Source organism: Arthrobacter sp. TJ-263, assembly GCF_058269155.1.
On the sequence record NZ_JBZCNE010000001.1, the window covers coordinates 1,023,145 to 1,080,815 of the forward strand.

General features: G+C 68.7%; 44 protein-coding genes and 1 other RNA gene (2 of these 45 only partly in view). 9 read left to right on the forward strand and 36 right to left on the reverse strand.

The window, feature by feature from the left end:
- From AC4D2F_RS04865 to AC4D2F_RS04950, 18 genes are all read right to left on the reverse strand, one after another.
- Positions 1-668, reverse strand: the 5' portion of a protein-coding gene (locus tag AC4D2F_RS04865) for an SDR family NAD(P)-dependent oxidoreductase (RefSeq protein WP_490909697.1). Its footprint begins 217 nt before the window's first position; only the first 668 of its 885 coding nucleotides appear in the window; it begins with the start codon at positions 666-668; its stop codon lies beyond the left edge, outside the window.
- A gap of 123 nt (positions 669-791) precedes the next feature.
- Positions 792-2,936, reverse strand: a complete 2,145-nt coding sequence (locus AC4D2F_RS04870) for an alpha-galactosidase (RefSeq protein ID WP_490909698.1) — start codon at positions 2,934-2,936, stop codon at positions 792-794.
- Between the two features lie 41 nt (positions 2,937-2,977).
- Positions 2,978-3,205: a hypothetical protein gene (locus AC4D2F_RS04875; protein ID WP_490909699.1), complete on the reverse strand. Its 228-nt coding sequence runs from the start codon at positions 3,203-3,205 to the stop codon at positions 2,978-2,980.
- Between the two features lie 45 nt (positions 3,206-3,250).
- Entirely contained in the window at positions 3,251-4,384 is a 1,134-nt protein-coding gene (locus tag AC4D2F_RS04880) for a D-alanyl-D-alanine carboxypeptidase family protein (RefSeq protein ID WP_490909700.1), read from the reverse strand.
- Positions 4,385-4,516: 132 nt separating this feature from the next.
- Positions 4,517-4,884: a transfer-messenger RNA gene (ssrA, locus tag AC4D2F_RS04885) on the reverse strand.
- 146 nt (positions 4,885-5,030) lie between these two features.
- Positions 5,031-5,405 (reverse strand): hypothetical protein, encoded by a 375-nt coding sequence (locus tag AC4D2F_RS04890; RefSeq protein ID WP_490909701.1) that lies wholly within the window; start codon positions 5,403-5,405, stop codon positions 5,031-5,033.
- Complete coding sequence (gene smpB, locus AC4D2F_RS04895) at positions 5,402-5,875, reverse strand: SsrA-binding protein SmpB (RefSeq protein ID WP_043446231.1); 474 nt, start codon at positions 5,873-5,875, stop codon at positions 5,402-5,404. Before smpB ends, AC4D2F_RS04890 begins: the two co-directional genes overlap by 4 nt.
- 64 nt (positions 5,876-5,939) lie before the next feature.
- Positions 5,940-7,541 (reverse strand): peptidoglycan DD-metalloendopeptidase family protein, encoded by a 1,602-nt coding sequence (locus AC4D2F_RS04900; protein ID WP_490909702.1) that lies wholly within the window; start codon positions 7,539-7,541, stop codon positions 5,940-5,942.
- Between the two features lie 5 nt (positions 7,542-7,546).
- Positions 7,547-8,461, reverse strand: coding sequence for a permease-like cell division protein FtsX (gene ftsX, locus AC4D2F_RS04905; protein ID WP_490909703.1), 915 nt, complete (start codon positions 8,459-8,461; stop codon positions 7,547-7,549).
- The gene (ftsE, locus tag AC4D2F_RS04910) at positions 8,458-9,162 is read right to left on the reverse strand and encodes a cell division ATP-binding protein FtsE (RefSeq protein ID WP_490909704.1); all 705 of its coding nucleotides are present in this window, start codon (positions 9,160-9,162) and stop codon (positions 8,458-8,460) included. The genes ftsX and ftsE overlap by 4 nt, the downstream gene beginning before the upstream one ends.
- Positions 9,163-9,330: 168 nt before the next feature.
- A complete protein-coding gene (gene prfB / locus AC4D2F_RS04915; RefSeq protein ID WP_490909705.1) occupies positions 9,331-10,446 on the reverse strand; it encodes a peptide chain release factor 2 in 1,116 nt (371 codons plus the stop codon).
- Positions 10,447-10,483: 37 nt separating this feature from the next.
- The gene (locus AC4D2F_RS04920) at positions 10,484-10,960 is read right to left on the reverse strand and encodes a pilus assembly protein TadG-related protein (RefSeq protein ID WP_490909706.1); all 477 of its coding nucleotides are present in this window, start codon (positions 10,958-10,960) and stop codon (positions 10,484-10,486) included.
- Entirely contained in the window at positions 10,957-11,343 is a 387-nt protein-coding gene (locus AC4D2F_RS04925) for a hypothetical protein (protein WP_490909707.1), read from the reverse strand. Before AC4D2F_RS04925 ends, AC4D2F_RS04920 begins: the two co-directional genes overlap by 4 nt.
- Positions 11,344-11,488: 145 nt before the next feature.
- Complete coding sequence (locus tag AC4D2F_RS04930; protein WP_490909708.1) at positions 11,489-11,896, reverse strand: TadE family protein; 408 nt, start codon at positions 11,894-11,896, stop codon at positions 11,489-11,491.
- A gap of 3 nt (positions 11,897-11,899) precedes the next feature.
- Positions 11,900-12,115 (reverse strand): hypothetical protein, encoded by a 216-nt coding sequence (locus AC4D2F_RS04935; protein ID WP_104165846.1) that lies wholly within the window; start codon positions 12,113-12,115, stop codon positions 11,900-11,902.
- 33 nt (positions 12,116-12,148) lie between these two features.
- Positions 12,149-13,090: a type II secretion system F family protein gene (locus AC4D2F_RS04940; protein WP_104165848.1), complete on the reverse strand. Its 942-nt coding sequence runs from the start codon at positions 13,088-13,090 to the stop codon at positions 12,149-12,151.
- On the reverse strand, positions 13,087-13,944 hold the full coding sequence (locus tag AC4D2F_RS04945) for a type II secretion system F family protein (protein WP_490909709.1): 858 nt from the start codon (positions 13,942-13,944) through the stop codon (positions 13,087-13,089). The genes AC4D2F_RS04940 and AC4D2F_RS04945 overlap by 4 nt, the downstream gene beginning before the upstream one ends.
- A complete protein-coding gene (locus tag AC4D2F_RS04950; RefSeq protein ID WP_490909710.1) occupies positions 13,941-15,167 on the reverse strand; it encodes a TadA family conjugal transfer-associated ATPase in 1,227 nt (408 codons plus the stop codon). The genes AC4D2F_RS04945 and AC4D2F_RS04950 overlap by 4 nt, the downstream gene beginning before the upstream one ends.
- A 586-nt stretch (positions 15,168-15,753) precedes the next feature.
- On the opposite strand from AC4D2F_RS04950, the gene AC4D2F_RS04955 reads away from it, so the two are divergent.
- From AC4D2F_RS04955 to AC4D2F_RS04965, 3 genes are all read left to right on the forward strand, one after another.
- On the forward strand, positions 15,754-18,444 hold the full coding sequence (locus AC4D2F_RS04955; protein ID WP_490909711.1) for a hypothetical protein: 2,691 nt from the start codon (positions 15,754-15,756) through the stop codon (positions 18,442-18,444).
- Between the two features lie 71 nt (positions 18,445-18,515).
- A complete protein-coding gene (locus tag AC4D2F_RS04960) occupies positions 18,516-21,116 on the forward strand; it encodes a GH25 family lysozyme (protein WP_490909712.1) in 2,601 nt (866 codons plus the stop codon).
- Positions 21,117-21,224: 108 nt separating this feature from the next.
- Positions 21,225-23,354 carry an acyltransferase family protein gene (locus AC4D2F_RS04965; RefSeq protein WP_490909713.1) on the forward strand — a complete coding sequence of 710 codons (2,130 nt, stop codon included), beginning with the start codon at positions 21,225-21,227 and terminating at the stop codon, positions 23,352-23,354.
- On the opposite strand, the gene AC4D2F_RS04970 is transcribed toward AC4D2F_RS04965, so the two are convergent.
- Genes AC4D2F_RS04970 through AC4D2F_RS04985 form a run of 4 tightly spaced genes read right to left on the reverse strand, consistent with a single transcriptional unit; the run spans position 23,351 to position 26,860 of the window.
- Positions 23,351-24,784, reverse strand: coding sequence for a lipopolysaccharide biosynthesis protein (locus AC4D2F_RS04970; protein WP_490909714.1), 1,434 nt, complete (start codon positions 24,782-24,784; stop codon positions 23,351-23,353). The genes AC4D2F_RS04965 and AC4D2F_RS04970 overlap by 4 nt on opposite strands.
- A gap of 2 nt (positions 24,785-24,786) precedes the next feature.
- Positions 24,787-25,683, reverse strand: coding sequence for a glycosyltransferase family 2 protein (locus tag AC4D2F_RS04975; RefSeq protein ID WP_490909715.1), 897 nt, complete (start codon positions 25,681-25,683; stop codon positions 24,787-24,789).
- Positions 25,680-26,090, reverse strand: coding sequence for a DUF2304 domain-containing protein (locus AC4D2F_RS04980; RefSeq protein ID WP_104165860.1), 411 nt, complete (start codon positions 26,088-26,090; stop codon positions 25,680-25,682). The genes AC4D2F_RS04975 and AC4D2F_RS04980 overlap by 4 nt, the downstream gene beginning before the upstream one ends.
- Complete coding sequence (locus AC4D2F_RS04985) at positions 26,087-26,860, reverse strand: glycosyltransferase family 2 protein (protein ID WP_219815681.1); 774 nt, start codon at positions 26,858-26,860, stop codon at positions 26,087-26,089. The genes AC4D2F_RS04980 and AC4D2F_RS04985 overlap by 4 nt, the downstream gene beginning before the upstream one ends.
- Before the next feature lie 197 nt (positions 26,861-27,057).
- On the opposite strand from AC4D2F_RS04985, the gene AC4D2F_RS04990 reads away from it, so the two are divergent.
- Positions 27,058-29,139: a DUF6541 family protein gene (locus AC4D2F_RS04990; protein WP_490909716.1), complete on the forward strand. Its 2,082-nt coding sequence runs from the start codon at positions 27,058-27,060 to the stop codon at positions 29,137-29,139.
- A 165-nt stretch (positions 29,140-29,304) separates the two neighbouring features.
- Here AC4D2F_RS04990 and AC4D2F_RS04995 read toward each other — a convergent pair whose 3' ends face one another.
- The 7 genes from AC4D2F_RS04995 to AC4D2F_RS05025 all read right to left on the reverse strand — a co-directional run bounded on the left by AC4D2F_RS04995 (position 29,305) and on the right by AC4D2F_RS05025 (position 39,011).
- Positions 29,305-30,774 (reverse strand): glycosyltransferase family 39 protein, encoded by a 1,470-nt coding sequence (locus AC4D2F_RS04995; RefSeq protein WP_490909717.1) that lies wholly within the window; start codon positions 30,772-30,774, stop codon positions 29,305-29,307.
- 111 nt (positions 30,775-30,885) lie between these two features.
- Complete coding sequence (locus AC4D2F_RS05000; RefSeq protein ID WP_490909718.1) at positions 30,886-31,884, reverse strand: ABC transporter substrate-binding protein; 999 nt, start codon at positions 31,882-31,884, stop codon at positions 30,886-30,888.
- Positions 31,885-31,997: 113 nt separating this feature from the next.
- A complete protein-coding gene (locus AC4D2F_RS05005; RefSeq protein WP_104165867.1) occupies positions 31,998-32,741 on the reverse strand; it encodes an ABC transporter ATP-binding protein in 744 nt (247 codons plus the stop codon).
- A gap of 2 nt (positions 32,742-32,743) precedes the next feature.
- Entirely contained in the window at positions 32,744-33,589 is an 846-nt protein-coding gene (locus AC4D2F_RS05010; RefSeq protein ID WP_181033582.1) for an ABC transporter permease, read from the reverse strand.
- Between the two features lie 41 nt (positions 33,590-33,630).
- Positions 33,631-35,661: a glycosyltransferase gene (locus AC4D2F_RS05015; RefSeq protein WP_104165872.1), complete on the reverse strand. Its 2,031-nt coding sequence runs from the start codon at positions 35,659-35,661 to the stop codon at positions 33,631-33,633.
- Positions 35,658-36,845 (reverse strand): UDP-galactopyranose mutase, encoded by a 1,188-nt coding sequence (gene glf / locus AC4D2F_RS05020; RefSeq protein ID WP_104165874.1) that lies wholly within the window; start codon positions 36,843-36,845, stop codon positions 35,658-35,660. Before glf ends, AC4D2F_RS05015 begins: the two co-directional genes overlap by 4 nt.
- A gap of 114 nt (positions 36,846-36,959) precedes the next feature.
- Complete coding sequence (locus AC4D2F_RS05025; protein ID WP_490909719.1) at positions 36,960-39,011, reverse strand: acyltransferase family protein; 2,052 nt, start codon at positions 39,009-39,011, stop codon at positions 36,960-36,962.
- 208 nt (positions 39,012-39,219) lie between these two features.
- Between AC4D2F_RS05025 and AC4D2F_RS05030 the strand changes: the two genes are divergently transcribed.
- Entirely contained in the window at positions 39,220-43,344 is a 4,125-nt protein-coding gene (locus AC4D2F_RS05030; protein ID WP_490909720.1) for an FtsK/SpoIIIE domain-containing protein, read from the forward strand.
- Here the strand turns inward: AC4D2F_RS05030 and AC4D2F_RS05035 are convergent.
- Complete coding sequence (locus AC4D2F_RS05035; RefSeq protein WP_490909721.1) at positions 43,307-43,729, reverse strand: hypothetical protein; 423 nt, start codon at positions 43,727-43,729, stop codon at positions 43,307-43,309. The two genes, AC4D2F_RS05030 and AC4D2F_RS05035, sit on opposite strands and share 38 nt — an antisense overlap.
- Before the next feature lie 240 nt (positions 43,730-43,969).
- Here AC4D2F_RS05035 and AC4D2F_RS05040 point away from each other — a divergent pair, with 240 nt between their 5' ends.
- Positions 43,970-44,218, forward strand: coding sequence for a WhiB family transcriptional regulator (locus AC4D2F_RS05040; protein ID WP_055769355.1), 249 nt, complete (start codon positions 43,970-43,972; stop codon positions 44,216-44,218).
- Between the two features lie 140 nt (positions 44,219-44,358).
- On the opposite strand, the gene AC4D2F_RS05045 is transcribed toward AC4D2F_RS05040, so the two are convergent.
- The 4 genes from AC4D2F_RS05045 to AC4D2F_RS05060 form a co-directional block, all read right to left on the reverse strand.
- Complete coding sequence (locus AC4D2F_RS05045) at positions 44,359-45,837, reverse strand: sensor histidine kinase (RefSeq protein ID WP_104165882.1); 1,479 nt, start codon at positions 45,835-45,837, stop codon at positions 44,359-44,361.
- A gap of 186 nt (positions 45,838-46,023) precedes the next feature.
- Positions 46,024-50,853 (reverse strand): NAD-glutamate dehydrogenase, encoded by a 4,830-nt coding sequence (locus AC4D2F_RS05050; RefSeq protein WP_490909722.1) that lies wholly within the window; start codon positions 50,851-50,853, stop codon positions 46,024-46,026.
- A gap of 47 nt (positions 50,854-50,900) precedes the next feature.
- On the reverse strand, positions 50,901-52,232 hold the full coding sequence (locus AC4D2F_RS05055; RefSeq protein ID WP_490909723.1) for a CpaE/TadZ family protein: 1,332 nt from the start codon (positions 52,230-52,232) through the stop codon (positions 50,901-50,903).
- A complete protein-coding gene (locus AC4D2F_RS05060) occupies positions 52,229-52,885 on the reverse strand; it encodes a hypothetical protein (protein WP_490909724.1) in 657 nt (218 codons plus the stop codon). The genes AC4D2F_RS05055 and AC4D2F_RS05060 overlap by 4 nt, the downstream gene beginning before the upstream one ends.
- Before the next feature lie 186 nt (positions 52,886-53,071).
- Between AC4D2F_RS05060 and AC4D2F_RS05065 the strand changes: the two genes are divergently transcribed.
- A complete protein-coding gene (locus AC4D2F_RS05065) occupies positions 53,072-53,299 on the forward strand; it encodes a helix-turn-helix domain-containing protein (RefSeq protein WP_104165888.1) in 228 nt (75 codons plus the stop codon).
- Between the two features lie 53 nt (positions 53,300-53,352).
- On the opposite strand, the gene AC4D2F_RS05070 is transcribed toward AC4D2F_RS05065, so the two are convergent.
- Positions 53,353-53,913 (reverse strand): hypothetical protein, encoded by a 561-nt coding sequence (locus AC4D2F_RS05070; RefSeq protein ID WP_490909725.1) that lies wholly within the window; start codon positions 53,911-53,913, stop codon positions 53,353-53,355.
- Positions 53,914-54,035: 122 nt separating this feature from the next.
- Between AC4D2F_RS05070 and AC4D2F_RS05075 the strand changes: the two genes are divergently transcribed.
- On the forward strand, positions 54,036-54,857 hold the full coding sequence (locus AC4D2F_RS05075; protein WP_490909726.1) for a hypothetical protein: 822 nt from the start codon (positions 54,036-54,038) through the stop codon (positions 54,855-54,857).
- Positions 54,858-54,899: 42 nt separating this feature from the next.
- Positions 54,900-55,469, forward strand: coding sequence for an Rv3235 family protein (locus AC4D2F_RS05080; RefSeq protein WP_490909727.1), 570 nt, complete (start codon positions 54,900-54,902; stop codon positions 55,467-55,469).
- On the opposite strand, the gene secA is transcribed toward AC4D2F_RS05080, so the two are convergent.
- Positions 55,470-57,671, reverse strand: partial view of a preprotein translocase subunit SecA gene (gene secA / locus AC4D2F_RS05085; RefSeq protein ID WP_490909728.1) — the 3' portion only. Its footprint extends 507 nt past the window's final position; 2,202 of the gene's 2,709 nt are visible here — the last part of the coding sequence; the start codon falls outside the window, past its right edge; its stop codon occupies positions 55,470-55,472.

Below are 57,671 nucleotides of genomic sequence, written 5' to 3' on the forward strand. Positions count from 1 at the left end.
GTCTCGTGCTCGAAATGCTCGATGTTCGCAAGTACGCCTTCCGTGAGGACGAGCCCCGGATAGAGGGACACCGACGTGATCCCGTGCTGTTCGAGGTCCACGGCCATATCCGCCGCGAGGCGGTCGATGGCCGCGTGCGCAACCCCGTAGGGCACGGGCGGCACGAAGACCTGGCCGGCGAAGGAGGAGAGGGTGACGATCAGCCCCGTGCCGGCTTCGATCAGGAGTGGTGCGGCGAACGACGACGCCACGTAGTGCGCCCGCAGCCCTGTGCGGTGCATCGAATCCCACAAGGACAGGGGCTGCTGCCAGAACGGACCGGGATTGAACTCGCTGCCGTCGGTGAACCGCTCATAGCCACCCCAGGCGCTGTTGACCAGCACATCGAGGCGTCCCTGCTCGGCGTCGATGCGGGCGAGCGCGGCCTCCACCTGACTGTCGTCACTCACGTCGAGTCTCAGCGGGATCCCCGTGCCGCCCGACTCCGTGACCAGCCTCGCGGTGTCGTGGATGGTTCCCGGCATCCGCGAGGGCGCTGTTCCTTCGGTGGTCGTCCGGCCGCCGACGTAGACGGTGGCTCCTGCCTCGCCGAATGCCCGTGCGATACCCCGGCCCACGCCACGGCTGCCCCCGGTGACGAAGACGACCTGCGGTCTGGGGATGGTCATGGGGCCGAGGGCCTGGAGCGCCGATGCATCGCGCCAGTATGCCCCACGGTCCGGGCCGTCACCAAGACCCCGACCGCTCCGGCAGTCAGTGTCCGTCACGGGTCGGGGCCGCCCGGGAACCCGCTAGGCGCCGACCGCGCGGAACTCGATCAGCATGCTCTGTTCGGGGAGCAGGACGGGCGCCTGCAGACCGGCCTGCGCCAGGGCGCGCCCGGACAGGCGCACCGGGTCCCCGTCGAGTGCCCGCTGCAGCCAGGCCAGCGGCGACTGTCCGTTGCCCGGATGCCCCTCCTCCGGTACCGCGGGACGCACCTCGTACAGCGCGTCGGGGTCGAGGCCCGGGAAGGTCACGGGACCGGGCGGGTAGCTCGCGCTCGACGCCGTGAGCGAGTAGCCGAACAGGGCGCGGCGCCGGTCCTCGGACACGATGCCCCGCAGGTCCATCGCGGGGTCCGGACACTCGGCGTGCACCACCCTCCCCCGGTGCAAGTCGTCGCGCCAGGACCGGTGGAGGGCCACATAGCGGCCGAGGACCCCGTACTCCGCCTCCGTCAGGTCCGAGATGTCCCACTCGATGCCGAAGTGGCCGAAGATCGCGGTGGCGGCCCGGAACGGCAGGGTGTGGGCGCGGCCCGTCGAATGCGAGACGGGGCCGCCGATGTGCATGCCCAGCAGTTCGGGCGGCACGACGAGACCCGTGTACTTCTGGTTCACGAGCCGTTCGATCGGGTCGATGCAGTCGCTCGTCCAGATGCGGTCCGTCCGTGCGAGGATCCCGAGGTCCACGCGTGCACCGCCCGAGGCGCAGCTCTCGATCTCGAGCCCCGGATGCCGGCGCCGCAGTTCGTCGAGCAGCCGGTAGAGCGCCTCGACGTGCCGGTGGACGGCGGCCCGGCCCGTCCTCGCATCCGCGGCCTCGAGCAGGTCCCTGTTGTGGTCCCACTTGACGTAGGCAATGTCGTTGGTCGTCAGGATGTCGTCGAGGCGTTCGAGGATGTAGGCGTAGGCGTCCGGATTGCCCAGGTTCAGTACCTGCTGCTGGCGGCCCGGAAGTGGCAGGCGGCCTTCCGCCTGCAGGATCCAGTCCGGGTGGGCGCGCGCGAGGTCCGAGTCGGCGTTGACCATCTCGGGTTCGAACCACAGGCCGAACTCCATCCCGAGGTTCCGCACGTGATCGATGATCGGAGCGAGTCCGTCGGGCCAGACGGTCTCGTCCACATACCAGTCGCCGAGGCTGGAGGTGTCGTCGCGCCGCCCACGGAACCAGCCGTCGTCGAGCACGAACCGTTCGACGCCGAGGGACGCCGCGCGGTCCGCGAGGGCCAGCAGGCGCGGGAGGTCCAGCGCGAAGTAGACCGCCTCCCACGTGTTCAGTGTGACCGGGCGGGGGCGCTGCGGGTGGGAGTCACGCGCCCGGAGGTCCCGGTGGAACCGGCCGGACAGCTCGTTCAGGCCGTGCCCCCAGGAGCCGACGGCGGGCGGGGTGGAGTAGCTCTCCCCCGGCGCCAGGACGACCTCGCGGGGGGACAGCACCTCGCCTGCCGAGAGGAACACCGAGCCTGCGGGGGTCTTCTCCGCGAGCACCTGCTGGTTGCCGCTCCATGCCAGATGGATGCCCTGGACGAGGCCGTGCTCGAACCCGAAGCCGCGGGTACCCGCGGCGAGGAGGACCGTGGCGTCCGCTCCCGGCCTGCCGCGCCTGCTCGTCCGCGAGTAGGTGCCGGTGGTCAGGTCGTGGCGCTGCGGCGACCGTTCGCGCAGGTGCCGCCCGGTCGTGTCCAGGATCTCCGCCGCCGTGTGGTGCAGCGGGAAGAACAGATTGAGCGCGCGCACCTCGTAGTCGTCGTCGCCCGTGTTGGTGAGCTCCAGAGCCTGCGTGAAGAGGCCCGACGCCGTGAGGCCGAGGCGGGCGCGCACGGCGAGTCCCGCGTCCTCGTCGCGTGCCTCGACGAGTGCGCCGCCGGCTTCCCGCTCCATCGAGGTCACGGTGAACCGCGGGTAGAGCCGGGCGCCCGCGCGGTCGCCCACCAGTCCGGGGGTCCCCTGCCAGCCGGCGGACTCGAGGGGCAGGAGCGTCAGGAGGGCCGGGACGTCGATGCCGCCGGACACGCGCTGCGGCTGGTGCGCTGCGGTGATCCCCCGCAGTCCGTCGAGGCCGACGTCGCCGAGGGCCGGACCCCAGTAGGCGATCGTCGGCATGCCGTGCGGATGCGGATCGAGCACCACGCTGGTGCCGCCGCGCGAGAGATGGAGGGGTTCGGAGGTCATTGCTTATTTCTACCGTGTAAATAAACCCCCGGACAAAATACCTACCGTGCGCGCGTGTCCCGCCGGAGCAGGCCGACGATCAGGCAGAGGAGACCGAGCAGGAGGGGGACGAGGGTGTACAGCGTGTGCGTCCCGCCGAAGTAGCTCATGGCGAAGATGTACACGAAGGTGCTCCCCACGAGGATCCAGCCGAGCACGATCAAGGCGCGTCCCCGGCGGGGCGGCGGTAGTGGAGGGAGCCACGACGGCGTCCTGTCGGTCCAGCTCATGGCCCCAGTGTAGTTCCCGGAACGGTCCTCCCCATGGGCGATCGATCAGTAGGACGGCGCCGCCGGGATCGACAGGTAGTGCTCGAGTGTCGGCAGCCTGTGGGCACGCATCTCCGAGGAGATCGTGGTGCCGACGTAACGCAGGTGCCAGGGCTCGTACGCGTACCCGGTGGTCGAGGTCCGGCCCTGGGGGTAGCGGATGATGAATCCGTACCGCCACGCGTTCTGCGCGGCCCAGGCCCCCGCCGGCGTGCCCGCGAAGCATTCCTGCAGACCGCACGATCCATTGCGGTTCCCGATGTCGATGGCGAGGCCGGTCTGGTGTTCGCTGTAGCCAGGACGCGCCGAGATGAGGTCTGCCCTCGCCTGCCCGTACCGGTTGACGTAGGAGGCGTAGAGGGAGGCCTGCGTAGCGAACGACCGGTATCCGCTGACCGGCACCATGGCGACACCCGCGGCCCTCGCATCGGCGAGCAGCCGGGTGAATTGCTGCGCCGCGTCGCTGCGCAGCAATGGGCCCCCCACGTTCACCAGCGGGCCCGGGGTATAGCCGGCGGGATTCAGCATGCGTCGCTTGTTGACGACGACCACCGACGATGCGGCGACGTCGATGTCACGGCTCAGCACGGTTCCACCCCTGGCGGTCCAGGTGATGACACCACGCTGGTATCGCTGCTTGCAGGCTCCCGCGCTGCACGATTCGTCGGAGATCGGATAGCCCAGGGCGCCGTTCTCGAAGTTGGTGGAGGCCCACCGGGCCCTGATGGCCCCGACCGAGATCCTTGCTCCCGTGGTCGGGGACCAGATGATCGAACCGCCCTGGTAGTTCTGGTAGCAGCCGCCGCCGCGCAGGCCGCACACCTCGGGCCCGGTGGGGTACCCGAAGCGGCCGTTCTGGGAGCCATAGGCCCGCCAGGTCTGACCGATGGCGCCGTACGAAGGCTGTGCCCCGGTGGCCGGCGACCAGACGATGACGCCGCGCTGATAATTCCGCTGGCACCCTCCGTTGCGGAGTCCGCAGAACTCGGCACCCGTAGGGGGGCCGAGGCGCCCGCCGGCGCCGCCGAGTTGCGCGTGCCGCACGTCGATCGCCGTCCCGGCGTGGCTCGACGGCGCTGTGGCGAGGCTTCCAGCGGTCATCAGGGCGCAGCACAGGGCGATCAGCAGATGCACGAGCATGCGGTTCACTCTGTCCCCCGGACGTCGGCGTGGCTCAACGGTAGACGCGCCGATAGCGCCGGACAAGAGTCGGCCGGCCGGAGGAACGACGAAGCGCCCTGCCGGAGACCGGCAGGGCGCTTCGTCGTGGAGCTGTGGAGATGGCGGGAATTGAACCCGCGTCCGATGCAGTGTAGTCAGGGCTTCTCCGGGCGCAGTTCGCGTCGGTTTTTCTCGGCTCCAGTCATCGTGCGAACGAGTGACTGCCGAGCCCAGTTGTATAAGAGTCCCCCCGGTCCCTACAACGAGGACCGGGAGCAGTGGCCCTCTAAATGACGCCAGTATCCGGGGCGAGAGCAAACCCGGGCTGACGGACTAGCTAGGCTGCTTAGGCAGCGAGAGCGAAGTCAGTGCGCTTTTGTTCGGCACTTATTGTTTTACAAGGAGCGTTTACGAGATAACCCTGTGTCCTCGGCCCGCTTCCCCTGTCGCGACTAACATCGTCGAAACCTGTCATCCCCATGTTCAGTTATCAAGGTGCTCAGGCGTCAGATGATTCCTAAGCGTGATTCCTGCGCTGCCCGGCCCACCGGCCGTCCAGTTCCTCCACTCTACCGCACCCGTCCGGTCTGCCGGCAGGGCTTCGCCGCAGGTGAACGAGGCCGGGTCATTGCCCCAGGGTGACCCCCAGGATGACGACGGGCGACTGCCAGAGGCGCACGATCACGAAGGCGAGGGTGACGAAGGCGATGCCGAGGGCGGCCAGCGCGGTGGTCGCAGCCTGCTTGCGCCGGAAACCCCACCAGAAGATGGCTGCGTTCAGCACCACCAGGACGGGCGAGACCCAGACGAGGACCTGCGCGAAGTAGACGTAGACGAGGAAGACGAACGGGATCAGGGAGAGGATGCCGACCGGCACCACGATCAGCAGCAGGACCAGGTCCACCAGGGCGCCGAGCGTCACCCACCAGGGCCGCCTGTACCGCAGCTCCGACGGCTCGGGTCCGTCGTCCTCCTGGGTCTCCCAGAAGACATCGCTCATGCGCCGAGGTTCTTCTCGCGCATGGCGCGCAGCGCTTCCCGGTTGTCCTGCTTCTCGCGCAGGGTCTGCCGCTTGTCGTAGTCGCGCTTGCCCCGGGCGACGGCGATCTCCACCTTGGCCCTGCCGTTGAGGAAGTAGAGCTGCAGCGGGACGAGGGTGAAGCCGGACTCGCGGATCTTCTGGGAGATCTTGGTGAGTTCCTCGCGGTGCAGCAGCAGCTTCCTGCGGCGACGCGCGGCGTGGTTGGTCCAGCTGCCCTGCGAGTACTCGGAGATGTGGATGCCCTCGAGCCAGAGCTCGTCGTTGTAGAAGACCGCATAGCCGTCGACGAGGGAGGCGCGTCCGGCACGCAGGGACTTCACCTCGGTGCCCATCAGGGCGAGCCCGGCCTCGTAGGTGTCGAGCACGGCATAGTCGTGGAAGGCCTTCCGATTGGTGGCCACCACTTTCCGGCCACTTTCCTTCGGCACGGCGATACTCCTTCTCGCGACACTGCTGCGGACGGCGGCCCGCGGGTGGGCAGTGCCTTCCATCCTACGACCCGAGCAGGCCCAGCGGGTCCACGAGCGTACCGTTCAGCATCGTCTCGAAGTGGAGGTGGCAGCCCTGGGAGTTCCCCGTGGTGCCGGTGTGGCCGATCAGCTGGCCTGCGCTGACGCGCTGCCCGACCGAGACCACGTAGCTCGTGAGGTGGTAGTAGTTCGTCGCGAGCGCGTTCCCGCCGATCACGCCGTGGTTGAGGACGATCCGGTTGCCCGCACCGGGCAGGACGTTCGAGTCCGCGTACCAGACCTCACCGGCGGCGGGCGCGTACAGGGGCGTGCCGCAGCCCACCCCGTAGTCGATGCCCGTGTGCACGTAGCCGCCCGTGCCGTTGAAGTCGATGGTTCCCACCGGCGTCGGGCGCCACCCGAAGCCGGACGAGATCGGGGCGCCGACCGGCGACCTCAGGCCGAAGGCGGTGGGGTTCGACGGCGCAGGAGCAGGCAGGTCCGGGATGACGGGGACGACGGGCGCGACAGGAGCGACCGCCTTGGGCTGTACGGGAGCGGGCGCGGGCCTGTTCGCAGCGGCGGCCTCGGCTGCACGGCGTGCCGTCTCGGCAGCTGCGACAGCTTCGGCCTCGGCCCTCCGGCGGGCCTCCTCGGCGGCGGCCGCCGCCTCCGCCTCGGCGCGGAGGCGGTCCTGCTCCGCCTTCTGGCGGGCCTGCTCGGCCTTCTGGCGGGCCTCCTCGGCCTTGCGCGCCTCCTCGAGCTGACGGCGCTGGCGCTCGGCGATGTCCGCGTTGACCTGCTGCTGGGCCTTCTCGACACTTGCGAGCTTCGCCTCGATGACGGGCTTCTGTTCCTGGAGTTTCGCGGACAGGGCGGAGGTGTCCGCCACGAGCCGGTCCACCTTGGCCTTCTCCCCCGCCGCGGCGTCCCGTGCCGACTGTTCTGCGGCGAGTGCGTCGTCCGCCTTCTCCTTGAGTCTCGCGATCTCGGCCTCGACGGCGATCAGGCGTGCCTGGCTGTTCGCGTTCGTCGCGTTCTGCTCGGACAGCCGGGCCATTGCGGCGTTCTGGCTGCGCAGGGCCTGGTCCACCATGTCCATCGACCGGGTGAAGTCGTCGACGCCGTCGGCACCCAGGAGCAGCGACACGTTGGTGGGGACGCCGCCGTTCTTGTAGGCCTCCGTGGCGATCTGGCCGATCACCTCGCGGGTCTCGTCCATCTCCTGCCGGTCGGCGCGGAGCTCCTCGGTGATCTTCGTCTTCGTCTCCTGCGCCAGGTCGACGCGCACCGCGAGGGCTCCGACGTCGTCCGCCGCCGTCTCGACCCGGCCCTGGGCCTCAGCCAGGGACTGCTGCGCTGCGGGGAGCTGGCCCTGGTAGGTTCTCAGCGCGCCGATGGTCTCGGCGATGTCCGCGTCGAGGTACTCCATGGACTGCTGCACCTCTGCCACCTCGTTCTCGAGGGCACTCTTGCGGTCCTCGAGCTCGTCCGCGACCACCGGGGTACCGAAGCCGAGGGCGAGGGCCGCGACGAGTGCGATCGATGTCCCTGCGGTGGCGCGGACAAGATAGGTCCGCCTGTCCTGCCGTGGTCGCCACGATGATCCTGGCGGGCGCACGGGTCCCCTGGCGCTGGGCGTCATCGCTGTCAGACCTTTACGTATCGTCGGAGGGTGAGCAGGGACGAGATCCCTGCGAGGAGGGCACCGAGCAGGATGAGCACCGGAACCAGGAGCAGGACCTGCTGGGAGGAGATGAACGCCGTCTGCGGGAAGGTGTTCACGAGCCAGCCGTCGATCAGGAAGCGGGAGGCCCCCCACAGCGTCGCCGACGCGAGGACCGCCCCGATCACCGCGGCGATGACGCCCTCGAGGATGAACGGCAGCTGGATGATCGCCTTGGACGCGCCGACGAGGCGCATGATGCCCGTCTCACGGCGGCGGCTGAAGGCGGAGAGCCGGATGGTCGTGGCGATCAGCAGGATCGCGCAGAACGTCATGATGCCGGCGATCGCGAGCGCGACGACGGACGCCCAGTTCATGTAGCGGAAGATCGCCTCCAGGAAGTCCCGCTGGTCGCTGACCGCATCCACGCCCGGTTCGGAGGAGAAGGCCTCGTCGATGACCTCGTACTTCTCGGCGTCGACGAGGCTGACCCGGAACGACTCGGGCAGCTGCTCCGCGGTGACGGAGTCGACGATCGGCGAGTTGGCGAACTGGTCGCGGAAGTGGACGAGTGCCTCCTCCTGCGTCTCGTGGGTGACGGTGTCGACGTACGGGGCGAACTGATCGGATTCCAGCCGGGCCTCGATGGCAGCACGCTGGTCCCCCGTGACCGGTCCGGCAGCGCAGCTCGCCTCGGAGGAGTTGTCCACGCAGAGGTAGATGGTGACCTGGACGCGGTCGTACCAGTACCCCTTCATCTGGTTGATCTGCAGCTGGAACAGGCCCGCCGCACCCACGAAGGTCAGCGAGATGAAGGTCACCAGGATCACCGAGGTGACCATCGACAGGTTGCGGCGGATGCCCGAGCCGATCTCGGACAGGATGAAGGCGACCCTCATCCGGCCATCGCTTCGGGGCGGCCCGCGTAGATGCCCTGGGCGTCGTCGCGCACCACGGACCCGCTGCGGAGTTCCACGACGCGCTTGCGCATCGTGTTGACGATGTCGTCGTCGTGCGTGGCCATGACCACCGTGGTGCCGTTCTGGTTGATCGTGTCGAGGATCTTCATGATGCCCATGGAGGTGGTCGGGTCGAGGTTCCCGGTGGGCTCGTCGGCGAGCAGGATGCCGGGACGGTTCACGATCGCGCGCGCGATCGCGACGCGCTGCTGCTCGCCGCCGGACAGCTCGTGCGGCATCCGGTTGTCCTTGCCGTCGAGGCCTACGGTGGCGAGGACGTCCGGCACGGTCTCGCGGATGACGGCCCGGCTCCTGCCGATGACCTGCATCGCGAAGGCGACGTTCGCGAAGACCGTCTTGTTGGGGAGGAGACGGAAGTCCTGGAAGACGACGCCGATGCCCCGGCGCAGGCGGGGCACGCGCCAGCTGGGGATGTTCGCGACGTTCTGGCCGGCCACGTAGACCGCGCCCCGCGAGGCCCGGTCCTCCTTGAGCACCAGACGGATGAACGTCGACTTGCCGGAGCCTGAGGCGCCCACGAGGAAGACGAACTCGCCGCGGTCGATGTCGAGGGAGACGGCATCGAGGGCGGGCTGCGACGTGGGGTCGTAGGTCTTCGTGACGTCGTCGAATCTGATCATGATCACTCTGCGCCCGTGGATCGCCGGGGCACGGGCATTGGCTCGGGGAAGGAAGCGCCGGCTCCTCGACTATAACGACTTGTCGAGAAACGCCCTTTACCTCTGCGGTGTGTCGCGGGCAAGAGCTCGAGTAGAAAACAAGTGGTTTGCGCCGGAAGACGCGTAGCCCTACCCGGCGTCGTTGCGGTTGTTCGTGCGCCAGCGGATGCCGGCATCGATGAAGTCGTCGATCTCGCCGTCGAACACCGACGATGTGTTGCCGACCTCGTGATTGGTGCGGAGGTCCTTGACCATCTGGTACGGATTGAGCACGTAGGAGCGCATCTGGTCACCCCAGGAGGCCTTGACGTCGCCCGCGAACGCCTTCTTCTCGGCGTCCTCCTGCTCCTTCTTGAGCAGCAGCAGCCGCGACTGGAGCACCCGCATGGCTGCGGCGCGGTTCTGGATCTGCGACTTCTCGTTCTGCATGGAGACGACGACCCCCGTGGGCAGGTGCGTCAGGCGGACCGCCGAGTCCGTCGTGTTCACCGACTGGCCGCCGGGTCCCGACGACCGGAAGACGTCGACGCGGATCTCGTTGTCCGGGACCTCGATGACGTCCGTACCCTCGATCAGCGGGATGACCTCGACCGCGGCGAAGGAGGTCTGGCGGCGGCCCTGGTTGTCGAAAGGGCTGATGCGGACGAGGCGGTGCGTCCCGGCTTCCACGGACAGCGTGCCGAAGGCGTAGGGGGCCTTGACCTCGAAGGTCGCGGACTTGAGGCCCGCCTCCTCCGCATAGGAGGTGTCGAGGACCTGCGTGGGGTAGCCGTGGCGTTCGGCCCACCGCAGGTACATGCGCAGGAGCATCTCGGCGAAGTCGGCGGCGTCCACGCCCCCGGCGCCGGAGCGGATGGTGACGACGGCCTCACGCTCGTCCCACTCCCCGGCCAGCAGCGTGACGATCTCGAGGTCGTCGAGGGATCTGCCGAGGGAGACGAGCTCCCTCTCGGCCTCGGCCAGGGTGTCCTCGTCGCTCTCGTCCTGCGCGAGTCCCACGAGGACCTCGAGGTCGTCGATCCGGCTCTCCAGGGTCTCGAGGCGCTCGAGAGCGGACTGCCGGTGCGACAGCTTCGAGGTCACCTTCTGGCCCGCGGCGGGATCGTCCCAGAGGTCGGGTGCTCCCGCTTCCTCGCTCAGCTCCTCGATGTCCTTGCGGATTCCCTCGACGTCGGAGACCTGCTCGATGGACTGGTACTTGGCGCGGAGGGCGCGGATCTCTGCGGGAAAATCAGTGGTTGCCATGGTCCTTCCAGCCTACGTCATGGGCTCTCCCGCCCGTCTATCGGACCAGCTCGGCCCGTGCATCGGCCTGCGCGACGATCGGGATGCCGGCGGGCACCAGGAAGTTCACGATGGGTGGGCGTACGACGGCGGTGAGTACCACCCGCGCGGTCCGCCCGTCCTCCGCGCCGGAGGACGGGTCGACGGCCAGCTGCTCGAACCGCGCCGCTGCCCCGGTGGCGGCGAGGTAACCGGCCGCCGACTCCTCCACGCCGGAATCCTGCAGGGCCGGAAGGGGCGGCGTGGGGTCCCCTCCGCCGACACCGACGTCGATGCTGTAGCTGTCGGCGGCAGCGAGTGCCGCACCGTCCGCCACCGACAGCAGCTTCTTGTGCTCGATGTAGACGGCCGACACCGCGAGGACGACGGTGACGACGAGGAGGCAGACGAGAAGGTAGCCGATGACCAGAACACCGACCTGCCCCTCCTCCGAGCGGTCGGCCGTCGTGTCTGCACCGCCTGTGCGCCTCGTCACCCGAAGCGCTCGACGATCTGGGTGGAGGTGGCGTCCACGGTGGCGGCCGAGGGGTGGGTCCCGGCGATCGCGGGGACCAGCGGGAGGGGGACGTCGAGGCGGACGACGACGGTCACGGTCGTTCCCGGCGCGAGGCATCGACCGCTGCAGGCGATGTCCACCGCGGCCTGCTCCGGCCCGAAGCCGAAGTCCGCGAGCGCGATGCGGGCCGCCTCGCGCGCCCGTGCGTCGGCTTCCTGGGGCGACGCGGCATCCACGTACACCTTCGCTGCCTGGTCGGCCGCCCCGACGACGGCGAAGGAGCCACCCTGGAGCTGCCCGACCGTCAGGACGAGGTAGACGACCGGCACGAGGAGCAGGACCCCCAGGAACACGAACTCCATGACGGCGCTCCCACGCTCCGCCCCGAACCGCGGGCGTCTGGGGGACGGGTGTCCCGGGCTCGGACGTCCCGGGCTCGGACGGACTGCCGCCGGGACAGCGCAGGCCCGTGGCCCTGCGCGCTCTCCGGACCGTCCGGGGTTGCACTCAGGACGGGAGCGCTGCATGGCCGCGCACCTCCATGATTCCTGCCGGTCCGATCAGTCCGATGACGGGCAGCGGAGCGCAGACGACCACTTCGAGGGTCCTCACGCCGCCGACCGTGCTCTCACCGACCGAGACATCGGACCCGTAGGAATCCGCGAGTGACCCGCGGATCAGGTCCTCCGCGCGGCCGACGGCGTCCTGCGGGGAGCGGTCCGCGAGCGTGCCGTACCGTGCTCCCGAGGCGGCGGCGTCGATGAGCGTGTTCCGGACGTGCAGGACGAGCGTCAGCTGGAGGATCGCGATGAAGACGACCGTCAGCAGGCCCCCGATCAGGGCGAAGTCGACGACGGCGGCACCACGCTCCGGGTCCTTCCGAGCGGCGCGTGGACCGACCAGCGCGAGGGCCATGGCCTAGGGCGATACCTGGTCGATCGCCTGGTTGAACAGGCCCTCCAGGGCGGGCCCGGCGATCGCCAGCAGGGCGGCGACGAGGACCGCCGACATCAGCGTGATCATCACCCAGCCCGGCACATCCCCCCGTTCCCGGTCCCCGGCTCCGGCCAGCAGGGCTGCGATGGCGCCGAGGAGGAGTTGGGCGAGGCGTGAGGCTCCGGTCAGGATCTTCATGGCGTTCCCCTTTTAGTCGTCGTCGTTGTGGTGTCAGAAACCGAGGTTGATCAGGGCGATGCCAGGGTAGACAGCGAAGAGGACGGTCAGCGGAAGGACACCGAACACCAGCGGCACCATCATCGCGATCTCCTTCTTCCCGGCGGACTCCATCAGTTCGCGCTTCGCCAGGTCGCGGACGTCCTGCGCCTGCGCGCGGAGCACGTCCGCCAGCGGCGTCCCCCGCTGCACCGCCACGGTGATGCCGTCGACGAAGCGCGCGAGCGGCGCGAGGCGGGTGCGGTGCGAGAACTCCTGCAGCGCCTCCACGAGCGGCTTGCCCGCCCTCGTCGCGGCGAGCACGAGGGCGAACTCGCCGGCAAGCTCCCCGGTGGCAGTCCTGCAGATGCGCTCGAGCGCGCCCGTGGTGCTCTCCCCCGCCGAGACAGCCAGGGCCATGAGCTCGGCGAGGCTGGGGAACTCGGCGAGCATGCGTGCCTCGCGTCTCCTGATCTCGGACGAGAGGACGTAGTCGCGGCCGACGAATCCCAGAACGGCGCAGGCGAGGACGATCACGACGGCGAGCGGCACGTTGACCGACCCCGAGGCCGCCAGGAGCACCATGATCAGGGTCGATGCGGCGAGTCCGCCCGCAGCCCAGAGCAGCTGCTGAGCCCGGAAGTCCGCGGCGGTCTGCGCCCGGCCGGCCTGGGCGAGCCTGCGCGCAAGGGTCGCGGCTGCCGGGTTGAAGCGGTGCGACCACGCGACGGCGTCGGCGAGCAGGGGGCGGAGGATCCGCTCGAGCGGCCCGAAGGGTGTGGCGTTGCCCGGCGCGTCCGCGAGCAGCCTGGACCGGAGGTCCACCGCGCGCAGTTGGGGTGCGATGCGCTGTGTCAGGGTTGTGGCGCGCATGGCCGGCAGGCGGACGAGGACCAGCCACAGACCCGCTCCAAGCAGGAGACCGCAGAGCGCCGCCAGCGCGAGAGTCGGCGTCATCGGAGCACCCGCTCGTCCTCGGGCAGCGCGCCGATCCGGAGCATGACGCGGTAGCAGACCGCGGACACGAGGAGCCCTCCCAGCAGCACGACCGCGCCACCTGCCGTGTTGTAGGCACGCACGGCCTCCGGACGGGTGGACAGGAGCATGAGGACGAACCACGGTGCCGCGACGGCCAGGCGCGCAGCGTTGATCGTCCAGGACTGCCGCGCCTCCAGTTCGCTACGGGTGCGGGCGGCGTCCCGCAGGAATTCGGACAACGTACCCAGGAGGCGGCCGAGGTCCGACCCGCCCACCTCCCTGGTCATGCGGAGTGCCTCGACGATGCGGTCCGCGACCGGGTCCGCCAGCCGCTCCTTGAGCCGGTTGAGCGCGTCGTCGAACCGTCCGCCCGCGCGGTAGTCGGAGCCGAAGGCCCGGAAGGCCGCCCTCAGTTCGACGGGCCCCTTCTCTCCCAGCTGGATGAGGGCCTCGGGAAGCGAGAGCCCCGCGCGGATGGCCGACCGGAGATGGTCCACGACGTCGGGCCACAGCTCGCGCAGCGAAGCGGTGCGCTTCGTCGCACGCCATTTCACGATCGAGAACGGCAGGAATCCACCGAACAGGGCGAAGCACAGCGCGATCGGTGCCGAGCCGGTCATCACGAACCCGATGAGCAGCACGATCAGTCCCGTGGCGGCGCAGGTGGCGAGCAGCCCGCGGGCCGAGACACGCTCGATCCCTGCACGCAGGAGGAGGTCCTCGAGTGGATACCGGCGCGCGGGGGCCCGACGGTCGCGCGCGGGCCGCTCCCAGCACGACCACCAGATCAGGAACAGGCCGACGCCGAGGCCCGCCCCTGCCGCCGTGTTCACGCCCGCACGCCCAGGGCGGCCGAGACGTCGACGCCCGCGGCCGCGAACTTCTCCTCGGCGGGCATGCCGGTGGCCGTCAGCTCCAAGCTTCCGTCGATCCGTGTGAAGACCGGGGAGGACTCGATGACGCCGTTCTCCACCCGTCGTCCAAGGGCCATGATCTCGGTGACCCGGCGCTGACCGCCGGGCAGCCGTGCGCAATGCACCACGAGGTCGATGCAGGAGGCGACGGTCGGCACCACGAAACTGCTCGAGATGTTCTCCCCCGCCAGGAGCGGCAGCGTGCAAATCTTGGTGATGGCGTCATGCGCGCTGTTGGCATGGACGCTGCACATCCCGGGCAGGCCGCTGTTGAGGGCGATGAGCATGTCCAGGCTCTCGGCCTCGCGCACCTCGCCGACGATCAGCCGATCGGGGCGCATCCGGAGGGCCTCCTTCACGAGGCGCCGCAGGGGTATCTCGCCGTGTCCTTCGAGGTTGGGCTGGCGACACTGCAGGCCGACGACGTCGCGCAGCGGCAGCTGCAGTTCGAAGATCTCCTCGACGGTGATGACCCTCTCCCGTGGGCCGATGGATGCCCCCAGACAGTTCAGCATCGTCGTCTTGCCTGCCTGGGTCGCCCCGGAGACCAGGATGTTCAGGCCACTGGCGACAGCTGCTCCGAGGAATCGCGCCGCCTGGGGAGACAGCGTCCCCAGCTCCACGAGGTGCTCGAGCCTCGAAGCACGCGCGACGAACTTCCGGATGTTCACGGACCAGTGGTTGCGGGTCACATCCGGGATCACGACGTGCAGCCTGGAACCGTCGGGCAGGGAGGCGTCGACGAACGGCGAGGACAGGTCGAGCCGCCGCCCGGAGGACTTCAGCATCTTCTCGACGAGGTCCCGGACCTGCTGGTCGGTCAGCGACAGCGCCGTGAGCTCCGACTCCCCGTCCCGTGCGATATAGATCTCCGCGGGCGCATTGATCCAGATCTCCTCGATGGTCGGATCGTCGAGCAGGGGCTGGAGGGCACCGAACCCGGCGACGGCGTCGTAGATCTGCTTGCGCGCGGCGTCCAGCCGCCCGAGCGGCGGGAGGACCCCGAGCACCGAACGCTCCTCGTAGTCGGCGACGGCGTCATGCACGAGGAGTTGCACCTCGCCCACCTGGCGGCCGGGGTCGAGGCCGCGCCGGCGGATGAGTTCGCGCACCTCGCCCTCGACCAAGCGAACAGCATCCATTGATGTCCCCCATATGTCCGCCCGCCGACGTCGATACGCCGTTCGGGCGCGGAATTGCTTCCGCCGCCTTCACCCTACTGAAGTGGAGGCTGCCCGAATAGAGCGCGCCAGGCATGTGCATAAATTCGGGGACGAGATGACAATCACGGCAACGGGCACCGCGCAAGAGCGACACGCCAGCGCGGATACGGACATAAGCGCAGGTTTTGCCTAAGATTCCACTTTCACTTCCGAAACGTTAGTCACGTTCGTAACAGAACTGTAGTCTGCACGGGAATTCAATCAGCTGGCTGACGCCCGGAATCTGCTGGAGAAACCCGTGACATTACCCTTCCCCGCCCGACTTCTGAGCGCAGCCCTGCTGTCCTTCGGACTTCTGGGCAGCGCCGTCCCCGCTGTAGCAACCGACACGGTGACCGCCCCGTCACCGTCGGCGACAGCGACTCCTGTCGCCCCATCGACCACCCCAGTTGCCCCGACCGCTGGGCCGACCCCTCCGGCGAAGGCCCCCACGCCGGGTGCAGCTCCGGCGCCGGCTGCGACGGTCGCGCCCACTCCTCCTGCCGCCACCAAGGAAGCCGCGCCGGTGAAGCAGCCCGCGGCGCAGGATGAAGTGACCTCGTTCGTGCCGGATCTGAACTGGAATCCGCTCGACGAGCCCGGGTCGAACGCCCGCTACGGCGAGCATTATGCGGAACCGGTCACTCCGATGAAGACGGCGTCGCCGCTGAACCTCGACGGCAGCGGCGGGAGCGCGGCGCTCGCCCCGCGGTCCGGGGCCTTCAAGGTCACGCTGGTCACCGTGCAACTGTCGGGGAAGACAGTTGCCGACACCGATGCGATCAACCTGGCGGCGGCCCGCAATTCGATCACGAACGCCAATTCGTACTGGAATTCGGTCTCCGCGGGGCGGCTCTCGATGACGAAGGTGAACGAATACCGCCACAAGTCGGCCGCGAAGATCACGGACTCCTACGGCACGATCATGGCGACAGTGACCAAGGAATTGAACTGGCAGTACCGGCCCTACGAAGCCCTGGTGATCTTCGTGCCGCATGCGGACCTGAACTACAACGGGTCGTGGGGCATTCTCGGGGGTGGTTTCACGGACGGTCCTACGAGCGGGCGCGTGATCATGCCGTATCCCTCGGCACTCACGAACAACGTCGTGACGCACGAGTTCGGGCACGTGCTGGGTCTCCACCACGCGAACTCCCTGGCCTGCACGAGCGGCCGCACGGATGCTCCGATCTCGGGCGGATCATGGGCGGACCCGGCGTGCTGGTCCTCCGAATACAGCGACATGTCGGATCTGATGGGCTACGCCCAGGTCGCGTCGCCGGTCATCAACGCCTTCCTCTGGGAGTACGGCGGCTTCGGGTCTCCCGCGGACATCCGCGATATCGGCACACCATCGGACCGTCAGCGGTTCACCCTGAAGCCTTGGGCCGGCAAGGAGGCCGGCAGGGCTCTCAAGTTCACCGATCCGGTCAGCGAGGAGGTCTACTACCTCGAACTGCGCGTGCCCGTCGGATTCGACAGGACCAGCGCGGTCGGCGGTAATCAGGGCGTCAAGATCACCAAGCAGGACATCCTCGGCTGGAGCGGGAACGCCTCCGCGGTCCTCACCCCCAACAGCAGGCTGTCCGGCTACTCCCATCGCGCGCTGACGTGGGCGGCAGGACAGACATTCGTCACGCACTCGGGAACACGGGTGGAAATCAGCTCGATAGCCATTCCTGCGAATCCGGAGGGTGCGAGTGCCGTCGTGACGATCACTCCCCCCGAGACGAATGCCACGCGGGCGGCGGCGGCGATCGCGGCGGTGGTGTCTTCTGCTCCGCAGCTCGGTGCTGTGCAGTCCGGTGTGGTCTGTGGCCTGGTCGATGGGGGCTGCTACCAGGGCTTCACGAATGGTGCGGTCATCTGGTCCTCCGGGACCGGTGCCGTGATCTCCTCGAACGGCGCGATCCGCAATGCATGGATGGGAGCCGGGGCCCAGAACGGTGTCCTGGGTTACCCGAAGGCCGCGCAGGTATGCGGGATCCGCGACGGCGGCTGCTACCAGTCGTTCCAGAAGGGCGAGGTGTTCTGGTCCACCGCATCCGGAGCCCACATCTCCAAGGCCGGCGTGATCCGCACCGCCTACCGTGCCGCAGGAGCGGAGAACGGAGCACTGGGCTTCCCGATCGGCGCGGAGGCCTGCGGGTTGAGGAACGGCGGCTGCTACCAGGCCTTCCAGCGAGGCGAGATCCTCTGGTCCCCGACCACCGGGGCCCAGATCTCCAAGGCCGGCGTGATCCGCACCGCCTACCGTGCCGCAGGAGCAGAGAACGGCATCCTCGGCTACCCCGTCACCGCGGAGACCTGCGGACTCAGACTCGAGGGCTGCTACCAGGCATACCAGAACGGGGAGATCCTCTACTCCAGCAAGACCGGAGCACACATCAGCAGGGCCGGCGCGATCCGTGACCTCTACCGCAGCTCCCGAGCCGAGAACGGCGTCCTCGGGTTCCCCGCCGGCAAGGAGACCTGCGGCCTGAGGAACGGCGGCTGCTACCAGTCCTTCCAGGGCGGCGAGATCATCTGGTCGGCCGCCACCGGAGCCCGGATCACCTACAACAGCCCCATCCGCACCACCTACCGTGCGGCAGGAGCGGAGAACAGCCTCCTCGGCTACCCCGTGAACGCACAGATCTGCGGTATCCGCGACGGAGGGTGCTACCAGTCCTTCCAGGGCGGCGAAATATTCTGGTCCGCCGCCTCCGGAGCCAACATCAGCAGGCAGGGCGGCATCCGCAACCTCTACCGGTCCATAGGAGCCGAGAACGGACGACTGGGCTTCCCCCTCACCGCCGAGATCTGCGGCCTGAAGAACGGCGGCTGCTACCAGTCCTTCCAGGGCGGCGAGATCCTCTGGTCGGCCGCCACCGGAGCCAAACTCGTCACCACCGGATCCATCCGCACCGCCTACCGCGGTGCCGGCGCCGAGAACAGCGCCCTGGGATACCCCCGGGTCAACGAGATCTGCGGGATCCGCGACAACGGCTGCTACCAGTCCTTCCAGGGCGGCGAGATCCTCTGGAGCTCCAAGACCGGAGCCCGCATCACCGCGAACGGACCGATCCGCACCACCTACCGGCAGTCCGGCGCCGAGAACGGAACCCTCGGCTACCCCACCACCAACCAGACCTGCACCACCAGCACCCGCTGCACCCAGACCTTCCAACGCGGAACCCTCACCTGGACCCCCACCACAGGCGTCAAACGAACCTGACCCACCCCACCGATCGATCCACCAGCACGCGTGCCTCCGGGCACAGCCCCCGAATACATAGGTGATCCACTGTGACAACCAGACGAACCTCCACCCTGACCGGCGTCGCTGTGCTGCTTGCAGCGATCCTCATCGGTCCCGTGACCCCTGTGTCGATGTCGCCTGCCCTGGCGACCGAGACCACCGATACAGCCACACCGCAGGTCGCTCCGACCGCCAAAGGGCTTCCCGCCACCGTCGCCGAGACCCCGGCCGGCGACGAAGCCCCCGTCGGAGAGGAAGCGCCCGTCGACGACGGGACGGTCACTGATCGGAAGGTCTCCGACCCTCCGAAGGAGGAGACGGAACAGCAGGGTCTCCCCGCGATGGTGCCCGAGGAGAGGAACGCCTCCATGGGACAGGGCCTCGCACGGATCGCCGAGACCGGCGACCCCCAGATCCCTCGCGCCGAGGAATCGCGCGACAACCGCCCTGATGGGATGAAGGGCGCCGAATCCCCCTCGGGAGGAGGTTCGGCTGCAACGAGCTACTGGAATCCTGGCGGAGTTCTCGGTGTGGATGTGAGCAGTCATCAGGGGAGGTTCGTCAACTGGTCGTCGGCATGGGCGTACGGTGCCCGCTTCGCCTACGTGAAGGCAACCGAGAACAACGACTACATCAACCCCTACTTCTCCGACCAGTACGCAGGGTCTGCGGATTCCGGCATGTACCGGGGCGCATATCACTTCGCCCTACCCAACATGTCTTCGGCCTCTGAACAGGCAGAGTTCTTCGTCAGGAACGGTGGGGGATGGAGTGCGGACGGCAAGACACTCCCGCCCCTTCTCGACGTCGAATTCAATCCCTACCCGTCACTGGGCAACACCTGCTACAACATGACACCGTCCCAGATGGTCGCCTGGATCAGTGAGTTCTCACAAAGGATGCAGGAGCTGACCGGCCGCAAGCCGATGATCTACACGGCTGCCAGCTGGTGGAACCAATGCACCGGCAACTCCACGGCGTTCGGCGATCACGCACTGCACGTGGCACGCTACGGGACCACCACCCCCGGCACGATGCCCACCGGTTGGACCAGGCAGGACGTCTGGCAGTACACCGACAGCGGCCCGGTGATCGGCGACTGGAACCAGTGGAACGGAGATCTCGCGAGCCTGGATGCCTTCGCGAGGAACAACACGAACTCGCCGGACGCGCGGGCGGCGGCGGCGATCGCGGCGGTGGTGTCTTCTGCTCCGCAGCTCGGTGCTGTGCAGTCCGGTGTGGTCTGTGGCCTGGTCGATGGGGGCTGCTACCAGGGCTTCACGAATGGTGCGGTCATCTGGTCCTCCGGGACCGGTGCCGTGATCTCCTCGAACGGCGCGATCCGCAATGCATGGATGGGAGCCGGGGCCCAGAACGGTGTCCTGGGTTACCCGAAGGCCGCGCAGGTATGCGGGATCCGCGACGGCGGCTGCTACCAGTCGTTCCAGAAGGGCGAGGTGTTCTGGTCCACCGCATCCGGAGCCCACATCTCCAAGGCCGGCGTGATCCGCACCGCCTACCGTGCCGCAGGAGCGGAGAACGGAGCACTGGGCTTCCCGATCGGCGCGGAGGCCTGCGGGTTGAGGAACGGCGGCTGCTACCAGGCCTTCCAGCGAGGCGAGATCCTCTGGTCCCCGACCACCGGGGCCCAGATCTCCAAGGCCGGCGTGATCCGCACCGCCTACCGTGCCGCAGGAGCAGAGAACGGCATCCTCGGCTACCCCGTCACCGCGGAGACCTGCGGACTCAGACTCGAGGGCTGCTACCAGGCATACCAGAACGGGGAGATCCTCTACTCCAGCAAGACCGGAGCACACATCAGCAGGGCCGGCGCGATCCGTGACCTCTACCGCAGCTCCCGAGCCGAGAACGGCGTCCTCGGGTTCCCCGCCGGCAAGGAGACCTGCGGCCTGAGGAACGGCGGCTGCTACCAGTCCTTCCAGGGCGGCGAGATCATCTGGTCGGCCGCCACCGGAGCCCGGATCACCTACAACAGCCCCATCCGCACCACCTACCGTGCGGCAGGAGCGGAGAACAGCCTCCTCGGCTACCCCGTGAACGCACAGATCTGCGGTATCCGCGACGGAGGGTGCTACCAGTCCTTCCAGGGCGGCGAAATATTCTGGTCCGCCGCCTCCGGAGCCAACATCAGCAGGCAGGGCGGCATCCGCAACCTCTACCGGTCCATAGGAGCCGAGAACGGACGACTGGGCTTCCCCCTCACCGCCGAGATCTGCGGCCTGAAGAACGGCGGCTGCTACCAGTCCTTCCAGGGCGGCGAGATCCTCTGGTCGGCCGCCACCGGAGCCAAACTCGTCACCACCGGATCCATCCGCACCGCCTACCGCGGTGCCGGCGCCGAGAACAGCGCCCTGGGATACCCCCGGGTCAACGAGATCTGCGGGATCCGCGACAACGGCTGCTACCAGTCCTTCCAGGGCGGCGAGATCCTCTGGAGCTCCAAGACCGGAGCCCGCATCACCGCGAACGGACCGATCCGCACCACCTACCGGCAGTCCGGCGCCGAGAACGGAACCCTCGGCTACCCCACCACCAACCAGACCTGCACCACCAGCACCCGCTGCACCCAGACCTTCCAACGCGGAACCCTCACCTGGACCCCCACCACAGGCGTCAAACGAACCTGACCCACCCCACCGCCGCACCGGGCTGACAGGGGAAGGGAGGGGGATACCATGGGCTCGCGCCTGTCAGTCCGGACACCCGACTGACGCGCCCCACCAGAAGGAGACTGAGTGATCGACCATGCTGCCCGGGTCGGGCCGCCGAAACGGGCGAAGCTCGGCAAACCGCAGCGCCGCGACATCCAGGCGCTCCGGGCGCTGGCCGTCCTCCTCGTCGTCGTCAACCACCTGTGGCCGGATCTCCTCTCCGGCGGCTACGTCGGGGTCGATGTCTTCTTCGTCATCTCCGGCTACCTCATCACGCAGCACCTGCTCGGCGAGTTGAAGCGCACCGGGAGGATCAGGCTCGGGCAGTTCTACGCGCGGAGGGCGCGACGCCTCCTGCCCGCCGCACTGCTCGTCGCTCTCCTGTCCCTCCTGGTCGCGACGGTCTATCTGCCCACGGGTCGGCTCATCTCGATCGGACGGGAGACCATCGCCAGCACCCTGTACCTGGAGAACTGGTCCCTCGCTGCGCAGTCCGTCGACTACTCGGCGTTGAACAACCAGGCATCCACCGTCCAGCACTACTGGTCGCTGTCCGTCGAGGAACAGTTCTACCTGATCTGGCCGCTCCTGCTCATCGGTGTGTATTCCCTCGCCGGCAGGCGACGCTCGCCGCAGACCTTCATGCTGGCTGCGCTTGCCGCGGTCGGGGCGGCCTCGTTCGCCTTCTCGATCCACCTCACCCACATCAGCCGGAGCGAAGCCTATTTCGTGACGCCCACCCGGGTCTGGGAGTTCGCCGCCGGCGGGCTCATCGCGGCAGCTGCGTCAACCTGGTTCACCGACGAGCGCTACTCGGGGCGCCTCCGGGTCGCAGGCGTCGCGCAGTGGACGGGAGTGGTCCTCATAGCCGCCTCGGCACTGGTGTTCGACGAATCGACGCCCTTCCCCGGGTATCTCGCGGCGGTCCCTGTGGTGGGTACGGCGCTCATCATCGCGTCCGGCCCGCGGTCACCCCTCTGGTCCCCCAACACCGTGCTGAGTGTCACCCCGGTCCAGATACTCGGGAACATCTCCTACTCCCTCTATCTGTGGCACTGGCCCGTCATCATTCTGCTGCCATCGATCATCGATCGTCCGCTGGACACCTCCGATCTCCTCCTGGCGGTCCTGCTGTCCGTGGTCCTCGCCGGACTGACGAAGAAGTACATCGAGGATCCGGGCAGGTCCCGCTTCCTGCCGGGCGCCTCGCCTCGCCGGATCCTGGGCGTGACGGTCGCGGCGACCGTGACGGTGACGACGATCTGCGCAGCCCTGATCGTTGTTGCCGGCTTCGCTCAGGCGGCAGACGCACGGCGGCTCGACGCGCTGTCCGGAGGAGACTGCTTCGGGGCCAAGAGCCTGTCCGCAGCCGTGTGCGAGCAACCGTTCGGACCGCCGGCGGCGACCGGTATCGGCGCCGGAGAAGCCCCGTGGTTCACCGACGAGCAGTGCGGCCCCCACCCCGACCCGATCGTCGTGGGTGACGAGAAGCTCCTGACGCTCTGTGACTTCTCGGACGGCCGGGAGGATGCCGAGACCGTCTGGCTGATCGGCGACTCCCATGCGGAGCAGTGGAAAGCGGCGATCCTTCCCCTGGCACGCGAGCATCACTGGAAGGTCACCGTCAGTCTCCTGGGCGGGTGTCCCTACGTCGATGTGAAGCGGTCCGCCTTCATGGGAGCGGAGACGACCGACAGCAGGGTGCAGCAGCGGTGCCTGCAGTGGAGCCGGTCGGTGTCCGACCGCGTCCTCGCAGCCCCGCCCGACGTCGTGTTCCTCTCCTCCTTCTCCGCCGGAGAGGAGATCGACGACGGCACCGGTCGCCCGCAGGCCGAGCAGTACCGGACAGCATTCTCGGACCGCGTGGTTCCATGGACCGCACGCGGCACGGAGGTGTACGTCATCAGGGACACCCCGCTCACCCTGGATCGCTCGACACCGGAGTGCCTCGCCCGCAACGAGGAGTCACCACTTGCTTGCGCGAACCCGAAGACGCAGGCGCTACCCGCCGATCCGGTCGCCGAAGCGGCACGCGCGCTGGACGCACCGGACATCCACGTGATCGACCTCTCGGACCGATTCTGCCCGGATGACACCTGCTACGCGGCCATCGGCGGCCTTCACGTCTACTTCGACCGGGACCACGTCGCACGGAGCTACGTCCGCTCGCTGATCCCGACCTTCGCGGAACGGTTCGCCGCCGTCGCGTCCTAGTGCTTCGCGGAGCCCGACGGCGTCTGCACGGCCTTCCGCCAGGACCGGAGGAGGAACAGCACCACGAGCAGCGCGACGATCACGGCAACCTCGATCACGCCGGCGATGAAGCTGAGCGGGACGAGGCCGAGCAGGACCACGACGCCCACCTGCAGGCCGAAACCGCCCAGGAACAGTGCGAGGGGCACGCTTCTGCCAGGGGGCGTCCGCAGGACCATCGCGTAGGTCAGCAGGCCGAGGCACGCGAACCCGAGCACCTGGATCATGGCCACCACCACGAGGTCGGCCTCCGAGGCCGGCCACCAGGCGAGCACGGCGACGACCACCAGGACACCGGGGGTCACGAAGGCGAGGCGCCGGGTCCCGTCGGCGATGTACAGCAGATTGGAGGCCACGAGGAACAACGCGTATCCGATCGACACCAGCGGGAGCGTGATCGCGATCGGCCAGACGAGCCCGGGCTCGGTCGAGAGGATGAACGATCCCACGGCCGCGCCGGAGGAGGCGAGGAGCCCGACCCCCACCGCCCAGGCAACGGCTTCGAGGGACACGCGCCGCGTTTCGTCCACCAGCTGATCCTCTCCGGCGGACATCATCCGGGTGGACCAGGCGTTGTTCAGGGCGTTCAGGATCGTGATCGGGCCCAATGCGAAGATCAGGACCGTTCCGAAATGACCCGCGTCCTCGACCGCGGCGGCATAGGCGAGGATCAGGACGGACCCCTGCGTGAGCAGCATGAGTGCTCCCGTGTGCGGCAGCAGCGGTACGGCGATCTTCAGCGATTCACGGCCCGAGCCCGGCACCTTCCACGGAGGACGCGGCCGGGCGAGGACGAGGGCCGCGACTCCGGCAGCCAGGACCGCGAGGCTGTAGGCGCCCATGTAGACCTCGGCGGTGGGCGCGATGAAGATGATGCCCAGCAGACCGAGGAGGTTGGCCAGGACGGATGACCCGATACTGAGCAGCACGAAACGCCCGGGCCGGTTCTGCGCGCGGAGCACGGCCTGCGAGCCCAGCACCGTTCCGAGGATCCCGACGCTGACCACCGACAGGACGGTGGTGGACGCCACACCCTCCCCCGTCAGGGCACCCAGACCGAGGAGGCAGAGCGCACCTGCAGCGGCCAGTGCCGCGGAGGCGATGGCCATGAATCCGTACATCCCACGGGAGCGGTCCTGTCCCCGCTCCCGCGCGAACCAGAGGTTCGTGATCGCGAGCGGAAGGCCCGCAGAGATGAGGACGACCAGGACCTGGATCGTCACCACCGACGTCGAGACGTATCCCCACTGTCGTTCGTCGAGGATCCTGACAGCGAAGGGCTGGATGAGCAGGAGCCCCAGACCCTGGAGCAGCGAACCGACGAGGTACCACGTGCCGGAGACGCTCCGGTCGGCCCGCGCAGGCCGTGGCGTAGAGGACCTGCTGAGCATCACTACCTGGCGAGGGCGTGAGCGGTCAGCTTACGCATCCCGCCCCACATACGGCGTCGAGCCACCTGCGGTAGAAGGGTCAGTGCGTGGAGCCGGGACGACGCGTGCCGGCCGGCGGCCGTGGCAGCCCGCTCCCATCCGAGCTTCCGGAAATCCTTGACGCACTCGTCGAAGAAGGCGCGCTCCTCGGCGAACCGGCGGCCGTCGAGGGCCCGCACGGAGGAATCGGACTCGCGATGGCGCCGGTAGAGGAAGCAGGTCTCCGCCAGGACGAGCATCTTCCCGCCCGACATGATGATGTCCGTCGCCAGGGCGAGGTCCTGAACGACGTCGTACTGTTCCCGGAAGCTGTGACGCTTGATGGCTTCGGACCGCCAGGCGAGGGACGGGAAGTACAGCCAGTCTCCGGTGAGGAGGCTCGCGGCGAGCGGTTCGCCTTCCACGACCGCACTCGCGCTCTCCCCCACGAGCCGACGGCGCAGGTAGCTCTTGACCCGATCGCCCATCGGCTCGTAGACGGTCCCGTTCTCGTCGATGACGTCCACGCCGGGCTGGATGATGTCCACGGACTGCCCGTCGAACCCCTCGTGCACCACGGAGAGATAGTTCGGGAGCATCAGGTCGTCCGCTCCCATGATCACGACGTAGTCGTGCTCGATGAGGGACAGGCACTTCCGGTAGTTCGCGTTCGCGCCGAGGTTGACCTCGTTCCTGAAGTACCGGACGCGACTATCCGAGTCCGTCAGGTCCTTGAAGTAGGCGGGAAGCGAATCGTCCGGGAACCCGTCGTCGACGATGGTCAGCACGAAGTCACGGTATTCCTGATCGAGGACGGACTGGACGGCCGCCTTCATCATCGCCACATCCCCGTAGTAGGGGAACATCACGTCAATAGTCATTGGTCTTTCCTCTGTTGGTCAAAGTTCATGGGGTGGTCGGTCCGGTCCCGAGGGACATTGGTTGCATTCGAGCCGCTCAACCGCTCCACCGCCGAACGGAGGATCGATACCTCTTCTGCGAGGATCCGGGTCTCGTCCTCGAGGATCGTCAACTCGCGGGATACGTGCAGGGACACTCCCAGGAGCAGGAGGATGGCCAGTGCGAAGAGCAGATTGGCCGGGATGATCACGCCCACCGCGTCTGCCGCGAATTCCAACATACTGGGGAACAGCGCCAGGACGATCGACAGGCTGCCGATCACCAGCCAGAGGATCGCATACTTCTCCCGCAGTTTCCCGTTCCGCAGCATCACGAGGACGGCCACGACGATGAGGATGGAGGAGAACAGTGAAAGTGCCACGCTCATACGGGTACGGGTCCTTCTCCTGCTATGTCCCCGGTCGAGGGAGCGTGTTGGTCTCGCGGAGTGCTTCTCCGGGCGAGGGCGAAGCACAGGACCAGCCCGGACCGCGCGAGGTAGATCGAGGCTTTCCAGGGGCTCTGGCTCGGGGTGCCGGCCTGACGCGGCCGCATCTCGACGGGCACCTGGGTAACCGTACAACCCGACTTGAGGGCGACGACGAGCGAATCGACCGTGTCACCGAGGTACTCCGCCGGAAAATGATCGATGTACTGGTGCAGCCCGCGCTGGTTCACGGCCCTGAATCCGGAGGTGACATCGGTCAGCCTGGTACCCGCCACACGGGAGATGACCATGGCGAGAAGGGACATGGCCCAGCGGCGCGGCCCCTTCGCCTGGTAGTCCCCCTTGCCGGCGAACCGCGCTCCGATGGAGATGTCGGCCGTCTCCAGGCCCCTCACGACCTTCGCGATCTCCTCGGGCATGTGCTGCCCGTCCGAGTCGACCTGGATCACGCCCGAGTACCCGTGGCGGATGGCGTACTTGAAACCGGTCCGCATGGCCCCGCCGACGCCCAGATTGAAGGGGAGCCGCAGCACGACGGCGCCGGCCTCCGCTGCGATCCTCGCCGTGTCGTCCCGTGATCCGTCGTCGACCACGAGGATGTCCATTCCGGGTTCCACTCGTCTGATGTCCCTGATGGTGTCACCGATCGCCTCTGCTTCATTCCAGGCAGGCATGACGATCAGGATGCCGGAAGGCGGTCTGTTACCCATGATGTGCAATCATAGCAACAGGCGTCGCGACCCCGGTGCTGAGCCCGTGGGAGCCGCGAATCATGGTCTGGTGGGCTTCAGGCAAGCCACCGGATTCCCCGGCTCGGGAGGGCCACGGAGGGCAACGATCTTCTCGTAGGGCTACCGCTGTGTCCTCCGAACGCGGCCCTCAGGAACACGACGAGGAGAATGACCATATGAGCTGGTGGGCCACTGCCCCTGCTTTCGCTAGCACGGTACTCGTATTCTTCGGGCCGGGACTTCTCGTCCTGGCGGCAGCCGGCGTCAGGAGGCTCAGCCTCGCCGCCCTGTCGGCCCCGATCTCCATGACGATCGGCTCGTGCCTCGCAGTGGTCCTGCCCTTCCTCGGAGTGGCGTTCAACCCGGTGTCGTATCTCGTCTTCTCCATGGGCCTCGCTGCGGTGGTCCTGTTCGCGCGCTGGCTGCTCCTCCGGAAGGATTCCGCCGGCCTCCGATCGGTCCGCCGGTACGGGGATCTGGCCCTCGTGGACAACCAGCCGATGGCCCGTGACGGGCTCCCGACCTGGATCACGAGGATGCTGATCCCGGTCGCCGTCGCGTTCCCGGCCGTGATCATCGGGAGCCGGTACATCGCGGGTTTCGGGGCTCCGGAGAACTTCTCGCAGACGTTCGACAACGTGTACCACCTGAATGCGATCAAACACATCGCCGAGACCCAGAACGGTTCGGCGCTGACCCTCGGGAACCTGACCGAAGCCTCCCAGGCCTTCTACCCCGCTGCCATGCACGATCTCATGGCACTCGTGGTCATGATGACCGGCACCTCCGTGCCTGTCGCCGTCAACACCGGCACGATCGTTCTCGGGGCCCTGGTGTGGCCCCTCTCCTGCGTGTTCCTGATCAGCCGGGTCGTCGGCTACCGGCCCATCCCCTTGCTTGCTGCCGGTGTCCTGTGCGCGGGCATGAGCGGCTTCCCGTACATGATGGTCGCGTTCGGGGTCCTCTACCCGAACCACGCAGCCATCGCCCTGCTGCCCGCAGCCCTGGGGCTGGCTGTCGAGGCCCTCGGCATGACCCCTGGGCGTCGTCGCTCACTCTCCGTCTCGGCCCTGCTGCTTGCGGCCGCGGTCCTTCCCGGCCTCGCTCTCGCCCACCCCAGTACCCTCCTCGCCCTTCTGGCCTTCGCCGGGCCGGTAGTGGCGGGAAGGGCTGTGCGGGAGATTCAGGGACGCCGTGACGGGACGGGCGAGCGCTCGCGCCCCGTCCTCTGGGGCATCCTCTTCGTCGTCTATGCGGGCATCACGCTCGTTGCGTGGTTGAAGATCCGGCCATCGCTGGCCTTCGCCCCGTGGACGCCCTTCCAGACCAATGCCCGGGCGATCGGCGAGGTGCTCGGGAGTGCGCCGATGGGTGCGACCACGGCGTGGGTGCTCCTGATCCTGACGGTCGCCGGAATCTACGTCGCGGCCCGGCAGTTCCGGAACATGTGGTGGATCCTCATGATGTTCGTCATCGGGGGCGTGCTGTACATGATCGTGTCGAGCTGGAGCCTGGGGTGGTTCCGGACCTTCCTGACCGGGGTCTGGTACAACGACAGTTTCCGCCTTGCGGCGCTGCTTCCCGTCGTCACGCTTCCCCTGAGCGTTCTGGGTGCCGAGTGGTTGACCGGTCTCCTGCGGCGTATCGCGCAGCAGCGCATGGCGCAGGACGAGGGCATTTCCGGGAGTACGAGCTCCTCGACTGTGGGACGGGCCCGGCACGCGGTGCCCAGGGTCCTGAGCAGTCCGATCACTGCTGTGGCGGTCGTCCTCGTCCTCGGCGTGGGGACCCAGGGGGGAACCCTGGCCGGGGTCCAGAACCGCATGGAGGAGGTCTTCGCGCTCGAGGAGGAATCTCCGCTCCTGACCACCGATGAGCTCGCCCTCCTGCAGCGCGTCCCCGATCTCGTTCCGGCCGGAGACGTGATCGTCGGCAACCCCCGGACCGGCGCGTCCCTCGTCTACGCCCTCGCTGACCGGCGCACCACCGCGCCGCACATCTTCGGTGACCGCACGGACGACGAGCAGACACTCCTCGACCACTGGGACGAGGCAGGCTACAACGTGTCGGTCTGTGATGCCATCACGAGTGAGGGCGCCGTCTGGGCTCTTGATTTCGGTGATCAGGAGATCGTGCCGGGCGACGAACCGTACATCGGTTTCCTGGCCCTGGAGGACGGGAGTGCCCCCGGCATCTCCCTCGTCGCCGAAGAAGGAGACGCCCGCCTCTACCGTGTTGAGGCCTGCACGGAGTCGTGACGCGGAGCGCCGGGGTTCACGTTCCGCCCTGGTCCACGTTCCGCCTCGATCAGCGCGTGCAGGGACATCCTCCCCCACGCCACGGGTATCGAGCCTCGCCGACCTGCCGGTGCCGGCTGCGCCTCGTCGTGACGTGGCCCTCGGGTCACGACGGCGGCGGGCACGTCACGGCTCCTCGCGGACGAACCTGACCACCGCACTGCCTGTTCCTTCGAAGCGCTCCTCCGCGCGGTAGCCCAAGGACGTGAGCGTCCGCTCCGGGGCGACCTCGCCCCTCGAATGCACCACCCAGATGACATCGTGCGGAAGGACTTCGTCCTTCACGGCCTCCAGTTCGAAGCGCTGATCGTAGATCCTCCCCCACTCATCTGCGCTGGTCCCCACCGTGACGTCGACCAGACCGGCGAAGGAGTCCTTGTAGGCGATACGGCCGAGGCCGGAATCCACGGTCAGGGCGACAGCTTCCCCGGTCCTGGTCTCATCCCTGATCGTGTCCGCCACGAAGCGGAAGTCGTCCTCCGGGCTCCTGCCGTATTCCGTCCGCTGGCCCAGATAGGACGGGAGGGCCAGCACGGCGACGGCAGCCAGCACACCCACCGCTGCCCGACGGTCCCGGCGGGCGGACGGTGCCTGCTGTCCACCACGGGAGGTGAACCCGCGCACAGGGAGCACCACCGCTGCTGCCAGCAGCGGGACGGCCGGCAGAACGAACGAGAGGTAGCGGGGCAGATAGTACGGCGAACCAAGCAGCAGGGACCCGCCGATGACACAGAGCAGAGGGACCACGAGCAGGGGCAACGCCAGCGTCCCGGCGAAATGCTTCCGCAGCCGCAGGGACCCCACGATCGTCATGCCCCACAGGAGGACAGCGAGACCGACCATGGTGAGGTTCTCGCCCGGCGTCGGCAGAGGGGCGATGTCACCGTCGACCATGAGGTAGGCGTCGCTGAAGAACTGGAGGAGGGCGACTTCCGCGACGACGCCGCCGTCGATCGGGCGTATCCATGCGATCTGGAACTGCTGGGTCGTGCCGATCACGGCAAGGCAGGCCGTGGGAATCAGCCACGCCGGGCTCGTTGCCAGGAAGGGACGCCAGCTCTCCCTCAGTCTCCGGTCCAGGCAGACGGTCACGGCGTGAGCGACGAAGACCAGCACCGTGTAGAAGGACAGGAGGGTCGCCAGCAGGCCCGCCGCGGCGTATCCGACCCAGAACCGCCGCCGCGGCAGCTCGCGGGCGCGAACGAGGAAGTAGGTCGCAGCGACACCGGCCGCAAGCGCCAGGGCGTAGGAGCGGGCATCCGTGGCGATGTACTGGGTCCTCGGCAGCAACACCATCAGGGCAGCCGCGGTCAGGCCGTAATCGAGGCTTCCGATCCGTCTTCCGATGGCGACCACCAGCCCCGCGGCCACACCGATGGCGATCAGGCTCGGTGATCGGAGCGCGAACTCGGACAGGCCGAAGAGTGCTGCCCACCCCCGCATAAGGAGGTAGTAGAAGCCGTGCACGGCATCGATGTTGCCCAGCATACGGAACAGGTCGGGCAGGCTGCGATCGATGGCACTGATCGTCGCTGCTTCGTCCACCCAGAAGCTCGGCGTGTGCATCCTGAACCCGGAGTAGACGGTGGCCAGCACTGCGACAAGGACAGCAGGTCTTGTTGTCCTTCGCACGTGACAAGTAAACCATGCAGCACCGGCCCGTCAGGGATCAGGGCGTACCCGGCCCGGGTTCTCCCGGGCGCCGGACTACCGGCGCACGTCGAATGCGGCCTCTGCGAGGACGGGGACGAAGTTGCGCGCCAGCCACTCGATGCTCAGCGGGGACACCATGATCATCGCAGCGCCCATCTCGTCCTTCGGGGCCAGCACGACCTGAAGTGCCGGATCGAGATCTCCCGCGAGTTCGTCCGCCAGTTCCTGGGCCCGCCTTCGTTCCGCGACGAGGACGAGGACCTGTGCGCGCAGTTCGTCCGCCCGGGCGCGAGGCCATCGGACCTGTCCGACGCGTCCGAAGACATCGTCCACCAACTCACCGCCCTCCTCCATGCCGGTCGGGAACGGCGCGACGCTCATCCCGAACTCCTCGAGGATGCGCACGGGTCCGGACGCGGCACCGTAGACCCCGAGGTCGGCCCCGGCCGCGGTGAAGGCCTCGACGACGAGGAAGGTGGTCCCGGGCAGATCCGGATAGTCGGAGACCGACGCGGTGATCCGCTGCTCGGTGTCACGAATGAGCTCGGCGCCTTCGCCGGACCGGCCGATCGCCCGTGCGACCTGATCGACCGTCGCACGCCAGGAGGGCTTCCCCGCAGTCGTCCCGTGGACGACCGGGGCGATCTCGGAGAGCCGGCCGTACTGCTCGCGGGTGATGTCGGCACCGAGGGTGAAGATCAGATCCGGCTCGAGGTCCTCGATCGCGGGGAGGGCCAGATCGACATCATCCGGATAGAGGACCGGCATCAGGGTCTCCTCGGCGACGCGCCGCAGGTTGTACCAGGGGGTGGCGTTCGACCCCGGCATGCCGAGGGGCGCGATCCCGAGTGCGAGGCAGACGTCCGCGGCAGCGAAGCCGAAGGTCGCGATGCGGACCGGCCGTTCCTCGACCGTCGTCACCCCGAAATGATGCGTCACATCGATCGGGAAGACGTCCGTCCCGGCCCCCGGGTCCTCGTTGCCGCTGGTGCACGCGGTGGCGATGAACGGCAGCCCGAGCATCCCCAGGACGACGGCGCGTCGGCTCATCATCGGATGAGCCTCACCGGCGCTCTCATGTCTCAAAATTCTTCCCTCTCATCAAATCCTGGCATTCCCGGTGCCTGCGTCGTTCCCGACGACGGCGAGGTCCGATCGGGCTCTTCCTAATGGTCGCTTGCGCGCTGTCTGAGTTCCGAGACGACGGATGCGACGTCGCCGTCCTTCACGAGCCGTCCGTTCTCGAGGAGGATCCCGCGTTCGCAGACACTGGACACCAGGTCGAGGTCGTGGCTCACGACGATGAGGGTCTTCCCCGCGGCGGCGAGCTCCCTGATCTTCGCCAGGCACTTCCGCTGGAAGGGCTCGTCCCCGACGGCGAGGATCTCGTCGACGAGGAAGATGTCCGGATCGGTGTGGACCGCGATCGAGAACGCGAGGCGGAGGTACATGCCGGACGAGTAGAACTTCACCTCGGTGTCGATGAACTCGCCGATCTCGGCGAAGTCGATGATGGAGTCAAATCGCTCCTCGATGTCCTGCTGGGACATGCCGAGGATAGCGCCGTTGAGGTAGACGTTCTCCCGCCCGCTGAGGTCGTGGTGGAAGCCCGCCCCGACCTCGATGAGCCCGGCGAGATGTCCTCGCGTGCGGATGACTCCTGCATCCGGCTGCAGCACCCCGGAGATCAGCTTCAGGAGAGTCGACTTGCCCGATCCGTTGAGGCCCAGCAAGGCGACGGTCTCCCCCGTCCGCACCGTGAACCCGACGTCGTCGAGCGCCTTGAACTTCTGGACGAGTTCACCCCTGCGCCCGCGGACGAACCAGACGAAGGCCTCTTTCAGCGAGCGGGTATGACGGAGGACGAACCGTTTCTGCAGGCCGGTGGCGATGATCGCGTCGGTGGACATCCTCACAGCTCCTGGGCGAAGTTGGCCGACAGGCGTCGGAAGACGAACTGACCGAGGACGAGGATCATCACTGAGACGACGGCGGCGACGGGCACCCACAGACCGAGGAGGTCGGGCATCAGCGCGGAACCGGCCGTCCCGTCCCCGAGGGTGGGGACCCAGAAGCCGAGATGGAACAGTTCGACCGCCACGGTCATGGGATTGAGCTGGTACAGGAAGAACCAGCTGCCGAGGGCGTCGCTGACGAGGACCCAGCTGTACAGGACCGGTGACGCCCAGGTCACCACCATGAGGATCATGTCGACGAGGTTCTCCGCGTCCCGGAAGTACACGTTGACCGCTCCGAACAGCAGGCCGAGCCCGCTGGCGAGGCAGGCGACGATCAGGAAGCCGACGAGCACCAGGAACAGCTGGAGGAGATCCGGACGCCATCCGACGACGAGGCAGGCGCCCGCGAGGACGAGGGCCTGTGGGACGAAGTGCACCGCCGACACCCAGACGGCCGAGATGGGGAACAGCTCGCGAGGGAGGTAGATCTTCTTGATCAGATCCCGGTTCTCCACGATGGATCGCGTGGCGTTGCCGAAGGCCTCGGTGAAGAAGTTGATGAGCACGATCCCGGAGAACAGGTAGATGGCGTAGTTCTCCGTCGTGCCCTGCAGGTTGAGGAAGATCCCCAGTGCGATGTAGTAGACCGAGAACTGCAGGAGCGGTTTGAGGTACGACCACAGCAGACCGAGCACGGACCCGCGGTAGCGGACCCGTATCTCCTTCCGCACGAGCAGCCGGAGGAGGAATCGGTTCTTCAGGACCGCCGCGAGTCCGCCACCGGCACCCGGTGTCTGCATGGCGCCCGGCAGATCCGCTGCGGATCCTCGCACCCCGTTGCTCAATCTGCCGTGTCTCCCTCGATCTCCTTGGAGAACCGGCGGAATGTCGTGTTCCATGCCTGGCGACCGGTGAACTCGGGCAGGGCACCGCTGTACTGTGCCTGCAGTTCGGACCAGTTGCTGACGAGCTTCCAGTGCCGCGAGAGCGTCTTGCCGAGGAGGGAGAAGAACATCGCGCGGTCCCGCCGGTACCACGACACACCCGTCCCGTCCGATGCGGTGACCAGCGCGGAATCGAAGCGCGTGAGGCGCCACCAGCGCGCATCCATGGCCGGGACCTCGACGGCGGGTCGGTCTGCCGCGTCGCCGGGAACCGGCCGCCACTGCGACCCCAGCGCAAGGCCCGCGCGGACCAGCGACTCCAGGACCGTCGCCGGCTCCTGGATGTGCTGCTGGTTCTTCCGTTCCCGCACTTCGGGGAAGTCGGACCTGTTCGGCATGACCCGTGCGTCCGTGAACTCGCGCCGGGCCGCCCTGACCCATTGGAGACGCTCCCCCAGGGTGGCGTGGAGGTGCGACGGCCCCTCGAGGACGTCGTCGAGGGCCTGGATACGGACAGCGACAGCGGAGTACTGCATCGAGAGGAGGTGCCGGACGTCGAGGGCGAGGCTCTCGAAGGGCATCCTCCCTCCGCGGTCGAAGGGGGAGTGGCTGAGCGCGGCGACCCATCGATTGCGCTGGTGGTAGTAGGCCTGCCAGTCGATCGTGTCGTCCTTCTCCGTCCAGGGCATGTGCCATACCGCGGCGCCGGGGAGGGTGACTGTGGAGAAGCCCGCCTTCTGGGCGCGTACCCCGTACTCCGCGTCGTCCCATTTGATGAAGACCGGCAGGGCGAGCCCTATTTCACGGACGATGTGCAGCGGGATCAGGCACATCCACCAGCCGTTGTAATCGACGTCCACCCGTCGATGGATCCACGGCGTCATGCGAAGATTCCGCTCGGAGAAATCGTGCCCCTCGAGGCTCTTCGCCGCCGGTCCCCAGAAGAAGCGACGACGATCCACCTGTTCGCCGAAGGTGTGAAGGACAGCCCGCTCGTAGAGGTTGAACATGTGACCACCGACGATCGTGGGATCGGTCGTGTAGTTGGCGAAGTGCAGGGCGCGGAGAACGCCTTCGGTCTCGATGCTCACGTCGTCATCGAGGAGCAGGACGTAGTCGCTGTCCTCGGCGCGCAGGGCCTCCTCCATCCCCCGTGCGAAGCCACCCGAACCTCCGAGATTCGCCTGTTCCACGAGGCGGAACCGCTCACCGAGACGTTCCGCGGCCGCTGCGTACGCTGCTTGGTCGGTGACCCTGTCGTCACCCTGGTCGATGATCACCAGGCGGTCGAGGACCCCGAGCAGATCCGGGTCACTGGCAAGGGTGTTCATGTGCCGCACCGCATACTCGGGGCGGTTGAAGGTGGTCACCGCGATCGAGAGGGACCCCTGGCTGCGGGCCGAAGCTGCGGACACGGACCAGTCGGCGCGCGACAACGTCACCTCCTCGTCGTGTGCGACGAGATCGAACCAGTACCAGCCGCCGTCGACGAACGAGGCCAGCGGCAGATCGAAGACGAGCTCGCCACTCGTCGTCGTCGTCGCGCTGTCGACCCTGTTGGAGGTACCGCGCGGGCTCGACCGGTAGACGATGACCGACGCTTCGCTGCCGGCCTCCACCTCCACCTCGACACGGAGCCGGACGGAGCGTACGGGCGTGTGGCGGCGCCAGTAGCTGGCCGGGAACGCGTTGAAGTAGGTGCCGAGGGAGACCCTCCGGTGGGCCGGCAGCTTCAGACTCGTGCGTCCGGCGATGAAGTCGGACCTCTGGTGGCTCAGGACGGGGAACGCCGGTGTCGTCTTGGGTGCCCCGAGACGGATCGCACGTCGCGAGGGGTCCACGACGCGCCGCGCCGGATTGAAGTCCACGTAGAGGGGGAGGACGTCGGTGTCCCCTTCGACCGGGAGCACGATCTTATGGATGACCTGGTACTCGGTCGTGTCGGACGCGGCCGTGCTGCTGATGTCCTCCGACGCTCCGATGGTCATGCGTCGACCCCGCCGCTCTCGAACTTCTGCCCGCTCGTGAAATGCGGTGCGACCTTGTTGTCGAACATGGCGAGGGCGGAACCGATCGCCATGTGCATGTCGAGGTACTTGTAGGTCCCCAGGCGGCCGCCGAACAGCACGGACTTCTCACCCTTCGCCAGGTCGCGGTAGGCGAGCAGCTTCGCGCGGTCCTCGGAGGTGTTGATGGGGTAGTACGGCTCGTCGTTCTTCTCGGCGAAGCGGGAGTACTCCCGCATGATGACCGTCGCGTCCTTGGTGTAGTCGCGCTCCGGGTGGAAATGGCGGAACTCGTGGATGCGCGTGAACGCGGAGTCCTCGTCGGGGTAGTTCATCACCGAGCATCCCTGGAAGTCCTCGACCGGGAGTACCTCCTCCTCGAGGTCGATGGTCCGCCAGGAGAGATCCCCCTCCGCGAAGTCGAAGTACCGGTCCACGGGGCCGGTGTAGATGACCGGGACCTGCCCGAGCGTCGACGAGCGCGAGTACGCGCCGCCCTCGTCGAAGAAGTCGGTGTTGAGGTGGACCTCGATGTTCGGGTGGTCCGCCATGCGCTCGATCCAGGCCGTGTAGCCGTTGACCGGAAGGCCCTCGTACTTGTCGTTGAAGTAACGGTTGTCGTACGTGTAGCGGACCGGGAGGCGCGAGATGATCTCGGCCGGCAGGTCCTTGGGGTCGGTCTGCCACTGCTTGCCCGTGTAGTGCTTGATGAAGGCTTCGTACAACGGACGGCCGATCAGCTGGATGCCCTTGTCGTTCAGGTTCTGGGGGTCCGTGCCGGCGAGTTCACCCGCCTGCTCCTGGATCAGTGCCCGCGCCTCTGCGGGGCCGAGCGCGGAGCGGAAGAACTGGTTGATCGTACCGAGGTTGATCGGCATGGGATACACCTCGCCCTTGTGACGCGTGTACACCTTGTGCACGTAGTTCGTGAAGTCGGTGAAGTTGTGGACGTAGTCCCAGACGCGCTCGTTGGACGTGTGGAAGAGGTGCGCCCCGTACCGGTGGACCTCGATCCCGGTGCGGGCCTCGTTCTCGCTGTACGCGTTGCCTCCGATGTGGTGCCGACGGTCGAGCACGGCCACCTTGAGGCCCAGCTGGGTGGCCGCTCTTTCCGCAATGGTCAGGCCGAAAAAGCCCGACCCCACAACTACGAGGTCAACGTTCACGAGTGCTCCTGGATTGATTCTGACGACGGACATACCCGCTCAAGGCTACCCGACGGAAGCCGGGGGCCTTCCAACGGGAGGGGCGGTGAGACCCCCGCGCGCGCCGCGACCGTCCTACAGACGCACTGCCTCGTCGAAGCGCTGGGTGAACACCGGCAGCATGGATCGGAGGTACGTTGCGCTGACATGGTTGTCGTCGATGTACACGAAGACGTTGCCGACGACGGCCGGACAGTCCTCGTCCCGGCACAGGTAGTCGGTGAAGTCCAGGAAGGCGACATTCGGGGCCTGTTCGAGCAACTCGGCGACCGGGGGCTGATCGCTGAGGGTATCCGCGCGGGCAGGATTGCACGCGGGACTGTCCGCGCCCTGCGTCTCGACGCAGAGCACCCTGCTGGTCTCGAAGCGTGGGTTGTCCCGGACGGCCACCACCTGGATACCGCGGTCGCCGAGCATCCTTGCTGTCTGGGCGAAACCGGCCGGCAGGACGTCCTGTGGATCGTCGCGCCGGGCGACCGTTCCGACGGTGTAGACGAGGTCGGGCGCCTGGGCCAGGACGTAATCGGTCACCGCCGCGTTCCACTGCTCGCACTGGGGCGTGCGCCCCTCCGGACCCGACCCGAACTTGCATCCTCCCAGCAGGACGAAGGTCATCTTCCAGCCCCGCTCCTGCGCCATGGCGGCGAGCGGGGCCGACCACTGCTGGGAATGCGAATCACCGACGACGATGATCTCCCGCACGGGCGTGGAGGGAGGCATGATGACATAGCACTCGCTCCGGATCAGTTCATCGGCGGGTTCGTCGTCCCCGGCGCACACACTGTCGAGCTGGAAGTACTCCTTGTCCATCTCGGTCGGGGCGGGGATCAGCGGCACACCCTCGGGAGCGGTCAGGCCGAGGAGCGGGTCCAGCACCAGCGCGCCGGGATTGTTCGTATCGGCATTCGCCGCGAGGTCCCGCGCCTGCTGGGTGATGACGTGCTGCCAGCCGGCCAGGGGTGCTGCGACGAGCGCCACGCTGACGGCCAGGACCATCACGGCGCGACGACGTCGCTTGTCCGCCCAGGCGAGGGCCCGCACCGGACGCTCCACGAAGCGCATGGTCAGGTAGGCGAGCACGAGCGACACGGCGATGACGATGAGACCGCCCAGGACCCCGGGTGAGGTCCGGTCCCGCCAGATGAGGGCAAGCACCAGGACCGGCCAGTGCCAGAGGTACAGGGCGTAGGACAGGTCCCCCACCCGGACCAGGGGTTTGGCCGACAGGAAGCGGTCGGCGCCGATCGCACTGCCGGTCTGGCCCGCGACGATCACCAGTGCCGCGGCCAGCAGCGGCCACAGGGCGACATACCCGGGGAACTGGCCCTGGACATCGAGGATGAAGCCGCCGCTGAGCATCGCGGCGAGACCCACCCATCCGGCGAGGATGCGCAGGGCGCGTGGCAGCCGGAGGAACGGCAGGGACAGGGCCAGCAGGGTCCCGAGTGCGAATTCCCAGAGACGGGCGCGGGTGTCGAAGTAGGCGTAGGCCTGGTTCGTGTACGTCTCCCAGATCGAGAAGCCGAGCGAGGCGACGAAGAGGATCCCGAACACGAGCAGCACGACGCCGCGCACCTTGAGCCGGAACCGGCGGGCCAGCAGCGCGCTGGCGAGGAACAGCAGGGGCCACAGGATGAAGACCTGGCCCTGGACCGAGAGGGACCAGAAGTGCTGGAGGGGGCTGGCGAGGCTGTGGTCGTCGGCGTAGTAGTCCACGGCGTTCGAGGCCAGGACCCAGTTCTGCACGTAGAACAGGGACGCCCAGGACTGTTCGATGATGTCGGGCCACCGTGACTGCGGCACCAGGACATAGCTCGCGCCGAGGACACCGATGATGACGACGACGACCGCGGGCAGGAGCCGCTTGAACTGGTGCAGCCAGTGGCGCGCGAGGTCGAGAGGCTTCCCCGATTCGATCCTCCGCAGGAAGGACAGGGACAGGAGGAAGGCGGAGATCAGCAGGAAGATGTCGACACCGCCCGAGACCCGACCGAACCAGATGTGGTAGCACACCACCATCAGCACGGCGAGCGCGCGGAGGCCCTGCACCTCGGGACGGAAACCGCGGTCGGAGCCGCCGGGTCCGCTCCGGGGAGCAGCGGTCGGACTCGCCTCAGCGACAGCCATGGAGGTTCTTCTCGGTAGACACGATGAACGATTGTACCGGGGCAACCCGTGTCGTCCCGGCAGGCCGCGCTGGGTGGGGCTAGGAGTCGCGGAGCGCGAGTACCCCGGCCTGCGCCGGGAGCGGTTGTCCACAGTGGGAGGGCCCTGATCGGGGCCCGCCCGATCGCGCCCTAACCTCGGGAGGAGTTCCCGTCCCAGGAGGTTCCCGATGGATCTGCACGTCACGCTCGTGGGCGCTCCCGGGACAGCGTTCGCGGTCCGGGAGATGGTCGTCGACACCGATGCCCTCCGCACCGGCGCCGCCCTGGCGGAGCGGCTCGGGTCGTCCGGGTACCCGGGGCCCTTCACGGTGGACGGACGACCGCTGGCCGCCCTCCGCCCCCACTCCGGCGACTTTCCGCAGGGTGCCGTCATCGTGTGCGGCGCACCGCCGGGTCCCCCCGCCCCGGCATCGCTCCCCCACCTCGCGTTCGTCGTCCACACCGGCCCGGACGCCGGCCAGGTCATCCCCCTGACACGTGGCAGGTACGTCATCGGACGCGCGGCCGCCGAGATCGCCATCGCCGATCCGGCCCTCTCCCGGCATCATGCCGTGCTCACGGTGACGGAGGACGCCATCATCCTCGAGGACCTCGGGTCGGCGAACGGGACCTTCGTCGACGAGGCCAGGATCACGACGGCGGACATCACCAGCGCGGCGGACCTGCAGGTCGGAGGGAGCCGGTGCAGGATCGAGCTGATCGATGATCCGGGATGGACGGCGGGAGACCCCCGGGACGTCCTCGAGCCCCTGCCCGTCATCGCGGAGCTGCCGGGCAGGCCGTCGCGCATCCTGATCCTGACAGCGGTCCTGCCACTCGCCCTCGGGGTCGTCCTCGCGCTGGCCACCGGCATGTGGTTCTTCCTCGCCTTCAGTGCACTCTCCGCCGTGACGGGGCTCGTGCCGTTGATGACGTATCGCCGGAAGGCGGCCGTCTTCGACGACGAGGTACGCGACGCCGCCGGACGGGACCGCGCGAGGCGCGAAAGCGCGACACCCGATCCCGGTCAGACGGGGCTCGACGCCGTCCGTGCGTCCCGCCGTCCGCCGTCGGGGGCGAGCGGCGCCGCGAGGCCGGAACCGGATCTCGTCCTGCTGCGGCTCGGCAGGGCGGACCAGCCGGCGAACCTGACCGCCCGGCGTCCGGATCCGCCCTTCACGCCCCCGATGCTGGAGGCCGTCCCGCTCCTCCTCCCGTGCTCGAGGGCCGCGGACGCCGGTGGTACCCCCTGCGCCGGTCCCTTCACGATCACCGGTGACGCCGGGAGGGTGCAGGGCGTCCTGCGGGCCCTCCTGCTCCAGACCGCCCACCCCCGGTCAGCGGCCCCGGCCGTCGTGTGCTGGGGGTCGGCCCGCGACCTCCCGCACCACGCCCGCTTCCTGCCGAACGTGCACCTCACGCATGACCGGGGCGTCCTTGCCTCGCTCGCGGCACAGGCCTTGCTGCTGCTGGTGTTCCAGCTCTCCGAGGACCTGCCCGCGCTCGCCGGCGCCGCGAGGGTCGTCGTCATCCGCTTCACGGCCGGATCACGATCGGACCGACCCCTCCCCGGACGCGACGGGGGGCACGGGGGGCAGGGAATGACGCTGACGGCGGGGACCGCGTGGGTCCGTCTGGGCGGCCGCGACCACGAGGTGCGTCCTGACGGGGTCTCGGCGCGGACGTTCGAGCGGACCGCCCGGGCACTGGCCCGCGCGGCGGCGCTGGATCCGGCACCGCCCGCCGCCGGTCGGAGGACGCGGGCCGATACGGCCCTGCCGGTGGCCGACTCCCTCTGGTCGGAGGACCTGAGGCCGGACACGCTCGCACCGGCGGTCGCCGACCGATGGTCGGCGTCCGACGGCGAGCACGCCACGGCCCGGGTGGGCAGGTCCGGGAACGGTCCGCTGTCGATCGATCTCGTGAAGGACGGTCCGCACCTGCTGGTCGCCGGCACCACCGGTTCCGGGAAGTCGGAATTCCTGAGGACCCTCGTGCTCGCACTCGCCCTCGATCAGCCGCCCCGGCACCTCACGCTGCTCCTGGTCGACTACAAGGGCGGTTCCGGCCTCGGACCGCTGGCGTCCCTGCCGCACTGTGTGGGCAGTCTGACCGACCTGTCGTCCGAATCCACGGGGCGGGCCCTGACATCGCTGCGAGCGGAACTGCTCCGGCGGGAACGCCTGTGCTCCGTGCACGACGCCCAGGACCTGGATGCACTTCGCCGCGTCGCACCAGCCTCCTGCCCTCCGCGCCTGGTGATCGTGATCGACGAGTTCAGGATGCTGAGCGACGACGTCCCGACCGCGATCCCCGATCTCATGAGGATCGCCTCGCTCGGCCGGTCACTCGGCGTGCACCTGGTCCTGGCCACGCAGAGAGCCCAGGGTGCCGTGACCCCGGACCTGAGGGCGAACATCACCTCGTCCGTGCTCCTCAGGGTCCAGACCCCGATGGAGTCGCAGGACCTCCTCGGGACGTCGGCCGCCGCCGACCTACCCGTCGACACCCCCGGGCGGGCCTTCCTGCGCCGAGGGTCGGAGGCCCCCATCGCCTTCCAGGTCGCGTCGTCCTCGGTGGTGCCCGCGGTGGACCGCACCGCGGGCCTGCAGGACGTCGCCGGCCACATCGGCGGCCCGTCAGCGGGTCCCGCCCGGGTGGCAGCACCTGACGCCGAGGAGGAGGCCCGGCAGCAGCCCTCCTCCCGCGTGCTCGATCGGGCGGTCGATGCCCTGCGGTCCGCTGCCGCCGGGGACGCCGCTCCCCCGCCCCGCCGGCCCGTCCTGCCGCCCCTGCCCGCCGCGCTCACCTCGACGGCGTGCGACGCCTTCCCGCCCGCCACGGCGGAGGGCGACACCGCTGCCTCCGGTCCGGGCGGCGCCGGGGTTGCCCTCGGCGTCGCCGACTTCCCGGACCGCCAGGACCAGCGGCTCCTGCTCTGGCGGCCGCAGCACCACTCCCACCTCGCCTTCATCGGACTCCCGGGCAGCGGCACGACGCAGGCCCTCGCGGCGGTCGCCGGGCGCCTGCCGGTCGTCGATCCCGATGTCCACCTGTATCTCCTCGACGGTGACGGCAGCCTGGTCGGCTGCTCGGCGAACCCGCAGGTGGGCGCCTACGTCCGGTCGGACGAGACCAGGCGTGCCGGCCGCGTCCTCGAGAGGCTCGCGGGTCTCTCGGGCCGTGGGCCGGAGGACGGTCCGGGGATCGTCCTCGTGGTCACCGGCTGGGGGCGGTGGAGCAGCCAGTTCCGCCAGGGCCGCGTCGCTCGGGCGGAGGAGGACCTGCACTCGCTCGTCCGGGATGGTTCCGCGCGCGGCGTCACGGTCTGCATCGGCGGGGACCGGGACCTGACGACGGCACGGTTCTTCGCCCTCCTCCCGAATCGCGTCTACGTCCCGCTGGGCGCCCAGCCGGAGACGACCATGGCCTGGCCGAAGATGCCACCCGTGGATGCCGTTGCGGGCCGGGGGTTCGCGCAGGGCCGTATCACCGGCACCTGGGGTGACGGCTCCTGCCAGCTCGTGCAGGACGGCACCCGGCCCGATCAGCTCGTCACTCCCCCTGCCGAGGCGCCGTTCCCCGTCCATGCGCTACCGTCCACCGTCGAGGTGGCCCGGCTTCACCGGCGATCCGGGGTGGGACCGCGGCGGGGGTCGATCGATCTTCCCGTGGGTCTGTGCGGGGACGACCTCCATCCGTACGCGATCAGCCTCCGGCCCGGCGAGGTCTTCCTCGTGCTGGGCCACCCGAAGACGGGACGCACCACCGCGATCCGGGTGCTCAGGGATTCGGCGTCCCGGCTCCGGCCGCGTCCTGCCGTCTTCGCGCCACCGGACGGCGGGGCGAGCGCGGAGTCGCTGGGCTACTGGCGGGACCTCGCCGAACGCGGCGCCGGACCGTCGGCGAAGGACTGCCTCCTGCTCGTCGACGATGCCGACCAGCTTCCCGCCGACGTCCATCAGTCGCTCGCAGGGCTCATCGCACAGGGCGCTGCCGCGGTCCTCACCGTCGTGCCGGGTCCGTCCCTGGTGGTGCGGGCCCCTCTGGCCGTCCACGTGCGCGGACTCGGGCGGGGGTTCGTGCTGTCCCCGCGGTCACCGGGCGACGGCGACTTCCTCGGGGTCCGCCTCGAACCGGGGGGATCCCCGCCCCCGGGCCGCGGGTTCGCCTGCGACCCGTCGGGCACGGTGGAGGTCCAGCTGGCGCAGGGACCGCTCGACGAGGACCAGGAGGACTTCTCGGGAGCAGAACCCCGCCGTCCCCCGGCGCGGCCTACAGCGTTCTTCCCGACCCCGTCACCCGGGTCGTGAAATCGACGACGGGCTTCGAAAAGAGGGAGAGGATCACCGCCGCGGCCGGTGCGATGAGGAGGAGCCCGACGAGCGGATTCCCGGCCGTGAAGAACGGGAAGGCCAGGATCACCAGGAACAGTTGGAGCACGAGGGAGGGCGACCGTGGCCAGCGGAAGCCTGCCGCCAGGTTCCCAGCCATGGCCACCAGGCCCGCGGCGACCAGCAGGAGCAGCACGGTCATGAAGACCGATCCCCCGACGGAGATCGGGTCCATCCCGAAGATCGACAGGAAGAAACCGACAGACAGGGCCAGGAGCGCAATCGCTTCGAGCACCAGGACGGCGGCGATCAGGACGACGCCGGGCGGTCGGGGAGCCCGCTGCGGGGCTGGATCGGTGGCCACTCTCGAACCCTACCCGACCCGCCGACGACCGCCGGAGACCCCTATAGCAGGCATCGCTGTGACAAACCACTCACCCGTCGATCCAATTAGACCCGTCAAGCCCTTGTTTACCTGTTGGTTACGTGACAGCGTTAACTCAGTTGAATCCCGGGGGCCGAAATCGGCCCCTTTACTATGAGCCCCCTCGTGAATGTTTTCACAAACGCATGATGCGTGAGGCTGAAGGAGAATGTGATCACCATGGATTGGCGTAGTCGCGCGGCCTGTCTGGACAAGGACCCGGAACTGTTCTTCCCGGTCGGCAACACCGGACCGGCGCTCCTCCAGATCGAGGAAGCGAAAAGCGTCTGCCGCCGCTGCCAGGTGCAGGACACCTGCCTGCAGTGGGCCATCGAATCCGGGCAGGATGCCGGAGTGTGGGGCGGGCTGAGTGAGGACGAGCGCCGGGCGCTCAAGCGCAGGGCTGCAAGGGCCCGCCGCGCTTCATAAGGGCGCCGGACCGATTCCTCGGTCCGGCGCCGACGGTACCCTGCCCTGCGCATGTGCCGTCGATCGACGAGGGGCCGCCCAGTGGGCGGCCCTTCGTCGTCCGGGTCCCGCAGTGCGGGCACCGTCGTGAACCGGTCCGCCTAGGATCCCTGGTTGAGGCGTAGTCCCAGCTCCAGGGCGACCGACGTACCGCCGCCCGGACGCGTGCTCCACGTGATCGTCCCGTCGAGTTCGCTGGTGACCAGCGTCCTGACGATCTGCAGGCCCAGGCCTTCCGCGTGTCCGCCGACCGGCAGGCCGACGCCGTCGTCCTCGATGGTGACCCGGAGGATCTCCGCGCCGTCCTCCTCCGTCCTCCGGTTCGCCCTGAGCCACACCGTCCCGGCCCGGCCGGAGAGGCCGTGTTCGACGGCATTGGTGACGAGCTCGTTGATCACCAGGGCCAGCGGGGTCGCGAGGTCGCTCGGGAGCTCCCCGAAATCCCCGCTCCGTTCGGTCCGGACCGCCTGGGACGGTGATGCCACCTCGGCGGACAGGCGGAACTGGCGGGAGATGAGTTCGTCGAAGTCGACGCTCTGGGCGAGGCCCTGGGACAGCGTCTCGTGCACCAGCGCGATCGTGGACACGCGGCGCATGGCCTGCTCGAGGCCGAGCTTCCCCTCCTCGCTGACCATCCTGCGGGACTGCATCCGCAGCAGCGCGGCCACGGTCTGCAGGTTGTTCTTCACGCGGTGGTGGATCTCGCGGATGGTCGCGTCCTTCGACACGAGTTCCATCTCGCGGCGCCGGAGCTCCGAGACGTCCCTGCACAGGACGAGGGCCCCGAAGCGTTCCTTCTCGTCCCGTAGCGGAATGGCCCGCAGGGACAGGCTGACGCCGCGGGATTCGATCTCCGTACGCCACGGCATCCGTCCGGTCACCACCAGGGGCAGCGTCTCGTCGACCATGCGCCGGTCCTTCAGCAGGCCCGTGGTGATCTCGGCGAGCGGGCGGCCCTCGAGGGTCTCCACGTCGCCGAGGCGCCGGAAGGCCGACACCCCGTTGGGGCTCGCGTACTGGACGATGCCGTCGACGTCGAGCCTGATCAGCCCGTCCCCCACCCGGGGTGCGCCCCGGCGGGACCCCGTCGGCGTGGCGAAGTCGGGCCACAGCCCGAGCGTACCCATGCGCAGGAGGTCGTACGCGCACTGGCGGTAGGTCAGTTCGAGCCGCGAGGGCATCCTCGAACTGGACAGGTCCATGTGGGTCGTCACGACCGCGAGGGTGCGGCCGTTGCGCACCATGGGGACGGCCTCGACCCGCATCGCCATCTCGGTGGTCCAGTTGGTCTCACCCGAGCGTTCGATCTTCTGGGACGACCAGGCGACGTCGACGAGCGGCTGGAGATCCGCACGGATCCGCTCCCCCACGAAGTCGCTGTGGAAGACGGTGTGCGACGTCGACGGCCGGGCATGCGCCAGTGCGACGTACCCGCCGCCCTCCAACGGGAACCACAGGGCGAGGTCGGCGAAGGCGAGGTCGGCGACCATCTGCCAGTCCCCGACCAGGAGGTGCAGCCACTCGGCGTCGCCGGGCTCGAACCCGGCGAACTCGCGGATCGGATCAGTGAAGATAGCCATGAAGTCTCTCTGTTGCTCGGGCCGGGGCGGCAGGACCGACGGCGTCGCCGGACGGGCTGCGTACGCGCCGGGAACCCGCCACGATGGGCCTGACGGACGCAGGACCTCCGGCGAGGATGCCGGGGTCCAGTCTGTCACTCCCGACCGGACGCGACCGTCCGCGGGCGCGCCCGCCGGCCACGGCCGTCAGCGGACGATCGAGCGGAGGAGCCGCAGCGCGACCGACAGGGACGAGATGTCGTCCTGTTCGAGCATGTTCACCTCGGCGAACATGTTGCTGGCCCGCTCGAGCTGGTCCTCGTTCTGGTCCTGCCACGCCTGCAACCGTTCGCCCGCGTCGCGGTCCTGCATGTCCTGGGACGCGCGCATGACCGCCACCGTGATGTCCGCGGCGGTGGAGTAGAGGTCGTCCCGCAACGCCGCCCGCGCGAGAGCCTGCCACCGGTCCGTCCGGGGCAGTTTCGTGATCCGCTCCAGCAGGTTGTCGACCTCGAAGCGGTCGTAGACCGCGTAGTAGACGCGGGCGATGTTCTCCACGGGCTCGTCGATCCTGCGCGTGGAGTGCGCGACGTCGAGCAGGGCGAAGGACTCGAACTGCTCGGCCCAGTGCCGGCCGAGCTCGTCGGGCAGGTGCCACTCCGCCGCCCTCGCCCGCCAGCTGCGGGCCCGCTCCAGGTCACCACCGCGCAGGTACTCGCAGAGGTGCAGACGGAACGGGGCGATCAGCGGCTTGAACGCGTCGATGCTCTGATCGACCGAGATGCCCGGCTCGACGTGGTTGACGAACCAGCGCACGGCACGGTCCAGGAGCCTCCGCAGGTCGAGGTGCACGGTGCACCAGTGGTCCGTGGGGAAGTCCGCCGGCAACGCCGCGAGCGCGTCCACGGTCTCGTCCAGCGAGTAGATCTCGCGCAGGGCCACGAAGGCGCGGGCGATCACCGGCTCGGCGACGGAGGTCTCCTCCATCACCCGGAAGGCGAACGTGATCCCGCCCATGTTGATGATGTCGTTGGCGACGACGGTCGAGATGATCTCCCGGCGCAGGGGGTGGGTGTCGAGCAGGTCGTCGAACCGCTCCACGAGCTGGCGGGGGAAGTAGCGCCGCAGCGTGCCGCTGAAGTACGGGTCGTCGGCAAGGGTGCTGGCCGAGAGCACCCTGGTGAGCTCGATCTTGGCGTAGGCCGCGAGGACCGAGAGTTCCGGCGAGGTGAGGCCCTGGCCCGCGTCGATCCGCTTGCGCAGCTCCGCCGAGCTCGGCAGCGCCTCGAGGTCCCGGTCGAGATCGACCGTCTTCTCCAGCCAGTCCATCATGCGCTCGTAGCTCGGGCCCCATTCGACGACCCGCTGGCGGTCGTTGAGCAGCAGCACGTTCTGGTCGATGTTGTCCTGCAGGACCAGCCGGCCGACCTCGTCCGTCATGGACTGCAGGAATTCCGCGCGTTCCTCCGGCTGCAGGCGCCCTGCCCGCACCATCCGGTCGACGAAGATCTTGATGTTGACCTCGTGGTCCGAGCAGTCCACGCCGGCGCTGTTGTCGATGGCATCGGTGTTGAGGACGACCCCGGACTGCGCGGCCTCGATGCGTCCCCGCTGGGTCATCCCGAGGTTCCCGCCCTCGCCCACGACGCGCGCCCGCAGTTCACCGCCGTTCACACGGATCGCATCGTTGGCGCGGTCGCCGACATCGGCGTTCGTCTCGTCGGAGGCCTTCACGTAGGTCCCGATCCCGCCGTTGTAGAGCAGGTCCGCGGGGGCCCGGAGGATGGCGCGCAGGAGTTCGGGTGGACTCAGCCGCGTGACCCCGGCGTCGAGGCCCAGGGCTTCCCTCACCTGCGGCGAGACGGGGACGGACTTGGCCTGCCGCGGGTACACGCCGCCGCCGGCGCTGATGAGGGTGGTGTCGTAGTCCTCCCAGCTCGATCGGGGGAGCTCGAAGAGGCGCCGCCGCTCGGCGAAGGACGCCGCCGCGTCCGGATCCGGGTCGAGGAAGATGTGGCGGTGGTCGAAGGCCGCCAGGAGCCGGATGTGCTCGGAGAGGAGCATCCCGTTCCCGAAGACGTCACCACTCATGTCGCCCACGCCGACGACGGTGAAGTCGTCGGTCTGCGTGTCGACGTCGAACTCGCTGAAGTGCCGTTTCACGGACTCCCAGGCGCCGCGCGCGGTGATGCCCATCGCCTTGTGGTCGTAGCCCACCGACCCGCCGGAGGCGAAGGCGTCACCGAGCCAGAAGTCGTACTCGGCGGACAGCTCGTTGGCGATGTCCGAGAAGGACGCCGTGCCCTTGTCCGCGGCGACCACCAGGTAGGTGTCGTCGTCGTCGTGCCGAACCACGCGGGGCGGCGGTGCCACCGTCTCGGTGGTGCCGTTCGTGATGACGTTGTCGGTGATGTCGAGCAGGCCGCGGATGAAGGTGCGGTAGCTGGCCTGGCCCTCGCTGAGCCAGGCCTGACGGTCGAGCGAGGGGTCGGGCAGCTGCTTGGCGAAGAAGCCGCCCTTGGCGCCGGTCGGCACGATCACCGCGTTCTTCACGGTCTGGGCCTTGACGAGGCCGAGCACCTCGGTCCGGAAGTCCTCGCGCCGGTCCGACCAGCGCAGGCCGCCGCGGGCCACCTTGCCGAAGCGCAGGTGCACTCCCTCGACCTGCGGGGAGTAGACCCAGATCTCGAACCTGGGCCGCGGGAACGGGGCACCGTTGATGCGGGACGTGTCGAACTTCAGGCTGACGTGGCGCTTGTCCTGGAAGTAGTTGGTCCGCAGCGTCGCCTCGATGAGGTTCGCGAAGGTCCGGAGGACGCGGTCCGCGTCGAGGGTCGGGACCTGTTCCAGGCCCTCCTCGAGCGTGGTCCGGGCGGCGTCGGTCGCCGCATCGCGGTCGCCCGGGAGGTCCGGATCGAAGCGTGCGGTGAACAGCGCCACGAGGGCCCGGGTCACGGCCGGGTTGCGGAGCAGGGTGTCGGCGACGAACCCGTACGAGTTGGTGTTGCCCATCTGGCGCATGTACTTGGCGTAGGCGCGGAGGATCACGACCTGGCGCCACCCGAGTTCCTCGCGGAGCACGAGCCGGTCGAACTGATCCGACTCGCTGTCGCCCGTCACGGCCGCCCGGAAGGCGTCGCGGAGCAGTGACGCGGTGGCAAGCGGCGAGATGCCGGTCGGGAACCTCAGCCCGAGGTCGTACAGGAAGAACGAGCGGTCGTCCGAGCGGGTGATCTCGAAGGGCCGCTCGTCCAGCACCTCGAGGCCGAGGTTGTGGAAGTAGGGCAGGATCTGCGTGAGGCTCTTCGCCCCGGTCAGGTAGAGCTTCAGACGGGCGTCCTCGGCGTCCTGTCGCTGCGGCACGTACACGTTGAGCTGCGGAGCCCCGTCGCCGGCCTCTGCCAGCCGCTCGAACCGGGCGATGTCCTCGAGGGCATCCTCGACCTCGTAGTCGACGCGGTAGCTGGGAGGGAAGGACTCCGCCCACAGCGTCGCGAGGCGCTGCGCGGTGTCCTGCTCGAAGCGCTGCTGGGCGACCTCGACCACTCCTTCGGGCCAGGAGCGGGCCGCCCGGACGAGGCGGTCCTCAAGCTCGGCGGCGTCGATGGCGGGGATCTCGGCTCCCCGCTGCAGCCTGATCCGGAAGAACAACCGGGCGAGCGCGGACTCGCTCATCCGTGCCTCGAAGTCGATGGACTCGGCGTTGAGCGCGGTGCGCAGCTCGCCCTCGATGCGCTGCCGGACGCTGGTCGTGTAGCGGTCGCGGGGGAGGTAGACGAGCGCGGACATGAAACGGCCGTACACATCGGGCCGCAGGAAGAGGCGCGTGCGCCGTCGCTCCTGCAGGCGCAGGATTCCGAGCGCCGTGGACACCAGGTCCGCGACGTCGATCTGGAACAGCTCGTCACGCGGGTAGGTCTCGAGGATGGACAGGAGGTCCTTGCCCGAATGCGAGTCCGAGGGGAAGCCGCAGCGGCGCAGCACCTCGGCGACCTTGTCGCGGACCAGGGGCACGTTGCGCACCGAACCGGTGTAGGCGCTGGTCGCGAACAGGCCGATGAAGCGGCGCTCGCCGTCGACGTTGCCCTGGGCGTCGAAGCTCTTGATGCCGATGTAGTCCAGGTACGCGGCGCGGTGCACGGTCGATCGCGAGTTCGCCTTCGTGATCACCAGGACCCGGCGTTCGCGAGCCTTCGCGCGTCCCGCCTGGGTGAGCTGCTGCAGGTGCCTGCCGCCGCTGCCGTGCCGGAGCAGTCCGAGGCCGCTGCCCTCCCGGACGAGGAGCGCATCGGCGCCGTCCTCGTCCGTCACGAGGTCGTACTCCTTGTAGCCGAGGAACGTGAAGTTGCCGTTGTCGAGCCACTGGAGGAGTTCCTGCGCCTGGCGCAGATCGGGGAGCTGCTCGGCGCCGGCGACCGACCCGAGCGATGCCTCGACGGAGCGCACCGTGCTCCGCATGGCGGGCCAGTCCTCCACCGCTGCACGCACATCGCCCAGCACCCGGTGGAGGCCGTCGATGACCGATTCCTTCGTCGCGGCGTCGGCCAGTCGCGCGACCTCGACGGAGATCCACGATTCGATGTGCGTGGTGCGTCCGTCCAGGCCGACGAGCTCGCCGATGTCCGGCAGGGCCGCGGTGTCCCCACTCGATGCCCCGGCCGTCGAGGGGACACGCTTGAGTGCCGTGAGGGCGTGGGTCTCGTCCTCGCGCACCGCGAGGAAGGTGGGATGCACCACCAGCCGGATGGCGGCGTTCTGCCGGACGAGCTCGGCCGTGACCGAGTCGACGAGGAACGGCATGTCGTCGGTGACGATCATGACGACGCTCGAGGTGCCCTGATCCATGACGCCGACGGCGGCCGTTCCCGGCCCACGGGATTCGGCGAGGTCACGGTGGGCGAACGCCCGCTGGTGGAGATCGGTGGGGAGGTACCCGACGGCGTCCTCGCGCGCGAGATGCTCGAAGTAGTGCTCTACGAAATCCTCCCGTGACGTGTCCGAGCTTGACTGATCCGTTGTCCTGGATCCAGACGACATGGGAAGGGCCTCCGTAACGAAATGAAAGGCCGCTCCGTTGCGACCTCTTACCGTGGAAGCCTAGCGGGGATACCCGGAAACTTCACGTTGCGCGGCCGCCCTCCGGGCCGGCGGCGCCGCGCCTCCCCGGCGGCGGGGACGTCGGCGAGGTCGGCGATCGCAAGCCTGAGCGGGGAGCCCGGCGCCGTCTCGAGCAGGGCCGTCCCGGCGAGCAGCGCCCGGTCCGCCGCCGCATGGTCCATGGGCAGGAAGGCGGAGATCCCGAAGGTCGGCCCGAAGCGCTCCCAGGCCTCCCGCAGCTGCGTCTCCGGAGCTCGGCCCACCGCTGCCGCCCGCACCTTGTTGAACACCACGCGGGGTGTCGCCGTCGGGACGGCATCGCCGAGTTCCGCGAGCGCCTTCACCAGGCGCGGCACGCCGATGGTGTCCGCCGCGCCGACCGCGACGACCGTGTCCGCGACCTCCAGGCAGCGCAGCGCGGCCCCGTTGCGGCGCGGCGCGAGCGTGTCGAAGCTGAGCTCCTCGTCGGCCTCGAGGCAGAAGCCGCAGTCGATGACGGTCACCTCCGCCAGGGAGCGTCCGGCCTCGAGGACCTTGCCGAGGGCCGCGGGCCGCAGTTCGGGCCACCGGTCGGGGCGGGTGATGCCGGTCAGCACGCGCAGGCGCCCGCCCTTCACCGCGACGCTCACCGCGATCCGGCCGAGCGCCGTGCCGTCGAAGCGCCCCTGGTCGGCGATACGGCAGGCCTGCGCGAGCCCGGCCGACTCGTCGAGCAGTCCGAGGGACGCGCCGATGCTCGCTCCGTAGGTGTCGGCGTCGATCAGCAGGACCGAGCTGCCCGCCGCGGCGAGTTCCGCGGCCAGATTGAGGGCCACGGTGGTGCGCCCCGGGGCGCCCGGCGGCCCCCAGACGGCGACGATGCGCCCGGTGCCGGGCTCCTCCGCCACCTGGACGGGCTGCACCGCCGCGGCGTCCGGCAGGCCCAGCGGATCGGCATAGGCGAGGGAACCCTGCGGGCGGGCGGGATCGGCCTCGAATCGTCCCACCGCCCGGGCGACGGCCGCCGCGAGCGCTGCGGGCTCCACGGTCGCCTCGACGTACTCGACTCCGTCGACGCCAGGACTGCCGGTTCCCGGCAGGTGGTCGCAGAGCGCGACGACGACGACCCCGGTGAAACGCAGGCGGTCGACGAGGGATGCGGTGAGCTCGGCGGCACCGGGCGCGATGATCACCGCACGCGCGAGGCCGCTCTGGCACGCGGCGACGAGCTCGGTGAGTTCCGCGCAGCGACGCACGACGGTCACGGGCCCGCGCAGCTGTTCCAGCCCGGGCACGTAGGCACTCGCCTCCGCTCCGAGGGTGATGACCGGGATGCTCACGAACCGGCCCCCGGGTTCAGGACGACGGCGATCCGGGCCTCGTTCGACAGCGCGCCCAGCAGTTCGGGCATCGCGTCGTCCCCCACGAGGACCTGGACGAGCGTGGAGGAACTCGCTCCGAGGGCGGACTCCCCGACCGTCAGCTCCGCCACCTCCGCGGCTTCGAGGAGCAGCCGCGGTTCCTCGTAGGAATTCATGTCGCTCCGGAGGGAGACCCAGACGTCCACCCTGTCCCCCGCCGCGGTTCCGCTCGGCAGCGGGTCCTCGACCGTGAGCCCGACCGGCTTGCGATCGAGCGCGTCGGCACTGCCGATCGCGGCAGCGGGGACGAGTTCTCCCTGCGTGACGAGCCGTGTGGCCACCGCTCCGTCGGGAATGCCCCCGGCGACGGGCAGGTAGGCGCCGGACGAGTCGCCCAGACGGACCGGCACGGCCACCAGGTCCTCCTCCGTCAGCTTCGATCCCACCGCGATGTCCTCGCGGGCGGAGTAGACCTGCGCCGTCGTGTTCTGGCTGTCCAGGAGCGCGATCACCCCGGCGGTGGACGTGAGGACCAGGAGGAGTCCGATCAGCAGCCTCGGATCCCTCCAGGACGGCTTCCGCAGCCGTGGAGCCTCGCCCGGCAATTGCACGGCACGCGCGTCGGTACTCACTGTCGTCCCCCACTCGACCGGTGGGGCCCCGATCGGGCCCCACTCCCCGCAAGTCATTGTTGTGCACGACAGTCCCCAAGGGAACCGGTGGACCATACCCGGGGTCGACGTGTGGAGAACTACGGCGATCGCGCGCAGCGGTGGCAGACTGGATGCACACCCCGAACGAGAAGGAAAGGCGGATCCGTGGTCGAGCGGCGTTTCCTCACCCTCGCCGACGTGGGCGAGGTGCTCAACATCAGTTCCTCCCAGACGTACGCCCTCGTACGATCGGGGGAGCTGCCGGCGATCCAGGTCGGCGGCCGGGGTCAGTGGCGCGTCGAGACGCGGGTCCTCGAGGAGTACATCGCCAGAGCGTACGAGAAGACGGCGTCAGCGCTGAGGAGCGACGCCGGGAGCGTCCCGCCGGCCTGATCGCTCCCGAGAGGCCCCGCGCCGCCCCGGGGTGCGGACGGACGGCGTCGTGCTCAGTCCGCCGTTCCGACCGCATCGACGGCGTCGATGGATGCGAAAGGGACCGTCAGGACCTCCCTCCCCTGCGCGGGGTGCCTGTCGCGGTCCGGCCCGGCGGTCCCGACGTCGATGAAGTCGGCACCGACCCTGTGGATGATCCCCGTGTATCCGGCCGAGGGCGACACGGTCCAGAGCGTCATCTGCGCCCGGTCGCGGGACAGTCCCCGCAGGGCCGAGCCCAGTCCCAGTCGGGCGCCGACACCCGACAGCGGCTGGCCGGCGCCGCGTCCCATCCCCCGGAGCAGGTGCAGGGACGCCAGCGGCACGATCACGGACCGCCCCTCCACCGCGACGGCGATCCACTCCGACCCCACGTTCGTGAGGGTTCCCTCGAGCGTCCGGCCGCCGCGCGTGGAGATCCCGAGCGGTCGGCCCGTCTGGCCGAGCAGCCTCCGCGCGAGGGTCAGCCGCGACTGCTCCGAGCGTGTGCGCTCCCTGATCTCACCCTCCTGGACGGTGTCCGCCATGGCCTGGAGCTGCGACTCGAGGTCGTCGAAGAGGGCATCCCAGCGCATCCGCCCAACCTAGGACCACTCGGGTCCGGCGTCAATCGGAACTATCCACAGTTCAACTTCACGAGTATGGACAAACTGCATCAAACTCAATCAAACTAAGTCACTTGATGAGGAGCGATGCCATGCGGACGTCGGACACAATCCAGGCCGGGATGATCCTCGGGTGCGGGATCGCCTGCTCAGGGGCAGGGGCCGCCCTGCTCGTCGGCGGGCCGGCGCCAGGCGGACCGGACCTGGAGGGCGTCCTCGGCGCGGCACTCTCGGGGATCGGACTCGCCGTCGTCGGCGTGTGGGTCCTCCTGTTCGTCGTGGCGGTGCTCGCGGAACTGCTGAAGCGACGCGGCCCGTCCGCGATGGCGGCTCTCGCCTCCCGGTGCGCCCCCGCGATGATGCGACGCCTCGCCGCCGCACTCCTCGGCGCCAACCTCCTCGCCGTCCCGGCCGTGGCGCCCGCCGCCGCGGGCGGATCGGAGCATGTCCTGACGGCGACCGCCGCCGCCCGCTCATCCGCCCCGGCCGTCCACGGCGGCTTGTCCCCGGTCGATGCAGGGCCGGCGGACCGGGTGCCCCCCATGGGATCGTCCGACGCAGGCCGGCAGAACCCACGGCACGGGGCGGAGCCACCCGCACCCGCTACGCCTTCGGGGTCTTCCGACGCCGCGCCCGCGCCCGTGTCACCGGCATGGGAACCGGTGCCGATGCAGGTCGATGGCGGGCCACTGCTGCGGAGGGAGAGCCGCACCGTCGTCGGCGGGGAGGAGGTCGTCGTCGCGCCGGGTGATTCCCTGTGGTCGATCGTCGCCGCCCGGCTCGGACCGCTGGCGACCGCCTCGGACATCGCCGAGGCATGGCCCCTCTGGTACGCCACCAACCGCGCCGTCGTCGGGGACGATCCGTCGTTCCTCCTCCCGGGCACGGTCCTGCAGGCGCCCACCGGATCGTGATCCGGTGACCGAACCACCAGCCAGTCCACGAAGGGAACCAGCATGAACGCCGTCACCCACCTCCGTCCCGCAGCTCCCCGGCTCGCCGAGGCGAGCGGGGCACCGCGGCCCCTGCTCGCGGCCCCTCCCCGTCCAGCCGACGCGCGGGCCACGATGATTCCGCTCAGGTCACCGGCGGAACCGGTCAGCGGGCCCGGGTCCACCCCCGGACCGCTGCGGGACGAGGACGCCGCCGGCCGTGCTGGGCCGGAGGTCGAGTATCGGATCGCCGGGATCGCCCGGTCCGTCTGCCAGGGCGCACTCGAGGTGCTGGGCGGATCACGCCCCCTGCAGCAGATGGCCCGCTGGCTCGATGCCGAGAACTACGAACGACTCCAGTTGCGCGCCAACCTGGTGCGCTGCATCGACGCTCGTCCGCCCGGTCGCAGCGCGGCTGTCCCGGAAAGCACCCACCGGTGCGTCGTGATCCGATCCGCCCGCGTCTGCCCCGTGAGCCCGGGCGTGTACGAGGCCGCGGTGGTCGCCTTCGACCGCAAACGCGTCCGCGCCGTCGCTCTTCGGATAGAGCAACGGCGCGGAGCGTGGCGGGTCACCGCCCTCGAGATCGGCTGACTACTTCTTCTTGTTCTTCCTGCCGCCCGACGGCGCGGCCTGCGCCCGGTTCCGCTCCACGTGCACCTCGGCCTCGCCCTGCGCGTTGGGCGCGATGAAGTTGAGTGTGGCAGGCTTGGCCGGCGCTTCGAGGCCGGCGGCCTTGATCGTCGGCGCCTGGACCACGCCGCGGCCGTCCGTGACTCCCGGGAGACCGGTCTGGACCGGAGCGGAAACCTCCACCTCGAGGTTGAACAGGTAGCCGATGCTCTCCTCGCGGATCGACTCCATCATCGCCTGGAAGAGGATGAAACCCTCGCGCTGGTACTCGACCAGCGGATCCCTCTGCGCCATCGCGCGGAGGCCGATGCCCTCCTTGAGGTAATCCATCTCGTAGAGGTGTTCCTGCCACTTCCGCCCGATGACCGAGAGCACCACGCGACGCTCCAGTTCGCGCACCGTCTGCTCCCCGAGGGACTCCTCGCGGGCCTGGTAGGCCAGCTTCGCGTCGGAGAGGATCTCGTCGTGCAGGAAGTCGCGGGTGAGCTTCGACTTCCCGCCCGCCTCCTCGATGACCTCGTCGGCCGTCAGGGTGATCGGGTACAGCGTCCTGAGGTTCGTCCACAGCATGTCGTAGTCCCAGTCGTCGCCGTGGCCCTGCGCCGTCGCCTCGTCGACCATCGCCGTGATGACGTCCTCCAGGAAGAACTGCACCTTCTCCTTGAGGTCGTCGCCCTCGAGGATCCTCCGGCGGTCGCCGTAGATCGCCTCCCGCTGGCGGTTGAGCACGTCATCGTACTTCAGGACGTTCTTGCGCTGCTCGGCGTTGCGCCCTTCGACCTGGCCCTGGGCGCTCTCGATCGCCTTCGACACCATTTTCGACTCCAGCGCGACGTCGTCGGGCATGGTCGCGCTGTTCATGATCCGCTCGGCGCCGCCCGAGTTGAACAGGCGCATGAGGTCGTCGGTCAGGGACAGGTAGAAACGGGACCGTCCGGGATCGCCCTGGCGGCCGGAGCGGCCGCGCAGCTGGTTGTCGATACGCCGCGACTCGTGGCGCTCCGTCCCGAGCACGTACAGGCCGCCGATGTCACGGACCTCCTCCTGCTCCGCCCTGACCGCTTCCTTGGCGGCCTCGAGGGCCTCGGGCCACCGGGTCTCGTACTCCTCCGGGTTGTCCGCCGGGTCGAGCCCCATCTTCTCGAGCGCCGCGACGGCGTTGAACTCCGCGTTGCCGCCGAGCATGATGTCGGTGCCACGACCTGCCATGTTGGTGGCGACGGTGACGGCGCCCTTGCGGCCGGCCTGCGCGATGATCGCGGCTTCCCGTGCGTGGTTCTTCGCGTTCAGGACCTCGTGGCGGACGCCCGCCTTCGCGAGCTGCTTCGACAGGTACTCGCTCTTCTCGACACTCGTCGTGCCGACGAGGACGGGCTGCCCCGTCTCGTGGCGCTCCACGATGTCCTTGACGACGGCGTCGAACTTCGCGACCTCGTTCTTGTAGATGAGGTCGGAGAGGTCCTTGCGCGCCATCTCCCTGTTCGTGGGGATCGGGACGACGCCGAGCTTGTAGGTCGACATGAACTCGGCGGCCTCCGTCTCGGCGGTGCCCGTCATGCCCGAGAGCTTGTCGTAGAGGCGGAAGTAGTTCTGCAGCGTGACGGTGGCGAGGGTCTGGTTCTCCGCCTTGATCTCCACGCCCTCCTTCGCCTCGATCGCCTGGTGCATGCCCTCGTTGTAGCGCCGACCGGCGAGGATGCGTCCCGTGTGCTCGTCGACGATCATGACCTCGCCGTTGAGGACCACGTAGTCCTTGTCCCGCTTGAAGAGTTCCTTGGCCTTGATGGCGTTGTTCAGGAATCCGATGAGCGGCGTGTTGGCCGACTCGTACAGGTTGGAGATGCCGAGGTAGTCCTCGACCTTCTCGATGCCGTCCTCGAGGACGCCCACCGTGCGCTTCTTCTCGTCCACCTCGTAGTCGGCGTCGACCGTGAGCTTCTGGACGACCTTCGCGAACTCGTTGTACCAGCGGTTCACGTCACCCGATGCCTGGCCGCTGATGATGAGCGGGGTACGCGCCTCGTCGATGAGGATCGAGTCGACCTCGTCCACGATCGCGAAGCTGTGGCCGCGCTGCACGAGCTCCGCGGCGCTCCAGGCCATGTTGTCGCGCAGGTAGTCGAAGCCGAACTCGTTGTTCGTGCCGTACGTGATGTCCGCGGC

What these genes read in the sequence shown, in the direction of transcription:
- AC4D2F_RS04870 (WP_490909698.1), bottom strand. Translation starts at nt 2,936, where the DNA reads ATGACCTCCGAACCCCTCCATCTCTCGCGCGGCGGCACCAGCGTGGTG.
- AC4D2F_RS04875 (WP_490909699.1), bottom strand. Translation starts at nt 3,205, where the DNA reads ATGAGCTGGACCGACAGGACGCCGTCGTGGCTCCCTCCACTACCGCCG.
- AC4D2F_RS04880 (WP_490909700.1), bottom strand. Translation starts at nt 4,384, where the DNA reads ATGCTCGTGCATCTGCTGATCGCCCTGTGCTGCGCCCTGATGACCGCT.
- AC4D2F_RS04890 (WP_490909701.1), bottom strand. Translation starts at nt 5,405, where the DNA reads ATGAGCGATGTCTTCTGGGAGACCCAGGAGGACGACGGACCCGAGCCG.
- AC4D2F_RS04900 (WP_490909702.1), bottom strand. Translation starts at nt 7,541, where the DNA reads ATGACGCCCAGCGCCAGGGGACCCGTGCGCCCGCCAGGATCATCGTGG.
- ftsX (WP_490909703.1), bottom strand. Translation starts at nt 8,461, where the DNA reads ATGAGGGTCGCCTTCATCCTGTCCGAGATCGGCTCGGGCATCCGCCGC.
- ftsE (WP_490909704.1), bottom strand. Translation starts at nt 9,162, where the DNA reads ATGATCAGATTCGACGACGTCACGAAGACCTACGACCCCACGTCGCAG.
- prfB (WP_490909705.1), bottom strand. Translation starts at nt 10,446, where the DNA reads ATGGCAACCACTGATTTTCCCGCAGAGATCCGCGCCCTCCGCGCCAAG.
- AC4D2F_RS04925 (WP_490909707.1), bottom strand. Translation starts at nt 11,343, where the DNA reads ATGGAGTTCGTGTTCCTGGGGGTCCTGCTCCTCGTGCCGGTCGTCTAC.
- AC4D2F_RS04930 (WP_490909708.1), bottom strand. Translation starts at nt 11,896, where the DNA reads ATGGCCCTCGCGCTGGTCGGTCCACGCGCCGCTCGGAAGGACCCGGAG.
- AC4D2F_RS04935 (WP_104165846.1), bottom strand. Translation starts at nt 12,115, where the DNA reads ATGAAGATCCTGACCGGAGCCTCACGCCTCGCCCAACTCCTCCTCGGC.
- AC4D2F_RS04940 (WP_104165848.1), bottom strand. Translation starts at nt 13,090, where the DNA reads ATGACGCCGACTCTCGCGCTGGCGGCGCTCTGCGGTCTCCTGCTTGGA.
- AC4D2F_RS04950 (WP_490909710.1), bottom strand. Translation starts at nt 15,167, where the DNA reads ATGGATGCTGTTCGCTTGGTCGAGGGCGAGGTGCGCGAACTCATCCGC.
- AC4D2F_RS04970 (WP_490909714.1), bottom strand. Translation starts at nt 24,784, where the DNA reads ATGCTCAGCAGGTCCTCTACGCCACGGCCTGCGCGGGCCGACCGGAGC.
- AC4D2F_RS04975 (WP_490909715.1), bottom strand. Translation starts at nt 25,683, where the DNA reads ATGACTATTGACGTGATGTTCCCCTACTACGGGGATGTGGCGATGATG.
- AC4D2F_RS04980 (WP_104165860.1), bottom strand. Translation starts at nt 26,090, where the DNA reads ATGAGCGTGGCACTTTCACTGTTCTCCTCCATCCTCATCGTCGTGGCC.
- AC4D2F_RS04985 (WP_219815681.1), bottom strand. Translation starts at nt 26,860, where the DNA reads ATGGGTAACAGACCGCCTTCCGGCATCCTGATCGTCATGCCTGCCTGG.
- AC4D2F_RS04990 (WP_490909716.1), top strand. Translation starts at nt 27,058, where the DNA reads ATGAGCTGGTGGGCCACTGCCCCTGCTTTCGCTAGCACGGTACTCGTA.
- AC4D2F_RS05000 (WP_490909718.1), bottom strand. Translation starts at nt 31,884, where the DNA reads ATGATGAGCCGACGCGCCGTCGTCCTGGGGATGCTCGGGCTGCCGTTC.
- AC4D2F_RS05005 (WP_104165867.1), bottom strand. Translation starts at nt 32,741, where the DNA reads ATGTCCACCGACGCGATCATCGCCACCGGCCTGCAGAAACGGTTCGTC.
- AC4D2F_RS05010 (WP_181033582.1), bottom strand. Translation starts at nt 33,589, where the DNA reads ATGCAGACACCGGGTGCCGGTGGCGGACTCGCGGCGGTCCTGAAGAAC.
- AC4D2F_RS05015 (WP_104165872.1), bottom strand. Translation starts at nt 35,661, where the DNA reads ATGACCATCGGAGCGTCGGAGGACATCAGCAGCACGGCCGCGTCCGAC.
- AC4D2F_RS05025 (WP_490909719.1), bottom strand. Translation starts at nt 39,011, where the DNA reads ATGGCTGTCGCTGAGGCGAGTCCGACCGCTGCTCCCCGGAGCGGACCC.
- AC4D2F_RS05030 (WP_490909720.1), top strand. Translation starts at nt 39,220, where the DNA reads ATGGATCTGCACGTCACGCTCGTGGGCGCTCCCGGGACAGCGTTCGCG.
- AC4D2F_RS05040 (WP_055769355.1), top strand. Translation starts at nt 43,970, where the DNA reads ATGGATTGGCGTAGTCGCGCGGCCTGTCTGGACAAGGACCCGGAACTG.
- AC4D2F_RS05045 (WP_104165882.1), bottom strand. Translation starts at nt 45,837, where the DNA reads ATGGCTATCTTCACTGATCCGATCCGCGAGTTCGCCGGGTTCGAGCCC.
- AC4D2F_RS05050 (WP_490909722.1), bottom strand. Translation starts at nt 50,853, where the DNA reads ATGTCGTCTGGATCCAGGACAACGGATCAGTCAAGCTCGGACACGTCA.
- AC4D2F_RS05070 (WP_490909725.1), bottom strand. Translation starts at nt 53,913, where the DNA reads ATGCGCTGGGATGCCCTCTTCGACGACCTCGAGTCGCAGCTCCAGGCC.
- AC4D2F_RS05075 (WP_490909726.1), top strand. Translation starts at nt 54,036, where the DNA reads ATGCGGACGTCGGACACAATCCAGGCCGGGATGATCCTCGGGTGCGGG.
- AC4D2F_RS05080 (WP_490909727.1), top strand. Translation starts at nt 54,900, where the DNA reads ATGAACGCCGTCACCCACCTCCGTCCCGCAGCTCCCCGGCTCGCCGAG.